Annotated in this window: 37 protein-coding genes and 1 tRNA gene (1 of these 38 running past the window's edge); 23 read left to right on the top strand and 15 right to left on the bottom strand. The window is 66.5% G+C overall.

Annotated elements, in window-relative coordinates:
- Together Pla123a_RS25010 and Pla123a_RS12965 are read right to left on the bottom strand one after the other, a co-directional pair.
- Positions 1 to 149, bottom strand: the start of a protein-coding gene (locus tag Pla123a_RS25010; RefSeq protein ID WP_146587589.1) for an ABC transporter permease subunit. 1,510 nt of this gene lie to the left of the window's left edge; the window shows 149 of its 1,659 coding nt (coding positions 1-149); it begins with the start codon at positions 147 to 149; its stop codon lies beyond the left edge, outside the window.
- Between the two features lie 132 nt (positions 150 to 281).
- A complete protein-coding gene (locus Pla123a_RS12965; protein WP_231956434.1) occupies positions 282 to 1,610 on the bottom strand; it encodes a CmpA/NrtA family ABC transporter substrate-binding protein in 1,329 nt (442 codons plus the stop codon).
- A 979-nt stretch (positions 1,611 to 2,589) separates the two neighbouring features.
- Here Pla123a_RS12965 and Pla123a_RS12960 point away from each other — a divergent pair.
- From Pla123a_RS12960 to Pla123a_RS12935, 6 genes are all read left to right on the top strand, one after another.
- On the top strand, positions 2,590 to 3,717 hold the full coding sequence (locus Pla123a_RS12960) for a DUF1559 family PulG-like putative transporter (protein ID WP_231956432.1): 1,128 nt from the start codon (positions 2,590 to 2,592) through the stop codon (positions 3,715 to 3,717).
- Positions 3,718 to 4,050: 333 nt separating this feature from the next.
- Positions 4,051 to 5,316, top strand: coding sequence for a type II secretion system protein (locus tag Pla123a_RS12955; RefSeq protein WP_146587584.1), 1,266 nt, complete (start codon positions 4,051 to 4,053; stop codon positions 5,314 to 5,316).
- A gap of 165 nt (positions 5,317 to 5,481) precedes the next feature.
- Positions 5,482 to 7,710: a double zinc ribbon domain-containing protein gene (locus Pla123a_RS12950; protein ID WP_197527931.1), complete on the top strand. Its 2,229-nt coding sequence runs from the start codon at positions 5,482 to 5,484 to the stop codon at positions 7,708 to 7,710.
- A gap of 19 nt (positions 7,711 to 7,729) precedes the next feature.
- Positions 7,730 to 9,736 (top strand): DUF1559 family PulG-like putative transporter, encoded by a 2,007-nt coding sequence (locus tag Pla123a_RS12945; RefSeq protein WP_197527930.1) that lies wholly within the window; start codon positions 7,730 to 7,732, stop codon positions 9,734 to 9,736.
- 77 nt (positions 9,737 to 9,813) lie between these two features.
- Positions 9,814 to 12,045 (top strand): dockerin type I repeat-containing protein, encoded by a 2,232-nt coding sequence (locus Pla123a_RS12940; RefSeq protein ID WP_146587579.1) that lies wholly within the window; start codon positions 9,814 to 9,816, stop codon positions 12,043 to 12,045.
- A gap of 347 nt (positions 12,046 to 12,392) precedes the next feature.
- Positions 12,393 to 12,465 (top strand) — tRNA-Phe (locus Pla123a_RS12935).
- Between the two features lie 315 nt (positions 12,466 to 12,780).
- On the opposite strand, the gene Pla123a_RS12930 is transcribed toward Pla123a_RS12935, so the two are convergent.
- On the bottom strand, positions 12,781 to 13,101 hold the full coding sequence (locus Pla123a_RS12930; RefSeq protein WP_146587577.1) for an HU family DNA-binding protein: 321 nt from the start codon (positions 13,099 to 13,101) through the stop codon (positions 12,781 to 12,783).
- 584 nt (positions 13,102 to 13,685) lie between these two features.
- Here Pla123a_RS12930 and Pla123a_RS12925 point away from each other — a divergent pair.
- The 13 genes from Pla123a_RS12925 (at position 13,686) to Pla123a_RS12865 (ending at position 35,778) form a co-directional block, all read left to right on the top strand.
- The gene (locus Pla123a_RS12925) at positions 13,686 to 17,939 is read left to right on the top strand and encodes an outer membrane protein assembly factor BamB family protein (protein ID WP_197527929.1); all 4,254 of its coding nucleotides are present in this window, start codon (positions 13,686 to 13,688) and stop codon (positions 17,937 to 17,939) included.
- 138 nt (positions 17,940 to 18,077) lie between these two features.
- Positions 18,078 to 19,139, top strand: coding sequence for a prenyltransferase/squalene oxidase repeat-containing protein (locus Pla123a_RS12920; RefSeq protein WP_146587574.1), 1,062 nt, complete (start codon positions 18,078 to 18,080; stop codon positions 19,137 to 19,139).
- Between the two features lie 39 nt (positions 19,140 to 19,178).
- Positions 19,179 to 20,246: an AAA family ATPase gene (locus Pla123a_RS12915; RefSeq protein WP_146587572.1), complete on the top strand. Its 1,068-nt coding sequence runs from the start codon at positions 19,179 to 19,181 to the stop codon at positions 20,244 to 20,246.
- Positions 20,212 to 21,150 (top strand): DUF58 domain-containing protein, encoded by a 939-nt coding sequence (locus Pla123a_RS12910; RefSeq protein WP_231956430.1) that lies wholly within the window; start codon positions 20,212 to 20,214, stop codon positions 21,148 to 21,150. Before Pla123a_RS12915 ends, Pla123a_RS12910 begins: the two co-directional genes overlap by 35 nt.
- A complete protein-coding gene (locus tag Pla123a_RS12905; RefSeq protein WP_146587569.1) occupies positions 21,113 to 23,380 on the top strand; it encodes a BatA domain-containing protein in 2,268 nt (755 codons plus the stop codon). Before Pla123a_RS12910 ends, Pla123a_RS12905 begins: the two co-directional genes overlap by 38 nt.
- On the top strand, positions 23,377 to 25,839 hold the full coding sequence (locus Pla123a_RS12900) for a VWA domain-containing protein (RefSeq protein WP_146587567.1): 2,463 nt from the start codon (positions 23,377 to 23,379) through the stop codon (positions 25,837 to 25,839). Before Pla123a_RS12905 ends, Pla123a_RS12900 begins: the two co-directional genes overlap by 4 nt.
- Positions 25,840 to 25,854: 15 nt before the next feature.
- Complete coding sequence (locus tag Pla123a_RS12895) at positions 25,855 to 28,050, top strand: hypothetical protein (RefSeq protein WP_146587565.1); 2,196 nt, start codon at positions 25,855 to 25,857, stop codon at positions 28,048 to 28,050.
- A gap of 22 nt (positions 28,051 to 28,072) precedes the next feature.
- Positions 28,073 to 29,536: a DUF4175 domain-containing protein gene (locus Pla123a_RS12890; RefSeq protein WP_146587564.1), complete on the top strand. Its 1,464-nt coding sequence runs from the start codon at positions 28,073 to 28,075 to the stop codon at positions 29,534 to 29,536.
- Positions 29,537 to 29,695: 159 nt separating this feature from the next.
- Positions 29,696 to 30,700, top strand: coding sequence for a hypothetical protein (locus Pla123a_RS12885; RefSeq protein ID WP_146587562.1), 1,005 nt, complete (start codon positions 29,696 to 29,698; stop codon positions 30,698 to 30,700).
- Positions 30,697 to 31,953: an NPCBM/NEW2 domain-containing protein gene (locus Pla123a_RS12880; protein WP_146587560.1), complete on the top strand. Its 1,257-nt coding sequence runs from the start codon at positions 30,697 to 30,699 to the stop codon at positions 31,951 to 31,953. Before Pla123a_RS12885 ends, Pla123a_RS12880 begins: the two co-directional genes overlap by 4 nt.
- Positions 31,954 to 31,958: 5 nt before the next feature.
- Entirely contained in the window at positions 31,959 to 33,623 is a 1,665-nt protein-coding gene (locus tag Pla123a_RS12875; RefSeq protein ID WP_146587558.1) for a S1C family serine protease, read from the top strand.
- The gene (locus Pla123a_RS12870; RefSeq protein ID WP_197527927.1) at positions 33,620 to 34,672 is read left to right on the top strand and encodes a S1C family serine protease; all 1,053 of its coding nucleotides are present in this window, start codon (positions 33,620 to 33,622) and stop codon (positions 34,670 to 34,672) included. Before Pla123a_RS12875 ends, Pla123a_RS12870 begins: the two co-directional genes overlap by 4 nt.
- Positions 34,669 to 35,778, top strand: a complete 1,110-nt coding sequence (locus tag Pla123a_RS12865) for a S1C family serine protease (RefSeq protein ID WP_146587554.1) — start codon at positions 34,669 to 34,671, stop codon at positions 35,776 to 35,778. Before Pla123a_RS12870 ends, Pla123a_RS12865 begins: the two co-directional genes overlap by 4 nt.
- On the opposite strand, the gene Pla123a_RS12860 is transcribed toward Pla123a_RS12865, so the two are convergent.
- The 4 genes from Pla123a_RS12860 to Pla123a_RS12845 are packed head-to-tail and all read right to left on the bottom strand — an operon-like array spanning position 35,740 to position 38,718.
- Positions 35,740 to 36,300, bottom strand: a complete 561-nt coding sequence (locus Pla123a_RS12860) for a hypothetical protein (protein WP_146587552.1) — start codon at positions 36,298 to 36,300, stop codon at positions 35,740 to 35,742. The genes Pla123a_RS12865 and Pla123a_RS12860 overlap by 39 nt on opposite strands.
- Positions 36,297 to 37,355: a hydantoinase/oxoprolinase family protein gene (locus Pla123a_RS12855; RefSeq protein WP_146587550.1), complete on the bottom strand. Its 1,059-nt coding sequence runs from the start codon at positions 37,353 to 37,355 to the stop codon at positions 36,297 to 36,299. Before Pla123a_RS12855 ends, Pla123a_RS12860 begins: the two co-directional genes overlap by 4 nt.
- A complete protein-coding gene (locus Pla123a_RS12850; RefSeq protein WP_146587548.1) occupies positions 37,352 to 38,371 on the bottom strand; it encodes an ATP-grasp domain-containing protein in 1,020 nt (339 codons plus the stop codon). Before Pla123a_RS12850 ends, Pla123a_RS12855 begins: the two co-directional genes overlap by 4 nt.
- Before the next feature lie 29 nt (positions 38,372 to 38,400).
- Positions 38,401 to 38,718: a metal-sulfur cluster assembly factor gene (locus tag Pla123a_RS12845; RefSeq protein ID WP_146587546.1), complete on the bottom strand. Its 318-nt coding sequence runs from the start codon at positions 38,716 to 38,718 to the stop codon at positions 38,401 to 38,403.
- Positions 38,719 to 38,859: 141 nt separating this feature from the next.
- On the opposite strand from Pla123a_RS12845, the gene Pla123a_RS12840 reads away from it, so the two are divergent.
- Positions 38,860 to 39,735, top strand: a complete 876-nt coding sequence (locus Pla123a_RS12840; protein ID WP_146587544.1) for an alpha/beta hydrolase — start codon at positions 38,860 to 38,862, stop codon at positions 39,733 to 39,735.
- 20 nt (positions 39,736 to 39,755) lie between these two features.
- Here the strand turns inward: Pla123a_RS12840 and Pla123a_RS12835 are convergent, their stop codons facing one another.
- The 6 genes from Pla123a_RS12835 to Pla123a_RS12810 form a co-directional block, all read right to left on the bottom strand.
- Positions 39,756 to 40,799 (bottom strand): family 43 glycosylhydrolase, encoded by a 1,044-nt coding sequence (locus Pla123a_RS12835; RefSeq protein ID WP_197527926.1) that lies wholly within the window; start codon positions 40,797 to 40,799, stop codon positions 39,756 to 39,758.
- 441 nt (positions 40,800 to 41,240) lie between these two features.
- Positions 41,241 to 41,558: a Rieske (2Fe-2S) protein gene (locus tag Pla123a_RS12830; RefSeq protein ID WP_146587542.1), complete on the bottom strand. Its 318-nt coding sequence runs from the start codon at positions 41,556 to 41,558 to the stop codon at positions 41,241 to 41,243.
- A gap of 8 nt (positions 41,559 to 41,566) precedes the next feature.
- A complete protein-coding gene (sufD, locus tag Pla123a_RS12825) occupies positions 41,567 to 42,886 on the bottom strand; it encodes a Fe-S cluster assembly protein SufD (RefSeq protein ID WP_146587540.1) in 1,320 nt (439 codons plus the stop codon).
- A gap of 55 nt (positions 42,887 to 42,941) precedes the next feature.
- Complete coding sequence (sufB, locus tag Pla123a_RS12820; RefSeq protein ID WP_146587538.1) at positions 42,942 to 44,363, bottom strand: Fe-S cluster assembly protein SufB; 1,422 nt, start codon at positions 44,361 to 44,363, stop codon at positions 42,942 to 42,944.
- A 71-nt stretch (positions 44,364 to 44,434) separates the two neighbouring features.
- Positions 44,435 to 45,268: a Fe-S cluster assembly ATPase SufC gene (gene sufC, locus Pla123a_RS12815; protein WP_146587537.1), complete on the bottom strand. Its 834-nt coding sequence runs from the start codon at positions 45,266 to 45,268 to the stop codon at positions 44,435 to 44,437.
- 84 nt (positions 45,269 to 45,352) lie between these two features.
- Positions 45,353 to 46,072 (bottom strand): helix-turn-helix transcriptional regulator, encoded by a 720-nt coding sequence (locus Pla123a_RS12810; RefSeq protein ID WP_146587535.1) that lies wholly within the window; start codon positions 46,070 to 46,072, stop codon positions 45,353 to 45,355.
- 280 nt (positions 46,073 to 46,352) lie between these two features.
- On the opposite strand from Pla123a_RS12810, the gene Pla123a_RS12805 reads away from it, so the two are divergent.
- Complete coding sequence (locus Pla123a_RS12805) at positions 46,353 to 47,990, top strand: alanine/glycine:cation symporter family protein (RefSeq protein WP_197527925.1); 1,638 nt, start codon at positions 46,353 to 46,355, stop codon at positions 47,988 to 47,990.
- 443 nt (positions 47,991 to 48,433) lie between these two features.
- On the top strand, positions 48,434 to 52,822 hold the full coding sequence (locus Pla123a_RS12800) for a CotH kinase family protein (protein ID WP_146587533.1): 4,389 nt from the start codon (positions 48,434 to 48,436) through the stop codon (positions 52,820 to 52,822).
- A gap of 37 nt (positions 52,823 to 52,859) precedes the next feature.
- On the opposite strand, the gene dusB is transcribed toward Pla123a_RS12800, so the two are convergent.
- Together dusB and Pla123a_RS12790 are read right to left on the bottom strand one after the other, a co-directional pair.
- Positions 52,860 to 53,897, bottom strand: coding sequence for a tRNA dihydrouridine synthase DusB (dusB, locus tag Pla123a_RS12795; protein WP_146587531.1), 1,038 nt, complete (start codon positions 53,895 to 53,897; stop codon positions 52,860 to 52,862).
- A 91-nt stretch (positions 53,898 to 53,988) separates the two neighbouring features.
- Positions 53,989 to 54,771 carry a helix-turn-helix domain-containing protein gene (locus Pla123a_RS12790; RefSeq protein ID WP_146587529.1) on the bottom strand — a complete coding sequence of 261 codons (783 nt, stop codon included), beginning with the start codon at positions 54,769 to 54,771 and terminating at the stop codon, positions 53,989 to 53,991.
- Positions 54,772 to 55,032: 261 nt separating this feature from the next.
- On the opposite strand from Pla123a_RS12790, the gene Pla123a_RS12785 reads away from it, so the two are divergent.
- Positions 55,033 to 57,546, top strand: a complete 2,514-nt coding sequence (locus tag Pla123a_RS12785) for a HEAT repeat domain-containing protein (protein WP_197527924.1) — start codon at positions 55,033 to 55,035, stop codon at positions 57,544 to 57,546.
- The last annotated feature ends 125 nt before the right edge of the window (positions 57,547 to 57,671 follow it).

Raw genomic sequence — 57,671 nt, 5'->3', positions numbered from 1 at the left:
TGGGGCTCCTCGCCGTAGCAGAGGCGGACGACCGGGGTCAGAAAGTTGAGGCCCGCGACGTCAATCGCCTTGACAGTCCGGTGTTTGCCGGCGATCACCGATAGTCCGACCAGGAGTCCGATGGCGACAAAAGTTAGTACGAGTGCCATGCCTTGCGTTTCAGTGGGGAGACTGGGGGGCGTTGGTAGTAGCCGCTGCGAGGCCACGCGACGCCGCCTCTGAGGGGAGCGGCGCCGCGGCGGCCGTCGCAACGCGGTTGACGATTCCGTTCGCCAAGGACACTACTCCTGATTTCCAATTTTGTGGGCCTGCAGGTACTCGAGCGGCTGCTTGCCGTCGTACGTGACGCCGTCGATAAAGTCGTCGGTGGCAGGCTTGTAGCCGTCGGTGTCCCAGGGGACCTCGTCCTCTTCCAGCAGGCCCTCCTCGACAAGCAGCTTGGCCGCCTCAAGGTAGATTGCCGGCTGGTACACCTTCGCGGCGGTTTCGGCGTACCACTCGGCCGGCTTCGGCTCGGTGATCTGGCCCCACCGCCGCATCTGGGTCAGGAACCACACGCCGTCCGAGTACCACGGGTAGGTGCAGTGGTGCTTGAAGAACACGTTGAAGTCCGGCATCTCACGCTTGTCGGTCTTCTGAAAGTAGAAGAAGCCGGTCATCGAATTCTTGATGACGTCAAAGTCGGCGCCGACGTAGTCCGGACGGGAGAGGATCCGCGCGGCTTCCTCGCGGTTGACTAGCTTGCCGCTGGCGTCGGTCTCGTCGAGCCACTTGCCGGCCAGGATCAACGCCTTGATCACGGCCAGGTGCGTGTTGGGGTTCTCGTCCGACCAGCTCTTCTTGACGCCGAACACCTTCTCGGGGTTGTTCTTCCAGATGTCGTAGTTGGTGGTAACCGGCACCCCGATGCCCTTGGCGACGGCCTGCTGGTTCCACGGCTCGCCCACGCAGTAGCCCTGGATGTTGCCGGACTCGAGGGTGGCGGGCATCATCGGCGGCGGGGTGACCGACAACTCGACCTCGGCGTCGGTGCGGCCGCCGGTGTCGCTCTTGGTGTACATTCCGGGGTGAATCCCCGAGGCCGCCAGCCAGTACCGCAGCTCGTAGTTGTGCGTGGAGACCGGGAACACCATGCCCATCTGCAGCTTATCGCCGTTGTCGAGCATCTCTTCGACGATCGGCTTCAGCGAGTCCGCCGAAATTGGATGGGACGGCTGCGGGCTCATCAGCTTGGAGTCGTTCTCCTGCATCTGCTCCCAGGTCGAGTTGGATACGGTGATGCCATTTCCGTTGAGGTCCATCGTGAACGCGGTAACGACGTGCCCCGGCGTGCCGATCCCAATCGTCGCGGCAATCGGCTGACCAGAGAGCATGTGGGCGCCGTCCAACTCGCCGTTGAGCACGTTGTCGAGCAGCGTCTTCCAATTCGGCTGGGCAATGACTTCGACCTGCAGGCCCTCGTTTTCGAAGAAGCCTTTTTCCTTCGCAATGACGATCGGAGCGCAGTCGGTCAGCTTAATGAAGCCGAAGCTCAGCTCGTCCTTTTCAAGGTCGAGGAGGACCTTGTCTTGTGCTGCGGAAAAAGACGGAAGTGTCGCCGCAATGCTCAAAACGGTGGCAAAACGGAGAACCAACCTCCGATTAATCGATGGCATGTTGGACTTCTTGGGGCTGAGGCGGAGAGATGGCGAGGGACCGGGTAGCGGCGGTCCACCAACTGCTGATTGCCACTAACGCAGCTCGCAAGCCAAAGTCTGGCATGGGCAGAGAATGACCCACGCGCATCCACAGAGCCCACAAGGTGAACCCAGGTGAACAGCATTCGCCCAGTAGGGCGCCACCGGATCTCTGCGCGTGCATAGAAGCCGGGCAGCGGTGCACGAATCGTTGGCGTTGATGAGCGACGCTTCGTAAGGGCAACGAAAACTTGACGGTCCGCGCTGCGTGAACTTGCCAACTCATCCAGCACGACGGCGCCACAGGAACATGCGGAAAGGTCGGCGAGGTTGCAGTTCGAGTTCGTACGCAGTCACGGAACCAGGGAGTTCTTGGTTTTCTGTGTGCCGCCGTGAAAGGGCCAGGAGCAGTCGAAGTCTCTGTCCAAACAAGAATAGAGTCTCGCAGGGGCTCCGGGCGCGGCCTGCTTCGAGGCACGAACTTCATTCTCGACCTACGCGCACGCGCATGGTCCCGGACAGCACCTTCGTCGCTGGATCATCTAACTACAGGTGCAGGGAGTGGCTAGCCTGATTTGCCGCCTGCTCGCGGCTGTAGTGTCTCCCAGCGGCGCCGCTGCCTTGTCGGCAATTCCTCGGCGAGGTTGGGAGCGAAGCCGGCGCGCCATGCTACTCATCAGATCCTCATCAAATTTGAAGGCATTCTTAACTCGGCCTTCACCTAGCCGCAGGTTCTAGCTGCTATCGTACTCACCCGCGCAGGCAATTCGTCGTTACGCGCAAGATGTAGGTTTGGTTTGAGGTCGTAGGAACAGACGCGGAAGAGCTACTCTTACCAATCGCTCAGCAGGATGCAGCCTTACCAGTCGCCCCCGATTGGTTGGCAAGGACAAACACCGCCATGAGTTCTCCTATGACACCGACACCGCGTGGCGGTAAGCCGAAGGTCCAAGTTGCGCGGGCTTCTCAGGGCATGACGCTTGTCGAGTTGCTGGTGGTGATCTCGATCATCGGCATCTTAGTAGCCCTGCTCTTCCCGGCGGTAAATGCCGCCCGAGCCGCGAGTCGGCAGACCGCCTGCGCCAATAATCTCCGCCAGTTCGGCATCGGTCTCCACTCGAACGCTTCGCGGGTCGGCGCTTTTTGCACGGGTGCCTTTGACTGGAAGCACGAGGGCGCCATTACGGAAGTAGGCTGGGTCGCCGACTTGGTTGACCAGGGGTCGCCGGTTGGGCAAATGCTCTGCCCGGCGAACGTGTCGCAGGTCAGCGAGACCGTCAACCAACTGCTGACGCTCACCGAGTCGTCGTTCGGCGAGTGCGTCGATCCTAAGGGGAGCGAACCCACCAAGAAGCCCGATGGCACGCCCGTCATCAACCCGTGCCGCGAGATCCTCGAGGGGGCCCTGGCGGCTGGCGGCGCGGAGCGTGTCGCGGTCATCCAGGGCAAGGTGATCGACAAGTTCTACAACACGAACTATGTGAGCAGTTGGCTGATGGTTCGAGGCGGTCCCCGGATCGGGAGCGGCGGCAACCTGAGCTCGAGCGACCCCAGCTGCCCCCCGTCCCTAAAGAGCCGGAGTTCTACGTTCGGCCCCCTCAAGCTGTCCCAGCTTGACGCGTCGAAGGTCCCGAGCAACTTGATCCCGCTGCTCGCCGATGGCGGCGTCGCCGGCCAACTGACTGCCATGATCGGCGGACTACAGCCCGGGGTAGAAACCGCCGGCAGTGTAACCGGGGGGCCGGTCCAGACCAGTGACCTGAAGCCGCCCAGCTTCCCCGACGACACGCCTCGCGGCGGGCCCGACGGCTGGTGGGCCGGCTGGTCGAAGACCCGCCAGGACTATCGCGGCTTCGCGGTCGCGCACCGCGGCCAGTGCAACGTGCTGATGGCCGACGGCGGCGTGCGGCCGCTCGACGACGAGAACGACGACGGCCTGCTGAACAACGGGTTTCCGATTGCTGATGGCGGCTACGAGAGTGACGCCATCGAGATCGACGAGGATGTCGTGTTTAGCAAGCCGGCGCTACGCGGGTACTGAGATCGCAAGAGCAAGGCCGCCAAGGCCGGCCGCTTTGAGATCGGCCCGCAAACGCCGGCGCCGCCGATCAATCCCGAACCACACACAGAACCAATGAGCCAGCAAAGGAGGGTCGCTATCGCCTGAACGCAACGCTACCCGCCGCGTCGCGCGGCGAACGCTATTTGTATTTCGTTTGCTGACTTTTTGTACTTCCAAGAAATGGGCGCGAGCTCCGCTGGCTAGGGTGGCTGCCCGTAACCTAGCGAAGCTCGCACCGCACACACCCTTATTTTTAGGCGCCGGGGCCACGGAGGCAACGCCGTTCCCGCCCGCCCGAGGAGAAAAATCTCAATGAAAGCTACTCGTTCGCGTGGTTTCACGCTTGTTGAGCTGCTGGTGGTGATCGCCATCATCGGCATTCTTGTCGCGCTGCTGCTGCCGGCCGTCACCAGCGCCCGCTCGGCCGCCCGCCGCGCCGCCTGCCAGAACAACCTCCGCCAGTTCGGCGTCGGCCTGCTGCTGTTCGCCGACCGCGACGCCCAGGGCCGCTACTGCACCGGCGCCAGCGACTACCGTCGCGACGGCGCGATGGACGTCTACGGCTGGGTTGCTGACCTGGTCAACGCCCAGGCCGCGCTGCCCGGCGACATGCTCTGCCCTGCCAACCCGCTCCGCGGTTCGGAGAAGCTCAACGACCTGCTCGGCAACGACACCACCGACGGCAAGGGTGGCGCTGATCCCACCAAGCTAGCCCAGGGCGTGGCTGGTCAGGCAACCTACAACGGCGCAAGCGGCGGCAGCGGTTCGACCTTCGCAGGCACCGCTCCAAACACCCCCGAACGCGCCAATCTGATCGCCCGCGCCATTATGGCCGAGGGTTACAATACCAACTACGCTGCTGGTTGGCACCTCGTGCGAACCAAGCCGCTGATGGATGCGGCTGCCGCCACGCCGAACACTTTGTCGAGTGCCGGAAGTCAGAAGGACACCATCGCTACCGGCGGGCCGCTGACGCTGCGTCTTGCCGAGAGTGCCAAGGTCGTCACGGCGAACATCGCCCTCCTCGGCGACGCCGCCCCTGGCGACGCGGACGAGGCGACCCTATCGCAGACTCTGTCCTACGGACCGACGGACCCATTCGCCAACGGCACCAACGACTCGCGTACCTTCATCACCCAGGGCGAAGGCTTGACCGAGGCGTTCAACGACGGACCTGCCTACTTCAGCGCGTCGACCAACACGGTCAACCTGGTTGCCAAAGGCGCCAGCATGGTTGATCAGCGTGCCTGCGAGAGCAGCCAAGACGAGTGCACCGGCGTCCCGGTGGGCCCGGACGGATCGGCTGGTCAGCAGCTCTACCTGCAAGACACCCGTGACTGGTTTGCTGTGCACGACGGCGTCTGCAACATCCTGTTTGCCGACGGTGGCGTCAAGCAATTCTACGACACCAACAATGACGGCTTCCTGAACCCTGGGTTCCCCGTCCCGGCCAACCTTACCGACGCCGACTACGCTAAGGTCGGCTTCCGGGGCCCGGATCCGGAGCTGGATCGCCTCCGTATCTACAACGGCATCTTCCTCGAAGGCGTCTCGAAGTCGGGCGTGTTTGAAAACTAGTCTGGTTGAGGTTCTCGCGGCCGAGCTTGGTGAGCGAGAACGGGTAATGGTCAGCACGCAGCCGGCGCGGTTTTCCGCGTCGGCTGCACTGCTGCTTCTAGGGGACCGTTGTCCCAGTGAAGAGAGGATCTGAGGATGCCTTCGCACGCATCGAGTGAGCTAGACATGCAACCGAGCAATTGCGCATCGCACGCAGCGTTGGCGGGATCGCCGCCGCCCATCGACACCCCCGCAGGCGCCCGCGAGCTGAGCTGCCCCGGGTGCCGCTCGGCGGCCAACCAGGCGGCCAAGTTCTGCGGCCAGTGCGGCTTCCGGCTGTGGGACCCGTGCCTCGACTGCGAACACCAAAACTCGGTCGCCGAGAAGTTTTGCGGCAGCTGCGGTAGCGAACTAGCCGCCCGGCTCAACGGAGTGCTGGCCGACGCCCAGAGCAGGTTCGCCGAGGCCGACAGGCTGGCGGAGTTTGGACGCCTGGTAGACGCCGCGGCCCTGCTCGACGGGCTGACGCTAACTGCCCACTCGCGGCTGGCGAACTTGGTAACCGAGCGCGACAACCGCGTCGCCGCCTACCGCGAACGCCGCGAGGCGGTCGTGCAGCAGTCCTCGGGCGTGCTGGAAGAGGTCAATCGGCTGATTGCCGCTGCCGACTACGCAGCCGCGCTGGCTGAGGCCGACAAGATACCTCCCGCCCTGCGGGTGGCTGAGCTGGCGGAGCTCCACAAGCAGGCCGCGGAGAAGGTCGAACGCAGCAACCAGCTGCGGGCCCAGCTGCGGGCCGGCGTGCGTGAGAAGAAGTACGAAGGGCTGCTGCGGGTCGCGCGGCTCCTGGCCGAAGTGACCCCGACCGACCCGTTGGTTGAGAAGCTGTTGCCGCAACTCGAACAATGGCAAGCGTCCGCCGATAGCCGACGCGCCACGGCGTGCGTTGCCGGGGCGGTAGAGGCACTGAAGAACAACGCGTACCGGAAGGCCGAATCGCTGCTCGCGCAGTCTCCGCCGATCACCGATGAGACGCTCGCGAAAACCTACCAGGCGGCCCGCGAGCGGGTGTGGTTGGCGACCCAGATCGCCGACGCCCCTTACGCGACCAAGACTCTCGCGGCCATCGCTACCAGGCTGGCCAAGCTGCAGCCGAACGATCAAACCGCTGGACGTATCGCCCAGCAGGTTAGCGAGCGAGCGGCCAAGTCGGCCGCAAACCCGCGTGGGGTCCCTGCGCCATGGGGCAAGGACCGCGAGCCGGGCCCGCTAGGTGGATCGCTCGAGGTTTGCCCGTTGCCGCCCGCGTTGGTCGCCGCGTGCGTCCAACGCAAGGTCGCCGCGCATCAAGTTTCGGTCGGGTACGGGCTCGGGCTGCAGGCGCTCGGCGGGGCGGCCCTGCCACTCAACCTGATGCCTGTCGAGAAGAAGGGCTGGCTGAAGAAGCTGGCCGCCGGTCGCGGGCGGGGCGCGAGCCGGGGCTGGGGCCTGGACATCGGCGGGCGGTCGTTGACGGCTGTGTGCCTCGAGTCGCCGGCGAACACGGGCGACCCGCCGGCGGTCGGTGTGATCGAGGTCATCCCCTACGGCGACGACGTGCAGGCCAACACCGCGCCGCGGGACGGCGGGCTGGCGCCGGCAGTCCAGCATGCCCTTTCACAGCTGGCCGAGCGGCACGACCTGACTCAGACGCCGGTGGTCGCTAGTCTGTCGGGACCCAAAACTCTGGGGCGGTTCTTCGCGTTGCCGGCGCCGACCCCGTCGAAGTTCGACCAAGCCGTAGAGTTTGAGGTCCGCTCCGGGGTGCCGCTCCCGCGGGAGTACATTGTCGCTGACTACCACGCGCAAGTGCTGCCCGGCGAACCGGACGACGTCGACGATGTGCCGATGCGATGGGTGACGCTGGTGGCCGCCAGTCGCAAACTAGTCGCGGCGCGGATGCAGTCGCTGGTGGGGCTTGGCTGGGGCCAGTTGGCGGTCGGCAGCAGCCCCATCGCCCTGCTCAACACGGCCCTGTCACCCGGTGGGGCCGCCGCAGACCGCGCGGCGCTGGGGGACGGCGTCGCCCTGCTCGACGTGAGCGGCGGCAGCACGAATTTGGTGATGGTGACCGCCACTCAGGTCTGGTTCCGAGGAATCCATTTCGGCGCCGACACGATGATCGCGCAGATTGCCAAGGCGATGAAGATCGACCAGCCGGCGGCGAGCAAGCTCTACTACCGACCCGAGTCGGCCGCTGCGATGCACACGCTGCACGATGCCCTCGCTCCCTCGTACGACGAGCTGCTCGGCCAGCTTACGCGATCGCTAGAGCTGTGCCGCGCCGACACGGGCACCCGCCCCAACCGAGTGCTAGTTACCGGGAGCGAAACCAACGCTCCGGGGATGTTGAGCCACCTCCGAAATGGGAAGTAAGCAAGAGCAAGACCCTCCTATGACTCTATCGAACTACCTGCCGTGCCGATTGATTGCGGCAATCACCGTGTCGGTCGTCGCGACCCCGATGGTTGGCTGCGGCGGAAACAGCGCCGACGCCTTCCGCGCTAGAGCTATCCAGCGACCGCCCGATGACGAGGAAGACTCTCTGCCGGCCCAGACGGCTCCGACCGTAGTCGCGGCCAGCAGTGCCCCGCCATCCTCGGTAGATCCCACAGCCGCCGCGGCGGCGCAACCGGCGACAGCAGCAGTCGCGGCCGCGCCGGCCGCCGAAGCTGCCCCCAGCCGCGAGCTGCCCACGACCGTCGAGGGACGCGTAGCGCGGAGCGCCGAGAACCTGGAGCGGATCGCTGCGGCTCTCGAGGCCTACCGGAAGGATAAGACCGTTTACCCCGCTGCCGCGGTCATCGACGTCAGCCGCGCGCCGTTGTTTAGCTGGCGGGTCGAGCTGCTCCCGTACCTGGGCCACGAGCAACTCTACAAGCAGTTTGATCGCACGCAGCCCTGGTACGCCCCGCAGAACAAGGCGTTGCTCGGGCAGATCCCCGCGGTGTTCCAGAGCCCAGATCGCGGCGGCACAAAGACCAACTACCTGGCCACTGTCGGAACCAGCACCATCATCAAGACGCCCCGCTCGCTCAACGCCGTGCGGGTCGAAGATGGCTTGTCGAACACGGCGTTGGTTGTTGAGGCCGACGACGCGCTAGCGGTCGAGTGGACGCAGCCTGAAGAGTACGCAGTGGACCTGAACGCACCAAAGAAAGGGCTCGGCACGCTCAGGGGGGGCCATGTGTTTCTGATCTGGGGCGGTGGCATGGTGGGCTCGATTCCTCTCAGCTCCCCCGAGGAGGCCTTCAAGGCGGTCTACACCGCCGACGGGGGCGAACCGTTCACGATGGCTTCGCTCAATCAGCCAATCTCCCCGGAAACCATGTCGGTGGCGCCAAGACCCGCGGCGCCGGAGCCGTTGACTCAGTCGTTGCCGGATTCCGGTCCTGTTAGACAACGCACCCGGGTCGCGGCGGTTCAACAAGACAAGCTCGTTTCCACCTACCTCAGCGCCGCCGCAGCCGCACTGGAAAGCAGCGACGCCACTTCAGCCTGGCAGTGGACCTACGCGGCGGCGGCACTCGGGGGGATCCCAGAGCAGGGCTACGAGTGGCGCCCTGCCCTGCGTCGGCCAGCGCTCGGTGTCCACTACGGTATCGGGATTACGGGGAGCTCGCAGGGCGCCGCGCGGCCGGGCCCCTCTCGGTCGGAGCTCGAGGCCGCGACAACGCCGTACGGCCACCTGCTGCTGGACGTTATCGAACGGCAGGCGATGCAGGATTCGTTCGCCCAGCGTCTGCAGGTTGGTACGGAACCGCAGAAACGGACCCCCGCCCGGGGACGCGGGTTCGATTCGCGGGCGGCAATCTCGGTGCTCGAGCCGGGAACGGAGTCGGTGCTGCGGCACGAGGCCGAGGACGCGGGCTGCGACGTTCTGGTGCTGCTCGAGGTTGACGAGAACGCCCAGCGGACCCGCCGCAGCCTGCGGCTGAAGCTGCTCGACCTGGCCGCCCGGAAGGAGCTGTACTGCAGCCGCCGGCTGGACTACTCGTCCAGCGACCGCGACCGTGGCGCCCCGGGCGACGAGGACTCGCTCGACCGCGTGAAATGGGAGCTGCAGGACCTGGTGGAAGACGGGTTGTCTGCCCAGCCGTGGCCGGTCCGGATGGACAAGCGAATCGCCGCCCGCCGAGTCGCCGCGCTCGGCCAGAGCAAGGACCCCTATACCCCCAGGGTCGTCGGCGAAATCCAGTACTACCGCCAGCAGGGGCTGGTTGACACGGCCGAGTGCCTTGCCGCAGTCGAGGCGTTGCTGGGCGATCCTAACGGGGCCAATCTGCTGCTGGGCAGCGAAGCGAAGAAAAAGCGGGAGCTGCGCGAGTGGCTCCCCGCGACTGACCCCGGTGCGTTTGTCGCCGGCGCCCCGAGTCGGGCGGTCAAGTCTGACGACCGTTGAAATCACGCGCGCCGCAGTCGAGCGTCGCTGCGATTGTCTCGATCTGCGCTCGAAACTCCTAGTGAAGGTTGGCATCCATGTTCTGCGCAAAGTTCAGGTTGCGAGTCGTTTCTGCTGTCGCTCTTTTCAGTGCAATCGTCTGTGGACAGCCGACCGCGGTCCTGGCGGCCGACGTCGACGCCAGCTGGGACGGAACCTTCCTGAACAAATGGTCGGAAGGCGCCCGCTGGACCACGGTACCCGACGTCTCGCCCCTGGCGCCCAACAACGTCGCGTCGACGTTCTCCGCGACCGTCAACCTTGGTAACGTCATTGTCGATGTGCCTGGAGGAGTCACGCTAAACTCGCTGAATCTGATCGACGCGTTCGTATCGGGGGATCAGACGGTCACGATTGTCGGCGAGCCAGGCGTCCCGTCCCGCTGGACGGGGGCGACCCAGAACTCCGAGTTCAGGAATCCTGGCGGCCTAACCGTCGGCGCCGGGGCCGAGCTGCTGATAGGCGGCAGCGGATTCAAGGCCCTTGGGCAGCCGGCCGACGGCGACAACAATGCGGACGTCGTGACGTTGAGCGTAGAGGGCTCGATTGAGTTTGCGGGAGGTGGATCATTCAGGGCGGCCGGCGAGGGCGCGGCGATCGCCGTCGCCGCGGGCGGTGCGTTTAACTGGGGCTCCGACGCCGACCTAGCCGGGACCGCGTCGGGCGAGTTCAATATCGCCGGCGCCCTGACCAAGTCTGCCGGGGCAGGGATCGCGACGGTCGGATCCAATTGGTCGGTCGTCAACACGGGATCCATCGACATCCAGAGCGGCGTGTTCTCGCTGAGCAGCGGTGCGAACGGGCTCGCGAACGACGGCTCAATTCGGGTTAGCGGAGTCGGCACGGAGCTCCGCGTCGGCGGCGGGCAGTCGAGCGGGAGCTGGGAAGTTTCCTCCGGCGCGACACTGAGCGTCTTCAGCGGCAACGCCGCCATCAAGCAGCGGCTAACCGGCGCCACGGCGGTGCTCACCAACAACGGGATTTTGTCGGTAAACGGCGCGATCGAGTTTTCTGAGGGGGCCTCGCTGGCGGGCGGCGGTGCGTTGAACCTGGTCAGCGGGTCGATCGGTGGGGACGCCCCGATTTACGTTGAGAACCTTAACTGGACCGGCGGCGCCGTCTCCAGCACGGGCGGCCTCACGGTTCCAAGTGGGGCGACCGCGATGATCGCCGGCGGCAGAGACAAGTTTCTCCGCGCCAACGCGGCGCTTGAGATCGGCGGCATAGCAAGCGTGTCTGGCGCAGGCGACCTCGTGACGACCGCGGCATCGGGCGTCCCAGCGGGGCTCGTGATTTCTGCCGGCGGGGAACTCGATATCCAATCCGACGCCGACCTGACCGGCGGCAATCAGTCGGGGCGGAGCGGCCTGCTGAACAACAGCGGTATCTTCCGCAAATCGGCTGGCGATGGCGTCACCCAGATCGAGTCGGCCTGGTCCATCAAGAACTACGGGCTGATCAGTATCGAGACCGGCGTGCTGCAGATCGACGGACCCTTGGATCACGGCGGCACCAGCGAGATCTCCGTTTCGGCCGGGGCCGAGCTCCGGCTCGCCGGAGCGGTCATTGGTGATCAGGGCTTTGGCGGGGAGGGGCTGGTTGAGTTTCGTGACAGCTATAGCCCCGGCGAGGGGCCGGCCGAAGTTTCCTTTGGCGGCGATGTTAGCCTCGTCGAGGGTTCAGAATTGCTGCTTGAGCTCGGCGGGACCGCCGCGGGAGCCTACGACTCGCTCACGGCGAGCGGGGCCATCGAGTTTTTGGGCGCCCTGAGCGTCAGGCTGGTTGACCCACTCGGCGGCGAAGCGGTGTTCGCCCCATCCGCGGGCGACGCCTTTACGCTGCTGACTGCCGACGGAGGACTGACCGTCCCGAGCGGCCTGGGTAACGTTACCCTTCCCGAGGCGCCGGCATACACCGATTGGACTCTCGAGATCGTCGCGGACACGCTGCGGCTGTTGCTCGTCGCGGTGGAGAGCGGCGACTTCAACGGCGATGGGCTGGTGGATGCGGCAGACTACACGCTCTGGCGGAGCAACGACGGTGCTGGAACCGGCACGCCGGGCAGCCTCACCCCAGCCGACGGCGACGCCAACGGCGACGGGTTCGTCGACGCCGACGACTACGGCGTTTGGCAGTCGCAGTACGGCGCCATAGTGGCTCCGTCCTCGGTTGACGTGAGCTCGATCCCGGACCCGTGCTGCGCCGCCCTGTTGGCTCTAGGAATGGCCCTCAGCGTCCCTGCACGGTCGGTGGGCCGCGGCGCCCTGTAGCCCTGTGAGACCGCCACGCGTCCCACGGCGGCGCCTCGTGTAGGGGCGTGCAATCCAAAGTCGCACGCTCGCCACCGGCTCGATCTTGGTTCGCCAGCCGTCGCGTCCGACCATAAACGCCGGCGCAGCCGTCAAAACGCAAATCTCCCCCCTTGCACTTCTCACCCCACCGATCGCCACTGATAAGCCCTAAGTGGAATGCTAGATTAAGGTTTAGAGGGCTTGATGGGGGCAGATTTGATGGGCATACTTAGGTCTTAACTGGATAGATCAGAGGCGGCCGATGTGTCTGCCGATGCATAGCGGTAGGTGAACCCTGCCGGCTAGGGAGGGTCCCTCCCAGTTGCGGTCAGATAGCTCAGTTGGTAGAGCACGGCCCTGAAAAGGCCGGTGTCCCCGGTTCGAGCCCGGGTCTGACCACTTTAGTTGATAGGCGAAACGCAACAGACCCCGGCGGGTATCCCGCCGGGGTCTGTTGCGTTTGCGACTTCCTACTCGCACACGGCCGATCGGAGTGGCCCGCCAGGCGTCGCTTAGGGCCGCCTGGCTGTGGGCGAGGGGTTGTTCGCACAAATACGCCTGCCCCCGCTAGGGGCGGCGTTGGGGCCTTGCAGGCCGCCTACAAAAAAAGGACGCGCGAGCGGGCTCGCGCGTCCTTTTTGTCTGATTTCTTCGCCGTTCCGCCAGAGTGTTCCGCCTAGTGGAGGAGTCTGGACGAGCAGTCGCAATGCAAGCCTAGGAAACCATGTCCTTGAGCTTCTTCAGAGCGGTAACCTTGACGGCCTTGCTAGCGGGCTTGGCCTTGAAGACGGTCGGCTCGCCGGTGAACGGGTTGATGCCTTCGCGCTCCTTGGTGGCGGGCTTGTGCTTGACGGTGATCTTGCACAGGCCAGGGATCGTGAAAACCTCGGGGCCACGGCGGCCGAGAGCCTTCTCGATCTGGCCCGACAGGGCGTCGAAAACCTCGCCAACCTGCTTCTTGGTCAGGCCGGTCTCCTCCGCGATGTTCGCGAAGATCTCTGTCTTGGTCGGTGGCTTGGGGGCGGCTTTCGCCATAGCGTTGGATCCTCCAATCGATGGTCAAATCATTTACTGGCACGGGCCATGATCGGCTGATCCTACCCGCGAAGAGGTGATTAAAAGACCCGCCATCATAAAATACAAGCGGGAATTCGTGGTCTCTACCGGAAAAAACGGGAAGGTCGCCGCTGAAAGGTGGCTAATTCCCCTGATTTCTTGGTGGTTCGCCTCGCGATCTCGGCAGCGCATTACCGGACGCGACTCAGGTTGCTTCAAGCGTAGAACGCAGAACGGACCGCGGCTTCCAAGAAACGGAATATTCCTTAAGTAATTGCTTTGAAACGACTTATGTCGGTGATCGTTGCTCTCGAATCGCCCCCGCATCTGGCCGTAGTAAGCCGTTGGAATCGATTCGCCCCGCAGCTGAGAGGTCGCAATCTTCGCTTGTTGGACCCGTGGCAGGCTCGTAGACTTCAACTATCAGGGTGGGGCCAAATAGTTTGGAAATTCTTCTGCCGAGACGCCCATTGCCCGTTCTCCACCGTATGTCGGCCGCAAGTCTGCCGCCGGTTGACCTCACCTCCCGGCCCGTCCGTGGGACGCGGATCCGACAGACTGGCATGCTGTTGGTCGCTGTTTTTTGGCTGTTTGGCTGCTGGTTTTCCCTTGCTGCGGCGGTCGCGGTTGAAGAATCAGAGGCCGACCAGGCGACCCTCGCGGACCGCCATTCGCTGTACTACGGCGTCCATTTGCCGGAGGAGCGGGTGCTCTCGCGGGGCGTGACGATTGCCACCCAACTGCTAGAGGATGCGCGATACGCCGAGTCGTTGCCGGTGCTCATCCGGGTGCTGCACGCCCCCGAAGACGCTCTGCCAAGCTACTCGGCGGGCGACGCTCAGCCGGGCGCCTCGGCCGGTGGGGACTCACCGTCGGCGTTGAGGAGTCTGAAAGCTCTGGCCGCCCAGATCATCAAGGACCTGCCAGAAGAAGGACGCCAAGCCTACCAGCTGGAGGTTCGAGCCCAGTCAGAGCGGGAGCTCAGCAAGGCCCTGAGGCAGGGGACCCACGAAATCAGAGAGGTGGTCGCCAGGTATCCGCACACCGAGGCCTGCCGCCTCGCACTCTGGGTGTTGGCGCAGCGGGCGTTCGAGGCGCGCGAATTCGCCGAGTGTGTGGTGTGCCTGGATCACCTGCTCGAGTGCGAGCTTCCCCCTAGACAACGCGATCAGGTTTTGGGGCAGCGGACGCTTGCGCAGCTGGCATCGCTTTCTGCGGCCGAGCTCCGAACCCTCTCACCCGAGCAACGCTCGGACTACGAGCAGATGCTGAAGCAGGCGGGCTCGTTCGCAAATACGGCCGACGCGGTGCGCGCCGCCTTCGCCGACTTTAGGGCAAGCGACCGCCAAGAGTGGTTGGCCGCCGGTGGCGGCCCACGCCGCAATCCGGTGCTGGCCTCCGAGACCCCGCACCTGTGGGCGGGGTGGGTCAGCTCGGCCGCCAGCCTCAAGGGGTGGGTGGCGGCGGCCTCATTGTCCCGCGACGAGGCTCCGCAGGCGAGCGCCGCGAGTCCTTTAGTGGTTGGAGACTGGGTCGTGGTCAGGGCGCGAGAGGGGTTAGAGGGCATCCACCGCCACACGGGCAAGCTCGTTTGGCAGTGCGAGCTGCCATCCCACGAGTCGGAATCGCCGTCGACCCACCAACTCCGCCGCATCCAGGGCGACGCCGCCTCCTTGAAGAACGCGCTGCGGAGCGAGAGCCGCGACGCCATCTCGTCCCGCACTAGCAGCAACGGGCGGTTGGTGTTCGCCGTGGCCGCGCGGGAGCCGCAGTCGCGTCGCACCACAGTGAACGCGTGGAGCAACTTCCGCGTAGGCGCCCGCTCGGCAGATCGCGGCCTGCAGAACCAGATCGTGGCGGTCGACGCCCTGTCCGAGGGAAAGCTGCGTTGGCGGACGTCAGACCAGACCGCGCTGGATGGGTTCTACTTCCTGGATTGCCCGCTGGTGATCGGCGACAGGCTGTTCGTGCTTGGTGAGCAGGAGCAGTCGATCTGCTTGCTGCAGCTCGATCCGCGTTCTGGCCAACTCTTGTGGACGCAGACCATCGCAACGGTCGACAGCCCAGTGCAGGAAGAGGCGATGCGGCGGATGGTTGGGGGCTGCCTAAGCTACGCAGAGGGGAGGATTATCTGCTCGACCGGCGTCGGGCTGGTGGCGGCGGTCGATCCTCTGCGACGCACACTCGAGTGGGTCTACCGTTTCCCGGTCGAAGGGGGTGTTCAGCTCGGCAGGAGCACCCCGTGGGGACGCCGTGGCTCGGACCGATGGCCCCGCGACGCGGGCCGGCAGTGGCTGTGGAATCAGGTCCTGGTGACCGACGGTCAGGTGCTGGTCGGTTCGCCCGAGTCTCGCCGGCTGCACTGCATCGGGCTGGCGGACGGCGGCGAGCGCTGGGCCGCCAGCAACTCTTGGCCTCAGCTCCTCTGCGCGGCGGATGCGGGGATCGCTGTCGTGGCGCGCCCCGACGCGGTCGTGGGCGTCAGCATCGCGGATGGCAAGTCTCTGTGGACGGCGCCGATCCCGGGCGGGGCCCACCCCGCGGGCAAGGGCGCTTGGTTCGAGGGCGTCTACCTGCTGCCACTCTCCACCGGCGACGCCATGCTCATCCACCCCGGCAATGGCGAGGTCGCGGCGGTCCTCCACGCGGGGCCCGACGGGGTGCTCGGCAACATTGCCTTCGACGGAGTATCGATCTTCTCGCAGTCGTTTACGGGGGTCTCCCGCTTCGACGTCCAACAACAGCCGGGGTCCTTGCTGCTCCAGCAGGCCGAGATCGCCTCGGTGCAGGGGCTTCACGAGCAGGCTGTTACGCGCCTGCTCGAAGGATATCAGCAATCCGGAGCTGGGGCCCTCTTCGCCCACCGCATCCGCGAGCTTGTGTCGCGTCAGTTGGGTTTGGCGGGTGGCGACAAGGCAAGCCTCGAGCAGCTCGAACAACTCTATAAAGGTCGTCCTTCGCCGTTCCTGCTCAGGCAGGCGCGGCTGGACGCGGCCGTGGCGGCCAAGGATCGGGCGGTCGTACTCCGCGAGGTGGCCGACTACTGCCGCTCACCCTGTATGGGCGATTTGGTGGCCGTGGACGCAAAGCGGGCTGTTCGGCAGAGCGCGATCTACCGGCTCGCGGCGCGGTCTGTACTCAGCCGCGAGGAACGAGAACGCCTGCGCCGAAGGTTGCTGGTGGACGCCGGTCCGAGGCGTCACGAGGTTGTCGACGCGGTGCTTGGAGACGCGGCAGGGTCCCCCGCTTCCGACGCCCCCCAGGCACGGCCCACCGACAAACGTTGGGCCGTGGCCCAGGTAGGCTACGAGGTGCGGCCCCGCGTCGACCGGGTGCGCCGACGCAGCCGCACCGGATCAAACCTCGGCGAGTTCGAGCTGCCGCTACTGCAGAACGCGGAATCCCAGCCGCCGCCGACCGATCGGTTTGTCATGTCGACTGCGGGCGAGCTGCTGATCCTCAACGAGCTGGGGGAGATCCGCTCCCAGCTGGAACTGAGCAAGAGTTCTCCCGAGCGGCTGATGAGGCTGGCTGCGGACGGCGAACCGGTGGCGGGACGGATTGGCGCGCACGCCTACCTCAGCACCGGGGACGACGTGCTGTCGGTGGACCTTGGTGACCCCGAGTCCGGCGCCCAGTGGTCTGCGAAGCGGGCATTGCAGCAGGTCGACGTGGAGGGCGTCGCCGACAACGCGGTCGGTCTGACGGTGGTCGCCCGGGCGGCGGCGCAGCGCGAGGTGCGGCTGGTCGGGGTCTCGCCGCGGGGCGTTACGGTCGCGGGCCGGGACATGGTGGCCTGCCTCGACCCGGAGAGCGGGCGGGTGGTGTGGATGGTTACGGGCGTCGAAGTCAACGAAACGCCTTCCGCGGACGAACGCTTTGTCTACTCTGCCGCGGGCGAGCAGCAGGGCTGGCGGCTCGACCTCGCCAGCGGCGTCCGCTCCGGGCACACCTCACCCCGCGGCGATCGAATTGCCGAAGCACGCGGCAGGGTCGCAACAATCGAGTCCGATGGTGAGCGTGCAGTCTTCAGCGTGGTCGAGCTGGCAACCGGCCGTTCGCTGCTCGAGGTCGAGATCGGCCCCAACCCACTGCACTCCCGTTCCGGTTCCCTGCTCTCGTTGCTCGACGCGTCGGGTGAGCTGCGGGTCATTGATCTGCAGGACGCCGAGTCGGGCGCGGCGCGGGTGGTCGTCCGCGACAAGCTTCCACTCGACGCAGAGCCGCTGTCGCTCACTGCCGAGCGTATCAGCGGGCGGCTGCTGGTCGGCGTCAACACGACCCCCGCGCACGTGCACCGGGCGGCGGGCGTGACGCCCATCGACGAGAACCCGATCCAGACCGGGCCGCTCTACTGCTACGATCTCGCGACCGGCGAGCCGTCTTGGCCGGCGCCGGCGACGATCTCGGGCAAGGCGTTGCTCGCTCGTCAGCCGCCGGTCAGCCCCCTGGTGCTGCTCGCAGCCAGCGTCGAGTCGCGTGACGCAACCGGCCGCTACGACTCGTTTCAGTTGGTCGCGGTCGACCTCTACTCGGGACGGACCCTCCGTCGCGAGCGTGGCCCACGCGACGACAAGGGGCGGCGGTACCGGATCCAGCTGAATGAGGGTCCTCGTCCGTTCTGCCTGATTGCGTTGGACAACAGCTACCTGATGCTGACTGCTGCTGCCGCCCCGGTTGCTCCCGGACCTCCGGCGGCTGCTAATGCGGAGCAGTCGATTGAAGGGAATCTGTGGAACGTTGGACGGGCGATCGGAAAGCTGCTGGGCGACGTCCCCAAAGGCGAGGATGCGCCAGAACCGGAGGACGACGACTAGCGGCCGCTGCGGCGCCTGGCGGTTTTCGCGCTGAAACTTTGCGGGATAGGCAATTCTGGTTAGTAGCGGGGCCGATCTCCGCCTACAATGAAGGCGCCGAAGGGAAAGCCGCCGCAGCTTGCGCGTTTGGAAGGATTCATGACTCTCTCGCTACCGCGTCACGCAACATGGGGCGTCGCCATCTGGCTGTGTGTCCTCGTTGCGTGCCCCGAGCGCCAGTGCGGCGCTCAGCCGCAAGACGCATCGACCCAGGAGGTCATCGACCAGGGGCTCAGGTGGCTCGCTTCCGAGCAGCACCGGCTCGGTCACTGGACGGCCCAGGGGCGGTACCCGACCGCCATGACGGCGCTCTCGGGGTTGGCCTTTCTGTGCGAGGGGTCGACTCCTACCCAGGGGCCCTACGCGGACAACGTCCGCAACGCCGTGGACTACCTCATCCGCCAGGCCCGTCCCAATGGACTCATCGGCGACCCGCTCCGCGACGACCGCTACACCTACGGGCACGGCTTCTCGATGCTGTTCCTATCGCAGGTGCTGGGAGAGGAAGAAGACTACCAGCGGCGCCAGGAACTGGTGCGGGTGCTGACCAAGGCGGTCGAGTTCACCGGCGAGGCGCAGACCGCGGCCGGCGGCTGGGGGTACGTCAGCGCCAAGGACCAGTCCGGTTTCGACGAGGGCTCCACGACCATCACCCAGGTGCAGGGCCTGCGCGGCTGCCGCAACGCCGGCATCCCGGTCCCCAAGCAGGTGATCGACAAGGCGGTCGAGTACATCCACAACTGCACGCTGAAAGACGGCGGGGTGCAGTACAGCTCGAAGGGGGGCGGCGGCCGCCCGGCGATCACGGCGGCGGCGATCGCCTGCCTGTACAACGCCGGTGAGTACGACGACGAGTACGTCCCGCGGATGCGCGAGTACTGCCGCCGGCACCTCGACTCGCACAACCAGAGCAATTACGGCCACTGGCACTACGCCCACTTTTACTACTCGCAGGTGCAGTACCGCGAAGGCGGAGAGTCGTGGGACAACTACCGCAAGGCGACCGCGTCGAAGCTGCTCCGCGAAGCGAGCCGCGTGCAGACGCCTGCCGGCCAGGGAGTGACCTGGGGCCAGGGGTATATAGGCAACGTCTACACCACGGCGCTTAACCTGATTATCCTCCAACAGGACAATGCGGTGCTGCCGATCTACCAGCGTTGAAGCCTCCACCCAAACGAAACTGCAACACGGAAACCGAGCATGGCAGAAGAGCATGGACCACCGGACGAGTCGCCGTTTAGCGGCGATGTGGTCGAGCGGGTGCGCAACGCGGCCGAGTCGATCCGCTCCCAGCTCCGTCGTGTCATCGTCGGGCAGGAAGAAGTCACCGAGCTGCTGCTGATCTCGCTGTTCAGCCGCGGCCACTGCCTGCTGGAGGGCGCCCCCGGCCTGGCCAAGACGCTGCTGGTCAGCACGCTGGCCAAGAGCCTCAACCTGACCTTCAGCCGCATTCAGTTCACGCCCGACCTGATGCCGGCCGACATCACCGGCACCGAGGTTATCGAAGAGAACAAGTCGACCGGCGCCCGCGAGATGCGGTTCATCCCCGGGCCGATCTTCACCAACGTCGTCCTGGCCGACGAGATCAATCGCACGCCGCCCAAGACCCAGGCCGCCCTGCTCGAGGCGATGCAGGAGAAGCAGGTCACGATCGGCCGGATGCGGCACCTGATCGGCGAGCCGTTCTTTGTGCTCGCGACCCAAAACCCGATCGAGCAGGAGGGGACCTACCCGCTCCCCGAAGCGCAGCAGGACCGGTTCATGATCAAGGCGCTGGTCCGCTACCCGACTTTCGAGGAAGAGGTCGAGGTCGCCCAGCGGACCACCACCGGCGGCGCGGTGGAGGTCGAGGCGGTCCTCTCGCCCGAAGAGATCACCAGCCTGCAAGAAGTCGTCCGCAGCGTCCCCGTGAGCGATCACGTCACCCGCTACGCCGTGGCGTTGGTGCGTGGCACCCGGGTTGGCGAGCCGGAGGTCACGGACTTCTGCCGCCGCTCGCTGTCGTGGGGCGCCGGGCCCCGCGCGGTGCAGTTTCTCATCCTGGGGGGAAAGGCCCGCTGCCTGCTGGACGGGCGGCCGTGCGTTTCGATCGAGGACATCCAGGCCCTCGCCTCGCCCGTGCTGCGGCACCGGCTGATGCTCGACTTCGCCGCCGAGAGCGAGGGCGTTACCCCCGACGACGTCGTGGCCGACCTGATCAAGAACACCTCCACAAACCCCGACCGGTTGAGCGATGACCCAAGATTCCGCGGCGTCCTTGCTTCCTGACGTCGTCCGCCGCGTCGGGCGACTGGAGGTCCGCGCGCGGTACGTCGTGGAAGGCTTCCTGAGCGGCCTGCACCGCAGCCCCTACTTCGGGCAGTCGCTCGAGTTCCGCGAGCACCGACAGTACACCCGCGGCGACGACCTCCGTCACGTCGACTGGAAGGTGTGGGCCCGCCAGGACCGGCTTTACGTCAAGCAGTACGAGGAAGACACCAATCTGCGGGCGCTGATGCTGGTGGACCAGTCGGCCAGCATGGCGTACGGCGAGGGCCCGCTCAGCAAGCATGAGTACGCCGCCACGCTGGCCAGTGCGCTCGCCTACTTGCTGCTGCGTCAGAACGACGCCGTAGGCTGCATGACCTTTGCGGACGGCGTCGTGGGGCTCGCGCCGCCGCGATCGAGCAAGAGGCGTCTCACCGCGATCGCCGACCTGCTGCGCGCCGAGCCCGCCGGGCAGGTGTCGGATATCGGCGGCGCCGCCACGGCGGCCGCTGCGCAGATCCCGCGCCGCGGGATGGTCGTCCTGATCAGCGACCTCTTCGCCGACCCCGCCGGGCTCGACCGTGGGTTGCGGCAGCTCCACCTGAAGGGCCACGACCTTGTGGTGCTGCAGCTGCTCGACGACGACGAACTCGATTTCCCGTTCAACCGCGCGTCGCGTTTCGAGGGGCTGGAGTCCAACAAGCACCTGGCCTGCAACCCACGGGCGTTGAAGGCCAACTACCTGCAGGCCATGGAGCGGTTCCTCAACGAGACCCGCCGTATTTGCTTGGCCAATCGCGCGGACTACCAGCTGGTGCGGACTAGCTCGTCATTCGACGCGGTGCTGACCGCCCTGCTCTCTCGCCGCCAATTGCGGAGCAGGTCACGTGATCGCGCCTCGCCGCCAACCGGCGCCCCTTCGTAAGCCCCGTCCACCCACGTCCACGGCCTCCCACCGGCTGCTTCACTTGACCTTTGCGTTCCCCTCATTGCTTTGGATCGGCCTCCCGTTGCTGGCGGGCGTGGTCGCCATCCACCTGCTCAACCTGCGGCGGCAGAAGCCGATCAAGTGGGCGGCAATGGACTTCTTGCTAGAGAGCGAGCGGGTCAACAAGGCCTGGATCAACCTGCGGCAGTGGCTGCTGCTGGCGGCGAGGCTGCTGGTGATTGCGCTAGCGGTGTTCGCGTTGGCGAAGCCGGCCCTCAAAAAGTTCACCTTGTCGGCGCTCGCCGACAGCCGCGTGCGGCACGTCGTGGTGCTGGACGACAGCTACTCGATGTCGGACGAGGGAGCCGGCACGGCGGCCTGGGGCGACGCGGTCGCCGCGGTCGATCGAGTGGTGGGTTTTGCCGCCGAGCGGCCCGGCCACGAGGTGAGCCTGATCCGGTCGAGCGCAGTCGGCGACCCAGAACTGGTCGCCGGTGACGACGACCAGGGCAAGACTCGCTTGCGGACGCTGCTCTCCGCCTCGCGGCCAAGCCAGCTTGCTGCGCCGCTCACGCCGGCCATCCAGGCAGCGCATGAACTGTGCGAGGGCGCGCCGACCGGCGCCCGGACGATCGCCTACCTGGTGACCGACGGGCGGCGGCGGGAGATCGAGCCCCTCAGCGAAACGGTCGCCGCGGTGGAGTCGCTGCAGCAGTCGGGCGCCGAGGTGCGGTGGGTCTCGTGTGTCGCTTCCCACAACCCCAACCTGACGCTGACCGACCTGTCGCCGCTACCCGGCCCAGGGGCGGCCGGCGTCGAGGTGAGAATGCAAGTGACGGTCGCCAACAACGGGTCCGCGCCCACGACCGACGCCCTGGTGCAGATCACGCGCGACGGCAGCGCGTCGCCGGCGGTCGAGATCGGCCGTATCGAACCGGGCAAGCAAGCGACCCGGCAGTTCTCGGTGCTGTTCCGTGAGCCGGGGCCGCACCGCGTGACCGCACGGCTCGAAGCCGACGCGATCTCGGCAGACAACGCGCGCTACTCCGTGCTGCCGTTGGTGACCGAACGCAAAGTGCTGCTGGTCGACGGTTCGCCCAAGGGTCGCGAGTCGGCGCCCTACGCGGCCGCGCTGCGGCCGAACGCTAAGTTGAACACCGGTTGGGCGCCGGAGCGGGTCTCCCCACGCGAGCTCAGCCCGGCGGCCGACTTTGACAAGTACATGGCGGTCTTCCTGCTTGACCTAGAGACGCTCCCCGACGGCGTCGCGGAGTCGCTGTGGGATTACGTCCGACGAGGGGGTGGCCTGTTCATTGCCGCGGGCGAGAACGCCGACCCCAACTACTACAACGCGCAGCTGCTGAACTCTCGACCACAGGGGGCCGCGAACAGGGCGCTGCCGTTGCGGCTCGAACGCCAGGTGCGTCCCCCCCGCGCAGAAGGGGGCGACATGAGGGGCAGCGACCACCCCTTGTTCAATGTGTTCTCCGGCGACCGCGACAGCTTCCTCGGTCTGGTCTCGATCAACTACCTGCAGAGCGTCAGCCCGTTCGATGAGAACCTCGCGACGCGGGTACTTGCCAGGCATTCCAGCGGCGCTCCGTTGGTGATCGAGCATTCCGCCGGTGAGGGACGCTGCGTGGTCATGCTAACAACCGTCGGGCAGAAGCCGCGACGCGACGAGAGCTGGTCGAATCTTTCCACCCTGCCGGTGTTCCCGGTGCTCGCGTTGGAGTTGGCCGCGTACCTGGGTGAGCCGGCAATCGCCCCGCACGGCCTCACGGTTGGCGCCGCCTGGAAAGACGCTGTCCGAGAGGGCGCGAGTGCACCGGTGCGGATCAGCCGCCTCGAACGCGGGTCCGCGGCGCCGATCGCCGACGCCCCGGCCGGCGAGCTCGCGTCGCTGCCGCACCCGGGCGAGGCCGGTTTCTACAAGGTTGAACTGCTGGGCGCCGATCCAGCCAGCGATCGCTGGTTCGCAGTCAACGTCGACCCCGCCGAAGGGGACCTGCGGCTTGCTGCCCCCAACGAACTCAAGGACGCGCTCGCTCGTATCGGTGTGCCGGTCGAAACAGCGGTCGCGTTGTCGGCCTCGGCGGGAGACGACGGGCCGTCACCGCTGCCGCCATTGTTGGCGATGGTCGCGCTCGGGTTGCTGCTCGGCGAGCAAGTACTCGGCGTGTCTGCCAGCTACCACCAGACGCCAAGCGGGAGGGCCGCACGATGATCCTCGCTCAGGCGCTTGTCGGCCCGGCCCCGCGGTACGAATTCGCGACCCTCGGCCCGTGGGCGGACAACCCCAACGCAGCAATTATCGCCGCGTTGGCCGGCTCGGCTTTGCTGGCCGCGATTGCGCTGCTGTACTGGCGCGAACGCAGTTCGCTCTCCCCCGCGGCGATGCTCCCGCTGCTGGTGCTCCGCGTGGGCGCAGTGGTCGGATTGGTGCTGTACGGCCTCGCGCCTGAGAAACGCGCCGCCAGAGAAGAGACCCAGCCCTCGCGGGTCACGGTGCTTGTAGACGACAGCCTGAGCATGTCGCTAGCGAACGACGGCGTGGCGTCGTCGGACCTGACACGCGCCGAAGCCGCCGTTCGGCTTCTCGAGGAAGGCCTTCTCGACACGCTCCGCAAGCAGCACGAGGTGCTCGTCGCCCCGACGAGCGACGTCCGGTCGGGGGCTGTGTTCCCAATGGTCGGCCAGCGTGACGCCGCTCCGGCGGAGGCAGAGAACACTTTGTCCCCGCCGATCGCCGACGCGCTCGCGCCGCGCCGCGCGGAGACGCGGCTCGGCGCGATCGCCGACGCGCTCGCGCCGCGCCGCGCGGAGACGCGGCTCGGCGACGCAATCGAGCAGAGCGTCGCGCTCGCCGCTGGCGGACCGCTGGCGGGGGTGGTGCTCGTTTCCGACGGCCAGAGCAACGCCGGCGCTAGCCCGGAACTAGTCGCGGGCGCGGCCGGGGTAGCCGGCACACCACTGTTCACGATCGGCCTCGGCAGCGAGACCACCGCCAAGAATGTCTTGGTGCGCGAACTGATTGCGCCGGCGCGGGCCTACCCGAAGGACGAGATTCAGCTTGCTGCGGTGATTGAGCAGCAAGGCTACGACGAGGTCGACTGCGTCGCCTCGCTGTTTGTGCGGCGGTCGGAATCTTCGGATGAAGAGCTGCTGGAAACGCGGACTGCTGCGAACGTCAAGCCGAGCGCGCCGCTTCCTGTCGATTTCAAGGTCCGGCCGGAGCAGCCCGGGGGCTACGTCTACCGGATCAGCGTCAAGCCGGTCCCAGGTGAGCAGAAAGAGGAAGACAACGCCGCGGAGGCAGAGGTGCAAGTGGTCGACCGGCTGCTGAAAACGCTCATCATCGCCGGCGGACCAACGCGTGACTACCATTTCCTCCGCGACCAGCTCAGGCGGGACGATTCGTTCATGGTTGACGTGTGGCTGCAGTCGGCGCCCCCCTCCGCGGTCCAGGACGCCGAGCACATGCTCGCCGGCATCCCAGAGGACGAAGAAGACCTCGGCGAGTACGACCTGTTTGTCGCGCTGGACGCCGATTGGACACGCGTCTCGCACGAGGCGACCGAGGCCCTGTCGCGGTGCGTCTCACAGCGGGGCGCCGGGTTGCTGTTCGCTACTGGGGCGGTGAACACCCCTCGCTGGCTCCGAGAGAACCGCGGGCAGTCGATAGTCGCCCTGCTGCCGGTGCGGCCGGCGGCGGCCCCGCTCCTGCTGGGCCCCACCGAGGCGAGCGCTGCCACCCCGGCCAGGATCAAGCTGACCCGCGCCGGACAAGAGGCGTCTGCCCTCTGGGTGCTGGGAGATCAGCAGTCGAGCGTCACGTTCTGGGAGGAAGAGCTGCCCGGCTTCTACACCACCGCCAAGGTGGATGCCGTGAAGCCGGGCGCGGTCGTCTACGCCGAGGCGGTCCCGGTGGGCGACCCGGGAGGCGAGAACCCGCTGGTGGTTTTTGCCGAACAGTTCTACGGCGCCGGCCGCTGCTTCTACATCGGGGCTCCAGAGATCTGGCGACTACGCAGCGAGTCGACCGCCGCCATGCGGGCGTTTTACACCAAACTGCTGCAGCACTTGGCTCAGGGCCGACTCCTGGCCGACTCGCCTGCCGGCAGCCTGCTGTTTGAACGCGATCGGTACAACGTTGGGCAGACCCTTACGCTCCGGGCGACGCTAACTCCGGCGGCCGCTGCCGACCTCGATCCGGCCAAGCCGCTCGATGCGCAGCTCGAGCTGCCAGACGGGACCGTTCAGACGCTGCGGCTGCGTACAACCGAGGCCGCCCCGTCGGTCTGGACGGCGGGCGTGCGGGCCGAGTCAGAGGGCGCCTACCGCGCGACGCTCTCGCTCGCCGTGGACGACCAACCCCTTTCGGCCAAGACGCAGGTTCTTGTGCCGGCGCTCGAACGCTCGCAGACCCAGCGGAATGCTAAGCTGCTCGCCGAGATCGCCGAGCAGGGCGGCGGCCGCTACTACCCGACGCTCGAGGCGGTGCTGCAAGGCGGCGATCAGCTGCCCCCGCTGCCCGAGCTGTTGGTGTCCCGCAGTGAGACCATCGTTATCTACGGCGCGCCCGACGAGAGGTTCGCTCGGCAGGCTGCCCGTTGGCTGCTCGGGCTTATCGCGGGCTGCCTGCTGCTAGAATGGATCTGCCGCCGGGCAATGGGACTCGCCTAGCCAGAACCGCACCGCATGCCGCACCGCCAAGCCCTCATCCGCCGCACGATCGATACCGTCCGAGCCCGGGTGCGCTTCGCACTCGCCGGCGAGACCGCCGCGCGGACGACCGTGGCCCTCGCGGTGTTCTTGTGGGGTTGGCTCGTGATCGACCGACTGCTGGAGCCGCCGGTCTGGGCCCGGGCGATCGTGTTCACCGTTGTCGCGGTGTGGCTGGTCCGCTGGCTGTGGAAGCACTCGCTCTCGGCACTGGTGACGCGTCTGCCCGACAGCGTGATCGCGAGCTGGGTCGAGCGCCGCTGGCCAGAATTGGGCGAGACGCTGCTCACCGCACTAGGTGCCGACGAGAACGACCCCGACCCGATGCACCAGCAGCTCGTGAGCGCCGCCCGCGAGCGGGCGGAGGAAGTGCTGCTGCTCCACGACGAGCCCCAGGTGGTCGACACGCGGCGCCTGCGACCTTGGTTTTGGGGCGCCACTGCCGCCATCGTTTCCGCTGGCGCCGCGTTGGCGCTGACGCCGACCGGCGCCGGGGTGTACTTGCGGCGGCTGGCGTTGTCCGAGGAGCTGTGGCCGCGGCAGGTTGTTCTGCGGGCCGACGCGTTTGTGATGCGTGAGGGCCGATTGGTGTGGCGGGCGCCCAAGGACACGCCGCTCGAGTTAGAGGTCTTCGCCGACCTGACCGGCGGGCACATCGCCCCCGACACGGTCGAGGCGCGACTCCGCCGCGACGATGGGGGCCGTAGCCGGCGGCAATTGTCGTCGATTGGCGAGGCGACCACCGGGCCCGATGCTCATCAGGCGTACCGCATGAAGATCGACCGGCTAAGGCAAGACCTTGAGATCCGTCTGCGTGGCGGTGATGCAAGGCTCGGCCCCCTGCTGATCGAGGTTGCGCCGCGGCCGACGGTCACGTCGGTTGAACTGGAGGTGACCCCGCCGGAATACACCGGCGACCGAACCTACCGCCACACCGCCGACGCTATCGACCGCATCCCAGAAGGCGCAGCGGTGGTGTTGCACGCGGTGAGCAACAAACCCCTGAAGAAAGTCGCGGCGACAATGACCCGCGGCGAGGGCGCTGAACTGCTGGGCGCCCAGATCTCTCACGACGCCATGAGCTTCTCGATCGCCGTCCCCTCGCTCTCCGAAGCGGGCGCCATCGAGATAACGCTGCTCGACCAAGACGGCATCGACAGTCAGCCGCCGTACCGGCTGCCGCTGAGGGTCGAGGCCGACGCCCCGCCCCGGGTCGAGCTGACGCTGCAGGGCGTCGGCCGCGTCATCACGCCCGACGCCGTCCTGCCGGTGCGGGTCGCCATCCTCGACGACTACGGCGTCGACGACGCCGCGCTCAAACTGACGGCTCGCGACCGCACGCTCTCGTTCCCGCTCGCGCTGGGGCCGTCGCCCGACTCGCTCGAAGCGGCGCCGCGGGTCGATCTGCTCGCCCTGCGGTCCGACCCCGAACAGTCGCTTCCGCGACTGGAGCCGGGCGACCGGATCCAGCTGCAGGCGACCGCCCGCGATCACTACCAATCGGCGTCCGACCCGCCGGCGGGCCCGCACGAGAGCACCAGCCAATCCGAGGCGTTTGCGATCGTGACGGCCGAGGACCTAGTCGCGCGCCTCGAAGAACGCGAGGTCAACCTGCGGCGGACCTTCGAGCAAATCTACGACGAGGCGCGATCGGCCGAACTGAGCGCCGACCGTCTCGACCTCAAGCAGCAGGACACGACCCCCGAGGACGCCGCCCGCCAGCGGCGCTTGGGCCTTTCGCGACTGGTCGAGCAGTTCAGCAAGCTGACGCACGACGTCGCGAGCGTCGCCGCCGGATTCGGCGAGATCCACAACGAGCTGGTCAACAACCGCATCCAGAACGACGACCTGAAGGAACGCATCGAGCTCCGCATCGTCCGGCCGCTCGAGAAGATTGCCGCCGGCGGTCTTCCGCGTCTGGAACGCGACGCTAAGGACGCCGCCGCGTCGCTCGGCCAGCGTCCCGACGAGCCGGCGTTGCCCGAGCAGGTGCGTGAGCAACTCGCCGATGTGGTGGCCCAGATGCAGGGCGCCCTCAATGAGATGAAAGCGGTTGAGACCTACAACGAGGTGCTGGCGCTGCTGCGGGGAATCATCGATGACCAGCGAGAAATCTCCGACAAGACCGGCGACGCCCGCAAGGCGTCGCTGAAGCGGCTGCTGCTGGACTGAGCCGAACACGGGACCAAGAATCATGCACACGCGCTCCCCGACCGCTTGGCGTCGCCTCCTTGCCTGCGTCCTGTTGTTCGCCACCTGCGGAGCGTACGCCTGCGCGCAGCCCGCGGACCTGTCGGCCGAGCAGGCGCAGCTGCAGGAGAAGTTTGAGCGGCTCGAGTCGCTCGCGGTGCGGATCGCAGAGCTGGTCGAGATCGAGAACCCCGATCGCGCACAGCAGCTCCGCGGCGCCATCGCAACCAGCCGAGAGCTGGCCCTCAGCGATCGCTTTGAGGCAATTGTTGGCCTGCTCGAAAACGAACGCTATGCCGCTGCCCAAAGAGACCAGGGCGAGCTTGCCGACAACCTCGAGACACTGCTCGGGCTGCTGCTGGCCGATCCGCGCGAGGCCCGGCTGGAGGCAGAGCGGGAGCGACTCAAGCAAGCGATCAAGGATGTGGGTCGGCTGATCCGCGAGCAGCGATCCCTGCGCAGCGAGACTCTCGACTCCGAGGATCTTGCCGACCAGGCGGGCAAGCAGGACGCGCTCGCCGACGATGCCGAGGGCGTCGGCAAGGCGTTGGGCGAAGGCGCGCCCGCCGGGGAGTTGTCGCCTGATGGCCAGCCGTCGCAGGCCCAAGGGGCTGAGGGCGAGCCCGCAGGCCCGTCACAGGACCAGGGCGCGCAGGCGAAGCAACGCGCGTCACAGCGGTTGTCCGAGGCCAAGTCGGCCATGCAGAAGGCCTCCGGGCAGATGGGCGAGGGCGACTCCCAAGGCGCCAGCGACGCGCAGACCGAGGCCCAACGCCAGCTCGAGCAGGCCCGCGAGGAACTGGAGGAGGCCCTGCGGCAGACACGCGAGGAAGAGGCGACCCGGATGCTGACCCGGCTCGCTGCGCGGCTGCGTGGCATCCTCTCCGAGCAGACCGAGATCAACCGCCTGACGATCGAGGTTCACGAGTTGCACGGCGAGGTTGCAAGTCCCCAGAAACGCTCGGCGACCGCCGGACTCGCCAAGCGGCAGGACGAGGCCGCAATGATCGTCGAGCGGGCCCGGCGGCTGGTCGAGGAAGAGGGGAGCAGCATCGCATTCGCCGAGGTGCTCGATCAGGTGAACGAAGACATGGGCACGGTCTCTGGCAGGCTGCAGGAGAGCGACGCCGGCGGTCTTACCCAGGCGATTGAGCAGGACATCGTCGCCGCGCTCGAGGACGCAATCGAGGCGCTCGACGCCCAGCTCGCCGAGATGGCCAACCGCGAGCAGCAACCGCCGTCCGAGGGGCAGCAGCAGGGCGGGCAGATGCAGGAGCCGCCACTGGTGGATCAGCTTGCGGAGTTGAGGATGATCCGTTCGTTGCAGCGGCGGATCCTGCAACGCACCAAACGCGCCGAGCAGATGGGGGAGGAACTGAGTGAGCAGGAGCTACTTGAGCTCCTCCAGCGGCTATCATTGAAACAGCAGCGGGCGCTGAAGGCGGCCGAACGCCTCGTTGAAGAGTAGATCCCGCCAGTACGTGCGGGCCTGACCCCTGGCGGGTTTTCGCCCCACCGCGTCGAGAACGGGCAAACCGCTAGATTCTCTCCCGGATTCGCGTTGTCGCGTTTGTAGAGATAACCGATACTAGAGGTTAGCAGGCGCGGGAGGAGGAAGAGGTCCCTTATGGAGTTCCCCACACCAAATTTCCCGCTCAGCGTCCGACCGCGGTCGGGCCTGCTGCTGTGGGGCGCTATGCTCCTAGCGACGCCAGGGCTGGCCGCCGAAGGCGCCACACCCGATCTGGCCGCTAACAGCGGGGAGTCGAACCCCGCCCGATCGCTCTCGCTGGAGCAGCTCGACGCGCAGATTCGCAAGCTCGCGGCAGACGTTCCGCTGGCGGCCCAGGTGATGGCGGCGGTCGACGCCGGCCACCCGCTCGAATCCCCCACGGCGCTCGCTAGCAGCGTCGACACCGACAGCCGGCTTACCAGCGACCTGGCGCTCCGCGTCGCCGCGGAGTTCGCCGCGGGCCGCAGGTACGAGCCATGCCTGGGATGGTTGGAATTCGTCGCGCCGGACGACTCGAGCTCCCCGATCCTCTACTGGCATTACCGCGCGGTCGCAAACCACCAACTTGTCAGCATGGTCGACGCGGGCGATGCGGCGGCAGAGGTCCTCCGATTCGAGCAGCCCGGCTTCCGACGTGTGCGGGAGTTGGCCGAGCTGATTGGCCGCGACGCCGCCAACCACAAGGCCGGGTCGATCGACCACATCACCCACCAGATGAGCGATGTCGAACGCCGGCTGGCGTTGGGGGAACCCGGCGAACAAAACCAGGAGCTGCAGCAGGAAGTCATCGACTCGCTCGACAAGATGATTGAGCAGATCGAAGAACAACGTAAGGAACAACAGAAGCAGCAGCAACAACAGCAACAGATCGCGCAGGGGGGACAGGGGAGCTCCGCGCAGCCTATGCCCGACAGCCGGCCCGGCGAACTGAAGGGGCCGGGCGAGGTGGACGAGCGAGAGATCCCGCCCGGCGGTGATTGGGGCGCGCTGCCGCCCGCCGAACGCGAGCGTGTCGCCCAGCAGATCATCCGAGACTTCCCTGCGCACTACCGCTCAGTCATCGAGGACTACTTCCGCTCGCTCGCAACATCCCCCGACGACCAGGAGGGCGACCGTTGAGCGGCAAGCCCTGGGCAACTCGACTCTGCGGGGCTGTGCTGTGCGCGATGGTCTCGCCGTTGCTTGCCGAGGACGCAGCGGTGCTCACTCTGAACGGTGAAGAATTTGTCGGCGCCGTCGACGCGATCACCCCCGACACGGTTCGGATCGTAACTAGTGAGGGCCCGGTCGAGGTGGCGACCGGATCGATCCACTGGCTCAGGCTGCAGGGGCGGGCGGCGTCGATGGCCGACGAGGGGCTGGGGCGGATTGAGCTGGTGAGCGGGTCGGTGTTGCCGGCCACGTCGCTCGCGGTCGCCGACGGCCGCTTCCAGGCCGAGCTGGCGCCGCCGCTGTCGTTGGGGCCGACCCGCCGCATCGAGGCGTCGTTCGAGCAACTGGCTTCGTTCGTGTTTCATCTCGCCACGCCGGAGCTGGCCGACCAGTGGCGTCGGATCCGCCAGACCGAGGCGACCGCCGACCTGATTGTCGTCAAGCGACGCGACGGCCAGACGCTCGACTTCGTCGAGGGGATCATTACCGCCGTTTCCGACGCCGCGGTCACCATCGAGCTAGATGGTGAACCGGTCCAGGTGAAACGCGAACGCGTCTACGGCGGCGTGCTGTTCCGGCCGGCGGCCGCCAGCGTCCCCGATCGGCTGCGGGTGCTGTTCGGCGGCGCCGAGCTGCACGGCGAATCGGCGCGGCTCGTCGATGGCGAGCGGCTGGAAGTCTCGCTCCCGATCGGCGAGACGGTCACCCTGCCGCTGGCGGAGGTTCGTGCGCTCGACTACTCGCGCGGCGGCGTGCAGTCGTTGAGCGACCAGCAGCCGATCGTCGACGAGTGGCGGCCGTACTTCGCCCCCCCGGGCGACGTCGCCCTGCTCAAGGAGTGGGGCGGCGCGCGGGGCGACCAGGCCTACGACGGCGGGCCGCTAACGATCCGCGGCGAGGACGGGCGGATCGTGCGTTTCGCGCGTGGCCTCGCCATCCGCAGCCACGGCGAGGTCAGCTACGCGGCGCCCGCCGGCTTCAACTGGCTGCGGGCTACGGTCGGTCTCGACCCGGCGCCCCGCGTGCGGGCGAACATCGTGCTGCAGGTCAGCGTCGACGGCCAGGAGGTGCTGACCCGCGCCATCACCACCGGCGACGCCCCCTACGAGTTGGAGGTCCCGATCGCCGGAGCCGGCGCGGTGACCCTCGAGGTCGACTTTGGCGAAGGCGGCGACGCGGGCGACAACCTCCACCTGGGCAACGCACGATTCACCAAGTAGGGCCCATGCAACGAATCCTCATAGTGATAACCGTCCTCGCGGCGTCGGCGCGGCTCGCCCCGGCCGCCGGCCCCGAGCTCGACCCTCGCATCGAGCAAGCCGAACAGCAACGCGTCCAAACGGTTCGGCGGATTACGCCCGCCACCATCGCTGTCTTTGACAACCAAGGCGAGGGCGGCGGTTCTGGCGTGATTATCCGTGCGGATGGGTTGGCGGTCACCAACTTCCATGTCGTGGCGCCGTGCGGGCCGTTCATGACCTGCGGCCTGCCCGATGGCCGCGTCGTCGCCGCGGTGCTGCTCGGCGTCGACCCGCCCGGCGACGTGGCGCTGATCCGCCTGATTGACGACCGCCCATTCCCGGTCGCCGAGATCGGTGACAGCGACCGTGTCTCCGCGGGGGAAGAGGTGTTTGTGGTTGGCAACCCCTTCCTGCTCGCCGACGACCTGCAGCCGACAGTGACCTGCGGCATCCTTTCCGGCGTGCACCGCTACCAGTACCCAGCTGGTTCGATCCTGGAGTACGCCGACTGCCTGCAGACCGACGCCGCCATCAACCCGGGCAACTCCGGCGGACCGCTCTACGACAGCCGGGGGCGCCTGATCGGGATCAACGGCCGGGCGTCGTTCGAGAAGCGGGGCCGGGTTAACGTCGGCGTGGGCTACGCGATCTCGATTAACCAAGTGCTGCGTTTTGCCGCGCATCTCGAGAGCGGCCGGATTGTCGATCACGCCCGACTAGGGGCGACGGTTTCTACGCTGTCGCGGGGCCGCGTGGTGATCGACGACATCGACGCCGATTCCGACGCCTACCGGCGTGGGCTCCGCTACGGCGACCAGGTGGTGCGCCTGGCCGGACGCGACGTGACCTCAGCCAACCAGGTGCAGAACATTGTCGCGACCTACCCGCCCGGCAGCCGGTTGGCCATTACCTGCCTGCGGGCCGGCGGCGAGACCATCGAAACTACTGTCCGCCTTAGTCCGGCGCACGAGGCCAGCGAACTCGAGGAGATTGTCGGCGCCCAGCTCGCGCAGCCGCCCAAGGAGCCCCCCATCGGAGACGTTTTCGAACCTCGGGTTGGCTACGCCAATTACCTGCCCAACCGCGCCCACAGAGATCTGATTCTTCAGACCTGCTTGCTCCGGGTCGAGGCGGGCGCCAGCCTGCCGTGGCGGATCACCGGGACCGACGCGAACCGCGGCAAGGTCGCCCTCGACCTCGCCGCGGACCGGGTCACCTTCAGCTCGGAACGAAGCGAGTACTGGATCGACCCGAACGCCGATCTCAGCACCCAGCGTGACCCTCCTGGATCGGGAGGCCTGCTCGCGGCGCTCTCGCTGATGCGTACGCTCTTCACCGAGGGGCCCGCGGGCCTGCAGGACTGCTACTACGTTGGCGCGCTGCCCCGCGGCTCGTCGGACGAGCTGCGGGACTGCATCGTGGCGCACCACCATGGCGCCACCGCAGAGTTTTACTTTACCACCGAAGCGTGCCGCCTAGAGCGGATCGAGTACTTCAGCGACGCCGCCGCGGACCCCTGTGTCGTGCTGCTGAATTGGCCGGATGCATCGGCCCAGCGGCCGGCGGGGCTGCGGGTGTCGGTCGGTGACGATGTCTGGCTCAACCTTGACGAACTTCGTCTGACCGCCAGCGCGGAGGCATCGCCGTGACGCCTCGATGGGCTTTACTATTGGCGGCTGCCGCCAGCCGCGGTCTGTTGGCATTTGCGTTGGTGCTGCTCGTCGCTGGGGACGCATCCGCGCAGTCGGCGCCGCCCGACGTACTCGACCGTGTGCAGCAGTCGCTGGTCAAGGTCTACGGCGCCGGAGGCATCCAAGGGATCGAGGCCTACCAGTCTGGCTTCATCGCCGGCGAGAAGGGACGCGTCGTGACCGCCGACAGCCTGGTCCTCGAACAGGGCGAGGTCACCGTGGTGCTGGCGAGCGGGGACCGCTACGCCGGGCGGGTGGTCGGGGCCGATCCGCTGCTGCGGGTCGCGGTGGTCGAGTTCGACCCGGCCGGCGAGTCGCTCACCGCGATCGACCTGAGCCGCCCCCACGAGCCACAGCCCGGCGAGCCGCTGCTCGCGTTCAGCAACCTGTTCAACATCGCGGCCGGCGCAGAGCCTGGATCGGTTATGCGGACGCACCTCTCGGCCGTGACGCCGCGTGAGATTGCGTTTGGATTCTCCGCCCCGCGTGGCAGCGACCGCGTGCTGCTGGTCGACTCGGTCACCAGCAACCCGGGCGCGGCCGGCGGCCTGCTGACCGACTACCAAGGCCGGCCGGTTGGGATGATCGGCAATGAAGTCGAAGGACGCGTCACCGGCGGTTGGCTGAACTACGCGATCCCGGCCTCCCAGGTCGCCGCGAGCGCCCAACGCATCGTGCAGGGCGAGCAGATCCGCGGCGCCGACCCGGTTCCGGCGGCGCTGGTGAGCCCGCTCGATCAGTGGGGCTTCGCCCTAGTGGAGGACATCGCCCCACGGACGCCACCCTACGTAGAACTGGTCCGCACGGGTTCCGCCGCCCAGCAGGCCGGGATGCAGTCCGATGACCTGGTGGTGATGGTCGACAACCTTGTCACGGCCACCGTTAGCGAGTCTTTGCGAGTGCTCACCGTGCGGAGCCAGACGCGAGGAACCAAGCAGTTGCGGCTGACGGTCGAGCGAGAAGGCCAACTGATCGAGATCGTTCTGCCCGCCCAGGAGGCGTCATGAGACGACCGAACACCCGCCTTGCGATGTGCGGCTGGATGCTGCTAGCCACGTCGGCAACTGGGCAGACTTTAGACCCTAGCGGCGACACCGCTCCACCGGAGCAGGCAACCCAAGACCCCCGCGAGCTAGCCGGGCTCTACGCCGAGGCGGTCCAGGCGGCTGTGGGCCGGGTCTCGCCAGCGCTCGTGCAGGTCCGCGTCATTGGCGACTACCGTGGGCTCGGACGCAATGCGTCCGGGGCGATGAGCGGCGTGCTGCTCGACCCCCGCTGGATCATCACAAGTAGTTTCGGCCTCGAACGCCGTCCCGACGTGACGGTGGTTGCTTTCGCCAATGGTGATACGCGGTCCGCGTCGCTCACGAGCATCGATCACAGCCGGCACACGGCGCTGCTCCGATTATCGGAGGACGCCCCCTTCGAAGCCCCTCCGCTCGAGCCACGTTCGGACGCACTCCCCGGCGAGACCGCCATCGGCGTGGGCGTCGCCTACGACCCGGCCAGCCCAAACGTATCGGTCGGGGTGGTGAGCGCCGCGAACCGGCGGCTCGGCCGCGCCGTGCAGACCGACGCCGCCGTGTCGCCCGCCAACTACGGCGGGCTGCTGGTCGACCTTCGCGGCCGGGTTCTTGGGGTTCTCTGCCCCGCGGGGGAACCAGGCGACCCGGCCGGCGGCGCCGAGTGGTACGATTCGGGCATCGGGTTTGCCACGCCACTGGAAGACATCCTCGAGCGTCTCCCTAGGATGCAGGAAGGCGACGACATCCACGCCGGCCGGGCCGGTTTGGCGTTCCGTCCTGGCAACGAGTACACGGAGGCGCCGGTCGTCACCGCCGCGCTCAAGGGTGGGCCGGGTGAGAAGGCGGGCCTGCAGGCCGGCGACCGCATCACGTCGGTTGACGGTGAGTCGGTGGCGAACCTGAAGCAGTTCCGCATCGCCCTCGGCCCGCACGATGCAGGCGATGAGCTGACAGTTGGCCTGCTGCGGGGCGAGCAGGGACTCACGCTCAAACTGCAGCTGGTCGCCGCCTCCGAGCTGCCACGGCCCGAGCCCCGCCAGCCTTCGATGCTAGAGCGTCTCAAAGAGAACCTGCCGCAGCCCGAGTGAGGCCGCCGGGAAAAAGTCGTCGACGTAGCCCTGCTGGGCGAGACTCGCGTGGTCAGACGGTTCACTCGGCGGCGGGCATGACTTCAGCAACACCAGCTCGGCGTTGTAGACCGATGCGACCCGCGCCGCGATCGAGTCGCTAGTCACCTGCCACCCGACCGGCAGGCGAACGCCCTCAAGGTGTGGCTCGACTTCGTTGAGAAAGCGGTCGACGATGCCTACAGCAGCGCCCTCGACGACCGGTGAGTCGGCGAGCTCGACTTCGGGGAGTCCGAAGATCGACGACAGGCAATCGGCGTTGTAGTCCATCTGCCGGATCGCCTCCCAGTGGGCTTCGGTTTCGTCTAGCTTGCCCCTGGCGGTTTGCTCCCGCAGCCAGTCGACCGGCGCCCCCCCGCCGCAAATGAACAACAGGCGGTGGGTAGCTCGGGCAGATTGAATCCAGTCGGGCAGTTGCTCCATGGCGGGGGGCCGGTCCAGGAGGCTGCCGCCAACCTTCACTACGCGCAGGGGGAGCGTCATGTGATGGCCCCCTCACCGGCGAGGAAAGCCGCCCCCTCACCGGCGAGGAAAGCCGCCCCCTCACCGGCGAGGAAAGCCACTGCCCAGGCCGGCGCACAGACGCTCGCGGCCTCGCCGACGAGCGAGCTGAGCGTTGTGACCTCGGCAGCCGGCGCCACGTTCGCGACTGCCTGACGGGCCAGCCATTCCCCGGCCCCGGATACCACGAAGAAGCCATCGCTGCTCGCCTGGAGGTGGCGGAGTGCGTCAGCAAGGCGATGCTTCAGGGCGCCCATTACGTCTTGTGCCAGGCGGGTAATCTGCTCGCTCGTCAAATCTCCTGCGTCGGCGCAGATCATTCTTGCCAGTCGCGCAGCAGAACACGCCCGCGTCAGGGGCCGGCCGTCGGCGCCGAGTGTGTTGGACTCGGGCATCAAACCTAGCAGCACCGCGGCGTCGGCGGTCGTGGCGAACAACTCGGCGGCGACCGGGCACTCGCGGCCGTCGAGCGGCAGGGTGTGTGTCAGCGCCGCGACCGGCGTGCGGCCCACGCCTTGGTACAACAGCTCACCAGATAGGAGCCGGTCGGTGTCGGTGACCGAGTTGCTTAGAACGCCACTAGGAGCGAACCGCACAACGTCAGTTGTCGTCGAGCCGACGTCGATCAGCACGCCCGGCTTCCGAGCAAGTCTTCCGCAGGCAGTCGCCAACGCGTGCCAGTTGCCGGCCGCGACGCCGCGGACGTGATTGGCTGCCTGGTCGGGGCCGATGAAGCCGCTCAACGTCAGATCGTAGACGCGCACGGGCGTCGGTCCCGCCGCCTCCGTCAGCGCGTCGGCGATAGCGGCGACACCCTCCCGCTTCGACGCGTAGCAGTCCGCCAACTCGCCGGTCATCGTGGCGGCGACGCCGCGGCACGGCGGCGCCGAAGCGATGAGCTCCGCAATCGCGGCCGCCAATTCGTTCGGACGCTGCCACAGTGGGAACTCGGTCTGCGCCGCAAACCCAGCCGTGGTCGCCGCCTTGAGGTTGGCGCCGCCGACGTCCAGGCCCAGCCATGGCGCGGCTGTGTTCATTCGTCTAGGTAACTCACGATGCCGTCGGGGTCGAACAAGATGGGCCGCTCGTCGAACGCCAGGTTTGTCGACTCGCCCCGGGCCGCATGGACCATCGCCTCGGCCAGGCTGGTACGGGCAGCGAACCTGAGGCCCGCGTACGACGTGGTGAGTCGGGGGTTGATCTCGATGACGTAGTCTTCGGTCCCGGTCGGGTCGGCGCCGAGCACCAGGTCGAGGCCGACGTAGCCGCTGGCAGGGGGCATCGCGCGGACCGCGTCGAGCGAGAGCTGCTGGGCCCGCTTCACCAGCCCCGGGGCGAGCGGCGCCGACCCGCCCAGGTAGCGGAACCTGCCGTCGGCCGACAGACGCTGGCGGCACGGCATCAGTGGCTTCGGGCCGGCCTCGCCCAGCAGCACCGCAACGCTCGCCGCCATGCCGTTGATGAACGGCTCCAGCCTACGCGCCCACGCGTACGGGGGTGGCGTCTCGCTGCTGTCGTACATCAGGTACGTGTCCTCCGAGCCCGCCCCGTCGATCGGCTTGATCACGGCCGGGTACGGGTGGTCCGTTGGCAGTGGCTCTCCCTCGTCGACGAGCACGCCATCGGGCACACGGACCCCGGCGGCTGCGAGCCGCTGGGCGGTGTCCATCTTGTTGGCGGCGATCGCGATGAACTCGCTGCCAGGGGAGATCAGCCGCGCCCCGAGCGACTCGGCCTCGCGGCACAGCCGCAGCAGGTGGCCGTCGGTCTCCGGGGCGATCAGCAGCACCGCGTCGGCCGAACGCATCTGCTGGTCCAGCACCTCGTCACGTTCGCTTGGGCTGTCGACACCAATCAGTTTGCAGCCCTTCGCATTCAGGCCCATCACGCGGATGTCGCGGAGCAGCGCGACCTCGGCGCCGGGCAGCCTGGCGAAGTCCTCGCCGACCGACCGCGCCATCGCGGTCCCCTCGCGCAGCAGCGACGCCGGCAGCGGGCCGTCCTCGCCGAGCAGGCCGCCGCCCGACACCCATTCGTAGATCAGCACCTTCATGGGCGAGCCCTGCGGGGCCCCTGCGCTGCTTAAAAGATGCCGAGCTGGTCGCGGGCGTCCTCGGTCATGCGTTCGGGGCTCCAGGCCGGTTCCATCACCAGCTTGATGTCGACCTCGCCAACCTCCTCGATTCCGGCGATGGCGTCCTTGGACTGGCTGAGGATCTGCGGCGCGGCCGGGCAGGCGGGGCTGGTCATCGTCATGTCGACCGCCACGTCCGACTTGCCTTCGGCGGTCTCGGTGATCGTGACCTCGTACACCAGGCCAAGGTCGACGATGTTCACGAACAGCTCGGGGTCGATGACCTGCTTCAGTGATTCGCGGACTTTGTCTTCGGCGATGGGCATAGGGGCCTCCTGGTGCGTGGTGAGGGCGGCTGGCGGCCACGGCGAGTAGCGCCAATGATTGTTTCTGCTCCTGATCTCTATTATCGTGGAATGCCTACCGGCGGTCCAGCCGCCGAAAACCTTCTCCCCAGGGATCATCTGATGCGCACCAGGTTTTTGGCGGGCCTTCTGTTCTGCATTCTCACTTGCCAGGCGATCGTGCCTCAGACGCTGCTGGCTCAGACCGGTCGGGTGTACGACGACCTGTCACTCGAGAGCGAGATCCTCGGCGAGACCCGCAAGTTCGCCGTCTACCTGCCGCCCGACTACGACGCGTCGGAGCGGAGCTACCCGGTGCTGTACCTGCTGCACGGCTCCGGCGACGACCAGTCCGGCTGGGTGCAATTCGGCGAGGTCCTCAACATCGCCGACCGGGAGATCAACGCCGGACGGGCCACGCCGATGGTGATTGTCATGCCGAACGCGGATGAGACGCACCGCGGCTACACGAACCACATCAGCGAAGACTTCCGCTACGAGGATTTCTTCATCGAAGAGCTGATGCCGCACGTCGAGTCTGAGTACCGCATCCGCCGCGAAAAGCGTTACCGGGCCGTGGCCGGGCTGTCGATGGGGGGTAACGGCTCGTTCATCTACGCCTTGCGTCACCCGGACCTGTTTGCCTCGGCCTGCCCGTTGAGCGCCTACGCCGGCCCGCTCAGCAAGGACGAACTTAAGGGCCGCCGCGGGGGCGGCGAGGCGACTGAGGAGCAGATCGACGCACATTACGAGAAGTACTCCATTCTCGAACTCATTAACAACATGCCGGACGACCAACGCGACGACGTCCGCTGGTACATCGACTGCGGTGATGATGATTTCCTGTACGAGGGCAACTCGCTGGTTCACATCGCGATGCGGAAGCGGGGCGTGCCGCACGAGTACCGCGTCCGCGACGGCGGCCACCGCTGGAGCTACTGGCGATCGGCCCTGCCGACCGTGCTGGCGTTCGTGTCGGATGGGTTCCATCAGAACTAGAGCGTCTGGCGGAGCACACCCTACTGCGGCAGCAGCCGCACCTGCGTTGGGGCGTCGCGGTCGCAGCTGAGCCAGCCTTCCTCCTCGAACAACTCAACCACCTGGATCGAGCTGCGGCGCTGCTCCGACGTGTCCTTACGGGCGTCGGGGCCGCGGCGTCCCGGGTGGGTGAAGTAGAACAGGAACGCCCGATCGCCGCTCACCACGACGTCCGGGTGCTGACCGATCACCTGGTCGTCCTCGCCGGTCCCGGGTTCGGCGAGCAGCGGCTCTGGCTGCTGCTCCCATTGGTCGGCGTCGACGGAGCGGAATACGCCGATGCCCCGCCAGAGGTCCATCACTAGCCAGTAGTGGCCGCGCCAGCGGAAGACCTTGGGACCCTCGCCACGCTGGCCGATCGCCTTGCCGCGGTCGACCCACTCGGTGAGGTCGTCGCTGCTCGCCTGCCAGATCGACTTGCCGTCGCGTTCGTTGTTGTACCACATCCGCCACTCGCCGCCGGGCGTCTGCAGGACGGTGGCGTCGATCACCTTGTCGTTGGCCAGCGGCAGCGGCTTGGCGTCGGACCAGTGGAGCAGGTCGTCGCTCCGCAGTTCGACGATCCGCCGTGGGTGGGACCAGTCGGCGAACACGCCCGGCACGACCGTCAGGTACATCCGCCACTTGCCATCGCCGACACGGGTCACCTCCGGCGCCCAGTAGGTGGGGGCGTCGCTGGCGGTCTCTGGCGGAACATCAATCTCGGCAGTCCCGACGTACGACCAGCTCGCCCCGCCGTCGGCCGACTCGGCGATGCCGATTGCCGTGCCGTGCACCCACTCCACGCCGCGGAGCCCTGCGGCGGTCGCGCGGCGGTTGGTGTAGAACATCCACCACTTGCCAGCCTCCGGGTTGTAGACCAGGGAGGGGTCGGCCGCGCCGTCGAACACCGGGTCGCGGTATAGCGGCTTATCGGCGACTTTGCCGGAATTTTCTGCTGCTGCGGTTGCGGCGAAGCAACATGTCATGCCAAGGCAGAGTCCTAGAAACCCCAGTTTCAGCAGGTTGATTGAGTGTCCGAGCATGGTTGCCCTGTCAGCTGCGAAGAATGCAAAGTGGAGAGGATCAACGCCGCTGGTGTCGTCCACTGTCAGGCGAGCAAACTGCCGCAAGCGGCGCCGCTGGGGATAGGTCCGAAGCGTTTTGTCCAAGAACACGAGCGAAGGGGACAAAACCCTGGACGCACGGCTCCCCGGCATGGCCCCAAGTACTTTCACAGCAGTGGTTTGTGCTGAATTCCCGCGATTGGACCGTGGGGGTTTTGTCCGGAAGGGGCACACAACTCCGGCATCAGTGCGGCCGTGTGGCGTGGAGCCCCTTCTCAGCGCACCGCGACATCATTCACCCTCAGGCGATTGCTCACGTTCAGGGGCAGTCCCTCTGTTAATTAGATCGTGCGGAATGGCCATTTTCCACAACAAACCCCGGACGTTCAGCGTCGCGCCGTCCGCGCCGAGCCGGTGGCTCTAGCCGACGAGCCTAACCAGCACCTGACCATCCTCGACCTTCACCTCGTGCGCGGCGGTAGCCTTGGTGGCGGGCATCGTCAGGGCGGCCCCGCTCTTGAGGTCGAACTTGGCGCCGTGCCGCGGGCAGGCGATGGTCTTTTCTTCCGGATCGAGCGGCCCGTCGGACAGCGGGCCGCCGTCGTGCGTGCAGACGTCGTCGAGGGCGTAAAAGTGGCCCGCCGCGTGGATCAGCACCACGGGCGCGTCATCGACCTCGACCAGCGTCGAGGACGGGTCGGGGAAATCGGACGCGGGACCGACTGGATGGAACGTCATTGTCGGTCCTACAGACTGCTGAGGTCTTGCACGCGGGCGGCGATCGCCTCGCCGAGCGCGTCGCGGACGCTCTGGATCGTGATTCGGTCGAAGATCTGCTGGAAGAAGCCGCTTACGATCATCCGCACCGCTTCCTGGCGGGTGTAGCCGCGGGTCATGGCGTAGAAGATCTGCGACTCGTCCACCCGGCCCGACGTGCTGCCGTGCGTGCAGCGGACGTCGTCGGCCTCGATCTCCAACCCGGGGATCGAGTCGGCCCGGCAGTGCTCCGACAGCATCAGGTTGTCGTTGCGCTGGTAGGCGTCGGTCCGCTGGGCCGGCTTGTCGACCTTGATCATCCCGCGCCACACGGTGCGGGACTTGTCCTGCAGGGCCGTCTTGTAGAGCAGGTCGCTGCGGCAGTACGACGCCTCGTGGTGCTGGTGAGTGTTGTAGGTCAGGTGCTGGCGGCCCTGGGTGAACATGGCCCCGTTGACCTGGGCCTCGGCGTCCGAGCCCTCGAGCGCGACGTGCTGGTTTACCTTTGCCAGCTTGGCGCCAAGCGCGCCGATGGTCCACTGCAGCTGGCCCTGCTTGCCAACTACCGCCTTCTGGTGGGCGAAGTGCCAAACCTTGTTGTTCCAGTTCTGCAGGTTGACGTACCGCAGCTTGGCGTTGGGGCCGACGATCAGCTCGATCGCGCCACAGTGCAGGCCGGCCGCGTCGGTCGAGGCGCTGGCGGTCTCGGCGAGCAGGGTCGCCTCGGCGCCCTCTTCCAGCACGACCAGCGTGCGGGACAGGTCGGCCGATTTTTCCGCGCCGAGCACCGACAGCATGTGCAGCGGCTGCTCGACCGACACGCCCTTGGGCACGTACAGCACCGAGCCGCAGGTCCAGAACGCGGCGTTGAGCATCGCAAACCGGTCGTACTTCGGGCAGACGATGTCCCGCTCGATCGACGGGCGGAGCTTGTCGCCGTGCTCGGCCAGCATCCGTTGCATGCCGCCGAACAACACGCCCTTGGCCGCCAGTTCTGCCGAGAGGTCCTCGCTGACAAGGTTGCCGTCGACCGACTGCACGTGGCCGCCGAGGTCGACGCCGTGCGTCAGCAGACCGGGGTCGCACGGAGCGGCGGCCGCGTCGTCCGGCTTGGCGAACTGGTCGAGCTTGAACAGCCGGATGTCGGTCCGCATCCACTCCTCGTCCTTCGACGAGGGCCACGGGGCGTTGGCGAACGCCTCGAACGCGTCGCGGCGGCGGTCGGTCATCCAGGCGGGTTCATCGAGCGAGGCGAGCAGCGCGTCGAAGGCTGCCTGGTCGTATCCCTGGGAAGTAAGCGTAGCGGTCATGCTGGCGTGTATAGGTAACTTGCTGGCGTGTTGGGTGGGGAGAACGAAGGCGGTGCTAACCGACGCTGCCTTCCATCTGCAGCTCGATCAGACGGTTCATCTCCACGGCGTATTCCATGGGCAGCTCCTTGATCAGCGGCTCGATGAATCCGCTGACAATCATGCTGCTGGCCTCGGCCTCGGTCAGGCCGCGGCTCATCAGGTAGAACAGCTGCTCCTCGCCGATCCGCGAGACACTGGCCTCGTGCTCGATCTGGACCTGCTGCTCCTCTACCTCGATGTAGGGGTAGGTGTCGCTGCGGCTCTCGGGGTCGAGGATCAGCGCGTCGCACACCACGTTGCTCTTGGTGTTGATGGCGCCGTCCTCGACCTTGCACAGGCCGCGGTAGCTGCTGCGGCCGCCGTTCTTGCTGATGCTCTTGCTGATGATGCGGCCCGAGGTGTTCGGGGCGCAGTGCACCAGCTTGGCGCCGGCGTCCTGGTGCTGGCCCTTGCTGGAGAACGCTATCGATAGGATCTCGCCCCGCGCGCCCGGCTCCATCATGTAGACGGCCGGGTACTTCATGGTCAGCCGCGAGCCGAGGTTGCCGTCAATCCACTCCATCAGGGCGTCCTGGTAGGCCATCGCCCGCTTGGTCACCAGGTTGTAGATGTTGTTGGCCCAGTTCTGGATCGTCGTGTAGCGGCAGCGGCCGTTCTTCTTGACGATGATCTCAACCACGGCCGAGTGCAGGCTCTCGGTCGAGTACATCGGCGCGGTGCAGCCCTCCACGTAGTGGATCTCGGCGCCCTCGTCGACAATGATCAGCGTCCGCTCGAACTGGCCCATGCTCTCCGCGTTGATGCGGAAGTAGGCCTGCAGCGGGAATTCGATCTTCACGCCTGGCGGCACGTAGATGAACGAGCCGCCCGACCAGACGGCCGAATTGAGCGCAGCGAACTTGTTGTCCTCCGGCGGGATAATCTTGCCGAAGTACTCGCGGAGCAGCTCGGGGTGCTCGCGGACGGCGGTGTCGGTGTCGGTGAAGATCACGCCCTTCTTGGCGAGGTCCTCGTGCAGCGAGCCGTAGACGACCTCGCTCTCGAACTGCGCCTTCACGCCGGCCAAGAACTTCCGCTCGGCCTCGGGGATGCCGAGCTTGTCGAAGGTGTCCTTGATCTCTTGCGGGACGTCCTCCCAGGTCTTGCCCTGGCCTTCGGTCGGCTTCAGGTAGTAGTAGACGTCGTCGAAATCGATGCCGATGTCGCCGCCCCACTCGGGCATCGGCTTCGACTCGAAGATCGCCAGCGAACGGAGCCGGAACTCGAGCATCCACTCGGGCTCCTTCTTCATCGCCGAGATCTGACGCACCACCTCTTCGTTCAGGCCCTTGCGGGCTTTGAAGACGCCGGTCGTCTGGGTGACGAAGTCGTACTTGTTGATTTCGCCGACGGTGTCCTTCGGCGCTTCCTTGAACGGCAGGGTTTCTGTAGCCATATCGAGTACCTTGTGCGGTGCGTGGGGCGCACCAGAATCGTTTGCGATAGTCAGCGGACGGAGTCCTGCGGTTAGACGGCCGCCGGCTCCTCGTCCTGCATCTCGGCCTCGACGCGGGCCTCGACCGGGTGGTCGGCGCGGATGCGGTCGTAGCCGTTGGTGTACAGCTCGCGGGCCAGCTCCTCGCCGCCGGTCTCGACCAGACGTCCGCCCAGCATCACGTGCGTGAAGTCCGGGGTGTTCTGCTCGAGCAGCTTGTCGTGGTGGGTGATGATCAGGATGCCCATCTCGGTCCCGCCCTCGGTCTCCTGGGCGATCGCGGCGATCGACTGGCTGGCCAGCTTCACGGCGTCGACGTCCAGGCCGGAGTCGGTTTCGTCGAGGATGGCGAACTTGGGCCGCAGCATGGCGAGCTGCAGGATCTCGGCCCGCTTCATCTCGCCGCCGGAGAAGCCGTCGTTGACGTAGCGGCGGGCGAACTCGGTGTCCATCTTGAGCTGACCCATCTTCTCCTTCAGCTCCTTGCGGAACTCACGCATCGGGATCAGGTCCTCGCCCTCCTTGCGGTCCGGGTTGCGGACGTTGGTCGCGGCGTGGCGCAGGAAGTCGGCCAGCTTGACGCCGGGGATCGCCATCGGACGCTGGAACGCCATGAAGATGCCCGCCCGGGCACGCTCGCTGGCGTCCATGTCGAGGACGTCCTCGCCGTTGATCTCGATCGTGCCGCCGGTCACCTCGTACGACGGATGACCCATGATGGCATTGCCGAGCGTGCTCTTACCGCTGCCGTTGGGGCCCATTAGGGCGTGGGTCTCGCCACGGTTGATGGTCAGGTTGACGCCGTTGAGGATCGGTTTCCCCTCGACGCTGACGTGCAGATCCTTGATTACGAGCGTTTCAGTCATTGCTTCTCGATAGCTAAAGCGTTGTTACGGGACGTTTGTTTCGGTGCGACCAATCAACCGACGGTTGGCCGTTGCTGTTTGCTTCTATTTCTTATTCTTAGCGGCATCGGCCGGGTTGGCGACCGCTGCGTTGGCGGATGGTGCCACGACAGGCGTGCCGTCGGCGTCGGCGTCAACGTACCCACTGCTCGGTTCGAACGAGCAGCAAGTGCCGCCGTCGAGCCGGCACTCCGACAGCCGGACGCTCTCGCCCAGGGCCTCGGAGATCATGAGTCGTTCCATCGCACAGACGCTGCGGTCGGTCTCGGCGAGACCGGGGTACGGGCAGGCGAGTGCGTTGAGGACCGGCAGTCCGCCCGACTCGTCAACAACGAATGGCAGCTCTTTCTGGTCCATCAGCTGGCTCAGGGCCCGCATCTTCTCTGCCAAGGCGCCCTGGCCTAGCTGGCTAGCGTACCCCTGCGCCAACCGATTGGCGAGCCGCTTGAGCAGCCCGCGGCGGACCTCGATGTCCTCAATCTGCCGGACCTCGTCCCACAGCACGTCAACGAGGTCGCCAAAATTGTCGCCGGACATCCGCTCCCCCTTAGGGGTAAGCGAGTAGCGGTAGCTCGGACGCCCACGGGGCTGCTTCTCAACGACCCGCTCCAGCACCCCCTTGGCCATCAGCCGGGAGAGCCGCTGCCGGACCGCGGTGCGAGTCACGCCCAAGAACGCCTCGAGGTCGCCGACGCTAGCGGAGTTAACCCGGCGGAGGTGATCCAACAGGTCGCGGTCGGTTGATTCGGGAGCGATAGCAGCCATTACGTCTCAATCGTATCGGTTTAGGCATTTTTGGCAACCGGATGTTTCTTAAATTGCGCAATTCAACGTCGATGCGACGTAACTTGTTGATTGGTATTGCTTTATCGCCGCTAGTCGGCAAGATTGGGGCGAAAGCAGGGCGATGAGCGCTGCCCGCACTGCTGGCACGACCCTGATTCGCGGGTTTTACGCCGCAGAGCCCCACCGCGAGCCGCCCGGACCCGCAGAGAAGCCCACGCATTACGCCCTTACGCTCCTAGGACCCCTCAAGGACCCCGCGATGCCGTTCGCCCCGAGCCACCCTGCCCTGAGCAAAATCTTCCTGAGCGTGATGCTGGCGTTGGCGACTTTGGGGTCACCGACCCCGCTCCTGGCCCAGGAGCAGGGTGAAAACGCCACCGAGTCGAACCCGGCAGTCGCGTCCGACGAAGCCCCTGCCGAGGCGGCAGACGGAGACTGGATGGCGGATGTTGACGGCTGGTTTGGCGAGTACCTCGTGGGGCCCCTCGTGGCGGTGCTGTTCTACGACTTCAATTCCAAGGAATGGCTCGGCACGAGCGTCCCGGTGGTCGTGGTGTGGCTGTTCTGCGGGGCGGCCTTCCTGACGCTGCGGATGATGTTTATTAACGTCCGGGCGTTCTGGCACGCCATCCGGGTCACGAAGGGCGACTTTGACGGCGACCACGACGACGGCGAGGTCTCCCACTTCCAAGCGCTATCCTCGGCTCTTTCGGCCACGGTCGGCCTCGGCAACATCGCCGGCGTAGCGATCGCCGTCGGCAGCGGCGGCCCGGGGGCCGTGTTCTGGATGGTGCTCGCCGGCCTGCTCGGCATGTCGAGCAAGTTCACCGAGTGCACGCTCGGCCAGATGTACCGTCATGTCGACAACGAAGGTCGCGTGCTCGGCGGCCCCATGCGGTACCTGAAAGAGGGCCTAGCAGAGATGAATATGGGGCCGCTGGGAGCGGTCTTGGCGTTCCTGTTCTCGGTGCTCTGCATCGGTGGGTCGTTCGGCGGCGGGTGCGCGTTCCAGGTGTCGCAGTCGCTGGATATCGTTAAGTCACAGGCGCCCTGGCTTCAAGGCCGCGAGTGGATTTACGGCGCGGTGCTGGTGGCGTGCGTCGGCGTGGTGATTCTGGGCGGCATCCGCCGGATTGCTTCGACGGCAGAAAAGATCGTGCCGCTGATGTGCGTGGTGTATGTGATTGGCGCACTGATCATCCTTGGGACCAACGCCGACGAGATCGGCGGGGCCTTCGCGACCATCTTCCAGGAAGCTTTTAAATGGGAGAGCGCCTACGGCGGTCTGCTGGGCGTGATGGTGATGGGCATCAAGCGTTCGGCGTTCAGCAACGAGGCCGGCATCGGTTCGGCGGCGATCGCCCACTCGGCCGCCCGCACCAAGTACCCGGTGCGTGAAGGCATTGTCGCCCTGCTGGAGCCGTTCATCGACACCGTGGTCATCTGCACCATGACCGGGCTGGTGATCGTCATTACCGGCGTCTACGACACCGAGCGCTTCCCCGAGCACGCCGAGCTGATTGCCGGCGACCAGGGCGCGCGGCTCACGAGCATCGCTTTTCAGTCGGTGGTCCCCTGGTTCTCAATCGTTCTGGCCGTTGCGGCGATGCTGTTCGCTTACTCGACAATGATCTCGTGGTCGTACTACGGCGAGCGGTGCTTCACGCACCTGTTCGGGGTTAAGGCGTCGCTACCGTACCGTATTCTCTTCCTCTGCTTCGTGTTTCTGGGAGCAGTGGTCACGGCCCAGAACGCCAACGTGTTTAGCGAACTCATGATCCTCTCGATGGCGTTCCCCAACATGCTTGGCCTGCTGCTGCTTAGCGGCAAGGTCAAACGCTCGCTAGACGAGTACTGGGGCGCCTACAAACGGGGCGAGATCAGAGCAAACGGGTAGACGCGGCGATCGCAAAGCCGTGGTCGGCACGCCGTGGAGATCGCGCGACCGGCCGCACGGCGGGCAGCGATGCGTGAGGGACCGTCGTTGCGCGAGGCGTCAGGGGCGGCGACCCATTCGGTCAGCGCGGGTCGCGACCCTCCCGTTGACCAAGCTTAAGCCGCGGCCGGCGCCCCGTTGGTGACGCCGGGTATCCCCGTTCTTCGCGCTCCCATGGTTCCCCCGGCGGGCGTCCTGCAGGCTGAATCGGCGGTGTTTTTTCGGGAAAATGCCCCACTCAGCTCAGAATCCATGTAACCTCGCAGGTTTGCGCATCACCTCACGGCCACCGCAGAGAATTGTGAAGATTTCGTGTGCGACCTGTGTGAAATTGCCTTGTAGTATAAATGCTCCGGAACGCTTTTCGTTAGCGGCAGAGAAGTATCTACAAGAGGCGGTTTGTAATGCGGAAGCGACTATTTTTAGAGAACCTCGAGTCGCGTGACTTGCTGGCGGCCGACCTGATCATCAGCGAGTTCATGGCTTCCAACGATGGCAGCCTAGAGGACGGCAACGGCGCGGCCTCGGACTGGATTGAGGTCTACAACAACGGCGACGAGTCGGCCAACCTGTTGGGGCACAGCCTGACCGACGACCCGGCCGACCTGAACAAGTGGAGCTTCACGACGCCGCTGGTGCTGGCCCCCAACGAGTACGTCGTGGTGTTCGCCAGCGGGAACGACGCGCCTGACTCGAGCGGCGCGCTGCACACCAACTTTGCCCTCTCTGCCGGCGGCGAGTACTTGGCGCTCGCCAACCCCGGCGGAGTCATCCTCTCGGAATTCGGCCCTGCCGGGACCGAGTACCCGCAGCAGACGTCAGGCGTGTCGTACGGGTTGGCGTTCAGCTCTTCCTCGCCGGCGGTGGTTACGCCCGAGAGCGCGGTCCGCTACCTCGTGCCGACCAACAGCTCGGTTGACGCGACCTGGACTCAGCCTGGGTTTGATGACGCAACCTGGGCCGCCGGCGTGGCGAGCGTGGGGTACGAGTCTTCCGGTTCGGACTACGCCAGCCGCGGCCTGCTCGACACGGTGCTGCCAGCGGGAACCACCAGCGCGTACGTCCGGATCCCGTTCACCGTCACAGACGCCAACACGCTGCTCAGCAAGCTGCAGATGAAGTACGACGACGGCTTCGTCGCGTATATCAACGGCACACTCGTCGCCAGCGCTAATGCGCCGCAGTCGCCGCAGCACAACTCGACCGCGACCGGCGAGAACCCCGACGCCTTCGCCGTCAGGTACGAGGACTTCGACCTCAGCGGCTACTCCGGCCTGCTCACGCAGGGCGAGAACGTCCTCGCGATCCATATGCTGAACCGCAGCGCCGGTAGCTCCGACCTGCTGGCCGCGGTCAATCTGCTGACCACGTCCGGCGGCCCGATCGCGCCAGAGATCATCGGCTACCTCCAGCAGCCCACCCCCGGCCTGCCGAACACCAACCTCCGCGCGTCAGATGTCGAGTTCTCGCGCGCCGGCGGGGCGTTCCCGAGCACGTTCGACCTGACGCTCAGCACCCCCGACAATACCGAGACCATCCGCTACACCACCGACGGCTCGGCGCCGACCGGTTCTTCCCCCATCTATACGGGGCCGATCACGGTCTCGTCGTCGGTGCAGATCCGCGCCAGGGCGTACGGCGCGGAGGGGCAGGTCGGCGCGTCTCACACCGAGAGCTTCACGCGCGTGGACGCGGCGCTGAATGGCTTCACCTCGGACCTGCCGATTGTCGTGCTTGAGAACTACGGCGACGGCACCCCCGGCACCGGCGATTTCGAGGACGCCGCGCTCAGCCTGTACGACGTCGACCCGCTCAGCGGCCGCAGCGCAATCTCCGCCGAGGCCGACCTCTCGATGCTGATCGGCCAGCACCGCCGCGGCCGCAGCACCGCGAACAACCCCAAGACCAACCTCCGCATCGAGCTGCGCGACGAGAACGGCGAGGACCAGAGCGTCGAGCTGCTGGGCATGCCCTCGGAGTCCGACTGGATCCTGTACGCCCCGTACAACTTCGACCGCGCGATGCTCCGCAACGCGACCTTCTACGGGCTGAGCAACCAGCTGGGCAAATGGGCGCCCCGCACGCGATTTGTCGAGGTCTACGCCAACTACGACGGCGACGAACTTGAAGCGGGCGACTACCTCGGCGTGTACGTGCTGATGGAGAACATCAAACGCGACAGCAACCGCGTCGACATCGCCGAGCTCACCCCCACCCAGAACAGCGAGCCCGACATCACCGGAGGCTACATCATCGCCTTCGACGGCGCCGACGGCGAAACCCCGCCCGACGGCTCGTGGAGCACCGACCGCAACATCCCGACACTGGGCGACTCGTCACTGCTGCACGAGGATCCCGACCGGACCGAGCTGACCCAGGAACAGGTCGACTACATCCGCGGCTACGTCCAGGACTTCGAGGACGCCCTCTACGGCCCCAACGCAACCGACCCAGAGGTGGGCTACCAGGCGTACTTTGATGTCGCCTCGTCGATCGACCACCATATCCTGCGGGTCCTGTCGAAGGAGCCGGATTCACTCCGCCTGAGCACATTCCTTACCAAGGACCGCGACGGCAAGCTCGCGTTTGGGCCGGTTTGGGACTTCGACCGCTCCAGTGGCGCCGACAACGACGGCCGTTCCTCCAATCCCGAGGGGTGGTACCTGCCGGACGTCGATTTCTTCGAGTCGGACTGGTGGGGCGAGTTGTTCGACGACCCCAACTTTGCCCAGGAGTGGGTCGACCGCTGGCAGGAGCTCCGCCAGGGCGTCCTGAGCGACGACGGCCTCCGCGGCACGGTCAACGGGCTGGCGTCTGAGATCGCCGAGGGCCAGGTCCGCAACTTCGACCGCTGGCCGAACATCGCCCCCAACGGCGGGGCCTACGCCGACCCCGGCCTCACCGGCTGGGAGGCCGAGGTGAGCCACCTGGCGAACTGGCTGGTGATCCGGGCCAACTGGATCGACGAGCAGCTGATCGGCGTCCCGCTACTCGCCCCCACGCCGGGCAACGTCAGCAGTGGTCAGCAGGTGACGCTTTCGGCGGACCCGGATGTGCAGATTTACTACACCATTGATGGGACGGATCCCCGTGCCGACGGTGGCGGCCTCTCACCGACAGCCGTTCTCTACAGCGGACCCCTCACGGTCACCGACACGACGCTGCTCTCCGCGCGGGGCTACGGCGATCCGGGCGGCACGATTGAGAGCAGCAGCAGCTACCCGAGTGGGGAATCCCCCGCCGACGCGATCGACGGCGACCCGGGCACAAAGTACCTCAACTTCGGCGGCGCCAACTCCGGCTTGATCGTTACCCCGCAATCGGGGTCGTCGGTGGTGCAGAGCTTCCGCCTGACCACCGCAAACGACTTCGAGAACCGCGACCCTGGAACGTGGGAGCTGTACGGCACGAACGACGCCATTCAGAGCAACGACAACAGCACCGGTCTGGCCGAGAACTGGACGCTGATCGACGAAGGCAGCGTCCTGCTGCCGTCAGCGCGCGGAACCGACGGCCCGGTCGTGCCGATTGCGAACGTCAGCGCCTACACCTCCTACAAGCTGATGTTCCCGACCCTCAAGGGCGCGGCCGGTGAGATGCAGTTCGCCGAGGTCAAGTTCTACGAGTCGTCTACCGGCGCCACGCCCAACATCCTCTCCCCGAGCGACGCTATTCTGGCGGTGCACGTGCTGACCGGCGCTTCCGCCGATGGCATCTCGAACTGGAGTTCGCTCACGCAGGGGCTCTACTCGGTCGAGCAGCCCGCCGACGCCAGCAGCCTCCGCATCAGCGAGGTCCACTACCACCCGGCCGATCCAACGCCCGAAGAGCTGACGCTCGTGCCGAACGCCGACGCCGACAGCTTCGAGTTCGTCGAGCTGGTGAACTCCAGCAGCAACTTTATCAGCCTCAACGGCGTGCAGCTCGGGGATGGGATCACGTTCGACTTCTCGACTTCGGCGGTTACCTCGCTGGCGCCGGGGCAGGCCGTGGTCGTCGTCGAAGACACCGAAGCCTTCACCGCCCGCTACGGCGAAGGGATCCTGGTAGCCGGCCAGTACGACGGGAAGCTGTCGAACGGCGGCGAGCGGATAACGCTGACCGACTCGTCCTCGGCGGTGATCCACGACTTCACCTACGACGACGTCGCCCCGTGGCCCACCGCCCCCGACGGCGACGGGCCGTCGATGCAGGCGGTCGACCTGTACGGCGACTACACCTCTGGCGCCAACTGGACGGCGAGCGCCGTCGACAACGGCACGCCCGGCTTCCACGGAGTGCTGCCGGGCGACTACGACGCCGACGGCATTGTCGACACCGACGACTACGACCTCTGGCGTTCGACTTACGGCTCGACCACGCTGCTGGCCGCCGACGGCAACCACAACGGCCGGATCGACGCAGGCGATTACACCATCTGGCGGGACAACGAAGGCGCCTCGATCGCCCCGCAGTCCACGCTCGCGGCCATTGTCCTCGCGGCCCCATCGGCCGCTTCAGCGGCAGTAGCGGTGAGTGAGCCCGCCGCGGATGAACCGACGCCGACCGCCGTCTACTTTGTATCGCCGGACGCGACGATCGCTACCGCACTGGCGGCCAAGGCGCCGGCGACGATTGGCCCTGTCGGCGGCCCCTTCGCGGCGGTTGAGGACGACTCGCTACTCCTGCTGGACGCGGCGTTCTCGAATCTGCTTGCCGAACGTGAGCTGGTCGAGACGCTGCTCGCCGAGCCTGCCGAAACGCCCGATGATGTCGACCTGGCGCTCGAGCAAGAGTTCACCGACGCGGTTTAGACTCCGCCGGCCGCCAGCGTCGCCGGCCGCCAGCGTCTTAGCCGGCGGCCGCGTGCTGCTCGCTTGGGAAGTAGTCCCGCACGACCGCGTAGAACTGGTCGGCGGTCTCGATCGTCGCGACGTGCTTGCGGAACTCCCGCGCGCCGCGGCGACCCTGGGCGTAGCAGCAGGCGTACTTGCGCATCAGCACGGCGCCCTTTTCCTCGCCGAACCGCTCCTTGACCAGCTCGAAGTGGTGCACCATCAGCCGGCGTTCGTCCTCGAGCGTAGGGTCAGGGGGGATCGGCTCACCACGCAGGGCGGCCTGCGCCTGGGCGAACAGCCACGGCTTGTTAAGGCACGCCCGGGCGATCATCACGCCGTCGACGTCGTACCGCTGGAACGCCTGGACGACCTTCTCGGCGGAGTCGAGGTCGCCGTTGCCGATCAGCGGGATCTTCTTTAGAAACGGTTTGACCTCGGAGATCAGGTCCCAGTCGGCCGAGCCGCGGAACATGTCGGCGGCGGTGCGGCCGTGCAGCGTGAGCGCCGCGGCGCCCGCGCCCTCGACAATCTGGGCGACGTCCTTGATGACGATCTTGTCTCGCGTGCAGCCGAGCCGCGTCTTGGCGGTGACCGGCGTTGGTCCGCAGGCCGCAACCACCTGCTCGATGATCCGCCCCATCCGCTCCGGCTCACGCAGCAGGTACGAGCCGCTGTGGGCCTTCTCCGTGACCTGCCGCACCGGGCAGCCGAAGTTAATGTCGACCACGCTGACCTTGTACTCGTCGACTAGCCGCTTGCCGACCCGGGCCATGATCTCGGGGTCGTTGTCCCAGATCTGCACGGCCAGCGGCCGCGGCTCGTCGGCCACGCCCCACAGCCGGTCGGGGTGGGTCGCCTCCTGCTCGTCGAGCCAGACGAAGCCCTTGGCGTTGACCATCTCGGTCGCCAGCAGCCCGGCGCCGCCGAACTCGCGGACAATCTGCCGGAACGCGTAGTTGGTGAAACCCGCCATCGGCGCCTGCAGCACCGGCGGGTCGACCAAGAGGTCGCCGATGTAGAACGGGGGCGCAATGGGATTCGCGTCGGGCATCCGACCATTGTACCAGCGATCTTTACCGTCGGAACCGCAAGTCAGTTCGCCAAACAGCTGTCATAACAACTGGCCCCAAGAGCCGGCGGCGTCAGCCGCCGGAGCAGCCTTCCCGGCACGCCGCCGCCGAGGGTTCGGCTCCCCCGGCTGACGCCGGAGGCTCTCGGTGACACGGCGCGTGGCGTTCGCCTTCGTTTTGTCCGAATACTCGCAGCGAGGGGACAAAACCCCCGCCGTCGGATTCCGTGGCGGCTTCGTCTTGGCCTTCCACCGCGGGCTCGACCACGGATCCCGGCGCGCGCCGCACCGGCGGTTTTGTCCCACGCCGCGCCGAGGCGGCGACGCCCTCGGCGAGCTCATTGAGGGCCGCGGCGACCGGTGAGCGCCGCTTCAGTTGTGGCAGGCCGGCGGTGGCGGCTGGCTCCCTCGGCTGACGCCGGGGGCTCTTGTCGATCGCGCAGCGCTCGCCGGCAGCAGGTCGCGCGGAAGCGATCGCTTGGATCTCTTGCTCGAGGTCCCACGGCTGCGGCGGCTGATGGGGCTTGGGCTTCGGCCGCTGCTGCTTGCGCTTGACCTGTTCGCGCCGCGCCCGCCGCTCGCGCTCCTCCTGGCGGTCCTGCCGGTCGACCAGCCAGGCCGCGGCCCGCCAGTGCGTCGCCGCCGCCTGCCGAACGGCCTGCAGCGGCCCGAGCCGCGCATGCATCCGCGCCCGCCGGACCCGCTCGTCAAAGCCCTCGTCCCGCCGCTGCTCCCGCCGGATCGTCTTCTCGCAGCAGCCCAGGTAGTCGGCCGCTTCGCGCACCGTCATCCCCGCGGTTAAGAGCGCACAAACCTCCCGCTGCTTCCCCTCATCCAGCACCCGTGGTCGCGCCATCATCGGCCCCCTGTGGTTGGCGTGTTGCTTGCAGGTGTATACAGGTGTGCACGCCTTCATTTTCGCCGACCGAGCGGCTCATTTCTACCGAAAAGCGGTTAGAAAGCAGCTCCACTCTCCGAGTGGAGAACGGGGGGAGGTCGAAAGCCTAGAACTGGATGTGTCATTGTTTTGCCTGCTGTTTGCCTCCCGTGGAATTTGAACCAGTCCTCGCCCAATGGTATGATCTCGGACCCGCAAACGCCCTCAAGGAGCCGTGTCATGGCTCGATCCCCGTACACGAGGATCACGTTCGTATGGTTTGCCGGCACCGTTGTGCTCGCCCTGATTTTTGGCGGGTATGAAGCCTACAAGCGAATCAAGTTGGGCGTGCTGGTGTCGCAGGCCCATGCTGAGGACCAAGCGACGCGCGGCTTGGCCCGCCATCAAATCGAAGGATGGGGCTCCGCGGCGCTACCACACTTGATACGCGAATGGAGCGACGAATCCCAACGCGACCGCCATTGGGGGATCAGGCCTACGCTTGATGGCCATTCAATGCCTGCGGTCGCCCAACTCCTGAAGGATCTTGGCGCAAGTGGCTACGAGGCGAGGGTCAGGGAGGCAGTCGAGCCGGATTTCGAGAGTGGGCTTGAAAGAATTCGGAGCCTCGCCGCCTACACGGTCGCTACGAAGAATACCTGGAAGACTCCACCTGGCCCGAGTGAGCCGTCCCCCGAACTCGTCCAGCATCTGATTGGTTCCCTCGACGACCAAGACCCCCTTGTCCGGCTCTGGGCCATCTACGATCTCGGCTCGTTCAAGACGCCGCCCGTAGCAGCCCTTCCCCGTGCGCTCGAGTTCGTTGATGACCCCGATCCCCTTGTCCGTTGCCACCTCATTGCTCTCTTGGTGAAACTCGAACGCCACAAGCCCGCCAGTGAGGGCTTGGTCGCTCTGCTCTCGGACACGCATCCGGTCGTCCTTGGAAAGACGTTGGAGGCCATCGGCTCTCCGCGTCGGTTGGTTCATATCACGGAACGCCCCGTTCGTGTCACAGAGCTGCTCCTGCATGAAGAGCTGATCGTCCGGCATCGCGCCGCTTCGGTGGCGACTCGCTTCGGACTAACGGATTCGGATGCGGCCGCCATAGCTGCAGCCGTTCGCGACGGTGGCAGAATGACCGACTGGGACGCCAGAGACCCGCTGGTACTCTCTGCTAGGTCGGGCTGGTCACGAACTTACTTGCCCAACAACGACATCATGCGTGGGCTGGCGTCGCTGGGAACGGCAGCAGCCCCGTTGAAGCCAACCCTCCTTCAGCTGGTTGACGAGAAAGGCGACATCGAAGCCCTCAAGTCGCTAGTCGAGCTGGCGCCAGACGAAGGAATCCCACGCCTGGTAAGCGCGGCGAGCATGGGCGACGGCGAAATCCCCGCCGAACGTCACGCGAAGGCAATCCGGCTGCTGGCTGCGACGACCGCTCGCGAGACGGACGGCCTAGAGCCGGACGGTCTGCGGGGGCAGGCGGTGACAATCTTCCGCGGCTTTCTGGATCACGACGACCGCATGATCCGGCTGCGGTCGGCAATCGCGCTAGCCGAGCTAGACCCCAAGGATCGCTCCACAGTGGAGTTGCTGGCGGACATCTACCGAGACTTGCGAGCCAATCCGCCGAAGCCAATCGGTGGATACCGCTGGTCTTCCTGCAACCCCGAAGCGCCGTTGAAGGCGTTGAGTCATCTCGGCGGCCCCGAGGCCATCGACGCTCTGATCAACGCGGTTCAAAGCGACAACGACATGCTGCGAATCAACTGCCCGGAAATGCTCGTTGAAGCGTACCGAGTGGAAGACCTGCTCGATCAAGAGCTGTTGGACCGCGGCGTCGAGGCGTTACGCCAGATGATCTTCGGCGAGGGGAGTGGTGAGTCGAAGTTCAGCCTGAACCCCACGAACCAGATCGGACGCTTGGTCTACCGGGCATCCCAAGTGGGCGCCGCGCCGAGCGACCCAGCAGGCCTGACAAGCATGTTGATCAGTGTCTGCGAGGGGAACCCGGACGGCGCCGTACGCAACGGGGCCTCCGTTTCGTTGGTCGCCTTCGGGGAACTGGCCAAAAGCGGCGGACCGACATTTGTCCGTTGGCTCGACGAGCCGAACCAATGGCGATTCGGAGCCCGATGCATCGGCGGGCTCGGTCCTTCGGCTGAAGACCTCGTCCCAAAGTTGCTCGACGGCCTCACACAGGAACCTTCGCACACAAGCGAGAGCGTCAACGCGCTGGCGGCGATCGGCCCCGCAGCCCGATCCGCTCTTCCCGACGTCGAGGCGTGGCAACCCGGGGGCGAAACGCTCGCCGAACTCAAGCGGTATGCCTTGTCCCGGATTGCTCCCGATAAGTACCCCGCTGCGGGCTTATCAGATGATCTGGTTGAACGTGCCCGCCCCGACTTGATCGCGCATCGTGACCATCCCCCCGCCTGGCGACTTGCCTTGGGCAAGCGGCTCGAGATGCTCGGCCAACTGGGGACGGGTGCGGTCGCATCGCAGCCCTTCCTCGTCGAAACGTTCGACATCGCGCAATCGACGGGGAGCTGGCAGCTCCGCTGGTACGCCGTCAAAGCCATTGACGGAATAACGCGGCCGTCAAGAGAAGCCCGACGCGTCCTTGAGACCGCGTCTCTCGATTCAGAAACGCGAATTCGCCGATCTGCGGAGATCGCGCTGCACCGGCTAAAGATTAGTGAGGGGGGATCCAATGACGGGTCAGGCTTGCCAGGGCGATTACTCGAGTGAATCGTCACCTCGCGCACGCGTCAGGGAGCAAAACGGGGACAGTCTCAATACTGTTCGGCACGCGATTTGCGCACGCCAATTCGTCACTGCGAGGCGATCTAGTCGAGGTTGCGCCCTGGACGGGC

Origin of the sequence: Posidoniimonas polymericola (assembly GCF_007859935.1) — a bacterium.
Taxonomy (GTDB): Bacteria; Planctomycetota; Planctomycetia; order Pirellulales; family Lacipirellulaceae; genus Posidoniimonas; species Posidoniimonas polymericola.
Note: the sequence above shows the minus strand (reverse complement) of the source record. Positions and strands in the feature narration are given on the sequence as shown.

Excerpts from the sequence above, each read along its gene's own strand:
- Pla123a_RS12835 (WP_197527926.1), bottom strand. The coding sequence starts at position 40,799 with ATGCTCGGACACTCAATCAACCTGCTGAAACTGGGGTTTCTAGGACTC.
- Pla123a_RS12945 (WP_197527930.1), top strand. The coding sequence starts at position 7,730 with ATGACTCTATCGAACTACCTGCCGTGCCGATTGATTGCGGCAATCACC.
- Pla123a_RS12930 (WP_146587577.1), bottom strand. The coding sequence starts at position 13,101 with ATGGCGAAAGCCGCCCCCAAGCCACCGACCAAGACAGAGATCTTCGCG.
- Pla123a_RS12810 (WP_146587535.1), bottom strand. The coding sequence starts at position 46,072 with ATGGCTGCTATCGCTCCCGAATCAACCGACCGCGACCTGTTGGATCAC.
- Pla123a_RS12790 (WP_146587529.1), bottom strand. The coding sequence starts at position 54,771 with ATGGCGCGACCACGGGTGCTGGATGAGGGGAAGCAGCGGGAGGTTTGT.
- Pla123a_RS12910 (WP_231956430.1), top strand. The coding sequence starts at position 20,212 with ATGACCCAAGATTCCGCGGCGTCCTTGCTTCCTGACGTCGTCCGCCGC.
- sufD (WP_146587540.1), bottom strand. The coding sequence starts at position 42,886 with ATGACCGCTACGCTTACTTCCCAGGGATACGACCAGGCAGCCTTCGAC.
- Pla123a_RS12920 (WP_146587574.1), top strand. The coding sequence starts at position 18,078 with ATGACTCTCTCGCTACCGCGTCACGCAACATGGGGCGTCGCCATCTGG.
- Pla123a_RS12890 (WP_146587564.1), top strand. The coding sequence starts at position 28,073 with ATGCACACGCGCTCCCCGACCGCTTGGCGTCGCCTCCTTGCCTGCGTC.
- Pla123a_RS12850 (WP_146587548.1), bottom strand. The coding sequence starts at position 38,371 with ATGAAGGTGCTGATCTACGAATGGGTGTCGGGCGGCGGCCTGCTCGGC.
- Pla123a_RS12830 (WP_146587542.1), bottom strand. The coding sequence starts at position 41,558 with ATGACGTTCCATCCAGTCGGTCCCGCGTCCGATTTCCCCGACCCGTCC.
- Pla123a_RS12925 (WP_197527929.1), top strand. The coding sequence starts at position 13,686 with ATGCTGTTGGTCGCTGTTTTTTGGCTGTTTGGCTGCTGGTTTTCCCTT.
- Pla123a_RS12855 (WP_146587550.1), bottom strand. The coding sequence starts at position 37,355 with ATGAACACAGCCGCGCCATGGCTGGGCCTGGACGTCGGCGGCGCCAAC.
- Pla123a_RS12955 (WP_146587584.1), top strand. The coding sequence starts at position 4,051 with ATGAAAGCTACTCGTTCGCGTGGTTTCACGCTTGTTGAGCTGCTGGTG.
- Pla123a_RS12845 (WP_146587546.1), bottom strand. The coding sequence starts at position 38,718 with ATGCCCATCGCCGAAGACAAAGTCCGCGAATCACTGAAGCAGGTCATC.
- Pla123a_RS12940 (WP_146587579.1), top strand. The coding sequence starts at position 9,814 with ATGTTCTGCGCAAAGTTCAGGTTGCGAGTCGTTTCTGCTGTCGCTCTT.
- Pla123a_RS12800 (WP_146587533.1), top strand. The coding sequence starts at position 48,434 with ATGCGGAAGCGACTATTTTTAGAGAACCTCGAGTCGCGTGACTTGCTG.
- dusB (WP_146587531.1), bottom strand. The coding sequence starts at position 53,897 with ATGCCCGACGCGAATCCCATTGCGCCCCCGTTCTACATCGGCGACCTC.
- Pla123a_RS12915 (WP_146587572.1), top strand. The coding sequence starts at position 19,179 with ATGGCAGAAGAGCATGGACCACCGGACGAGTCGCCGTTTAGCGGCGAT.
- Pla123a_RS12840 (WP_146587544.1), top strand. The coding sequence starts at position 38,860 with ATGCGCACCAGGTTTTTGGCGGGCCTTCTGTTCTGCATTCTCACTTGC.
- Pla123a_RS12805 (WP_197527925.1), top strand. The coding sequence starts at position 46,353 with ATGCCGTTCGCCCCGAGCCACCCTGCCCTGAGCAAAATCTTCCTGAGC.
- Pla123a_RS12875 (WP_146587558.1), top strand. The coding sequence starts at position 31,959 with ATGCAACGAATCCTCATAGTGATAACCGTCCTCGCGGCGTCGGCGCGG.
- Pla123a_RS12960 (WP_231956432.1), top strand. The coding sequence starts at position 2,590 with ATGACACCGACACCGCGTGGCGGTAAGCCGAAGGTCCAAGTTGCGCGG.
- Pla123a_RS12900 (WP_146587567.1), top strand. The coding sequence starts at position 23,377 with ATGATCCTCGCTCAGGCGCTTGTCGGCCCGGCCCCGCGGTACGAATTC.
- Pla123a_RS12950 (WP_197527931.1), top strand. The coding sequence starts at position 5,482 with ATGCAACCGAGCAATTGCGCATCGCACGCAGCGTTGGCGGGATCGCCG.
- sufC (WP_146587537.1), bottom strand. The coding sequence starts at position 45,268 with ATGACTGAAACGCTCGTAATCAAGGATCTGCACGTCAGCGTCGAGGGG.
- Pla123a_RS12865 (WP_146587554.1), top strand. The coding sequence starts at position 34,669 with ATGAGACGACCGAACACCCGCCTTGCGATGTGCGGCTGGATGCTGCTA.
- Pla123a_RS12885 (WP_146587562.1), top strand. The coding sequence starts at position 29,696 with ATGGAGTTCCCCACACCAAATTTCCCGCTCAGCGTCCGACCGCGGTCG.
- Pla123a_RS12895 (WP_146587565.1), top strand. The coding sequence starts at position 25,855 with ATGCCGCACCGCCAAGCCCTCATCCGCCGCACGATCGATACCGTCCGA.
- Pla123a_RS12785 (WP_197527924.1), top strand. The coding sequence starts at position 55,033 with ATGGCTCGATCCCCGTACACGAGGATCACGTTCGTATGGTTTGCCGGC.
- sufB (WP_146587538.1), bottom strand. The coding sequence starts at position 44,363 with ATGGCTACAGAAACCCTGCCGTTCAAGGAAGCGCCGAAGGACACCGTC.
- Pla123a_RS12860 (WP_146587552.1), bottom strand. The coding sequence starts at position 36,300 with ATGACGCTCCCCCTGCGCGTAGTGAAGGTTGGCGGCAGCCTCCTGGAC.